At 48.5% G+C, this 57,215-nt stretch carries 58 protein-coding genes; 35 read left to right on the top strand and 23 right to left on the bottom strand.

All coding sequences use genetic code 11. From position 1 onward, the window contains the following. Positions 1-171: 171 nt before the first annotated feature. A complete protein-coding gene (locus tag ACYVIC_RS13360; RefSeq protein WP_460860693.1) occupies positions 172-705 on the top strand; it encodes a gamma carbonic anhydrase family protein in 534 nt (177 codons plus the stop codon). Here the strand turns inward: ACYVIC_RS13360 and ACYVIC_RS13365 are convergent. Both ACYVIC_RS13365 and aroE read right to left on the bottom strand, forming a co-directional pair. Then, complete coding sequence (locus ACYVIC_RS13365) at positions 702-938, bottom strand: DUF1488 family protein (protein WP_460860694.1); 237 nt, start codon at positions 936-938, stop codon at positions 702-704. The genes ACYVIC_RS13360 and ACYVIC_RS13365 overlap by 4 nt on opposite strands. Next, positions 935-1,750, bottom strand: coding sequence for a shikimate dehydrogenase (gene aroE, locus ACYVIC_RS13370; protein ID WP_460860696.1), 816 nt, complete (start codon positions 1,748-1,750; stop codon positions 935-937). The genes ACYVIC_RS13365 and aroE overlap by 4 nt, the downstream gene beginning before the upstream one ends. 29 nt (positions 1,751-1,779) lie before the next feature. Between aroE and ACYVIC_RS13375 the strand changes: the two genes are divergently transcribed. Continuing rightward, positions 1,780-2,202 carry a group II truncated hemoglobin gene (locus ACYVIC_RS13375; protein ID WP_460860698.1) on the top strand — a complete coding sequence of 141 codons (423 nt, stop codon included), beginning with the start codon at positions 1,780-1,782 and terminating at the stop codon, positions 2,200-2,202. On the opposite strand, the gene hemF is transcribed toward ACYVIC_RS13375, so the two are convergent. Together hemF and ACYVIC_RS13385 are read right to left on the bottom strand one after the other, a co-directional pair. After that, on the bottom strand, positions 2,199-3,131 hold the full coding sequence (gene hemF, locus ACYVIC_RS13380) for an oxygen-dependent coproporphyrinogen oxidase (protein ID WP_460860700.1): 933 nt from the start codon (positions 3,129-3,131) through the stop codon (positions 2,199-2,201). The two genes, ACYVIC_RS13375 and hemF, sit on opposite strands and share 4 nt — an antisense overlap. A 1-nt stretch (position 3,132) precedes the next feature. Further along, entirely contained in the window at positions 3,133-3,687 is a 555-nt protein-coding gene (locus tag ACYVIC_RS13385; RefSeq protein WP_460860701.1) for an L-threonylcarbamoyladenylate synthase, read from the bottom strand. A 119-nt stretch (positions 3,688-3,806) separates the two neighbouring features. Here ACYVIC_RS13385 and purE point away from each other — a divergent pair, with 119 nt between their 5' ends. Continuing rightward, positions 3,807-4,298 (top strand): 5-(carboxyamino)imidazole ribonucleotide mutase, encoded by a 492-nt coding sequence (gene purE, locus ACYVIC_RS13390; protein WP_460860703.1) that lies wholly within the window; start codon positions 3,807-3,809, stop codon positions 4,296-4,298. Beyond that, positions 4,295-5,428, top strand: coding sequence for a 5-(carboxyamino)imidazole ribonucleotide synthase (locus tag ACYVIC_RS13395; protein ID WP_460860706.1), 1,134 nt, complete (start codon positions 4,295-4,297; stop codon positions 5,426-5,428). Before purE ends, ACYVIC_RS13395 begins: the two co-directional genes overlap by 4 nt. A gap of 16 nt (positions 5,429-5,444) precedes the next feature. Here ACYVIC_RS13395 and ACYVIC_RS13400 read toward each other — a convergent pair whose 3' ends face one another. From ACYVIC_RS13400 to ACYVIC_RS13415, 4 genes are read right to left on the bottom strand one after another with little or no spacing between them, the layout of a single operon-like run. Beyond that, positions 5,445-5,984 carry a DNA topoisomerase family protein gene (locus ACYVIC_RS13400; protein ID WP_460860709.1) on the bottom strand — a complete coding sequence of 180 codons (540 nt, stop codon included), beginning with the start codon at positions 5,982-5,984 and terminating at the stop codon, positions 5,445-5,447. A gap of 15 nt (positions 5,985-5,999) precedes the next feature. Further along, a complete protein-coding gene (locus ACYVIC_RS13405; protein ID WP_460860711.1) occupies positions 6,000-6,473 on the bottom strand; it encodes a DUF494 family protein in 474 nt (157 codons plus the stop codon). Positions 6,474-6,475: 2 nt separating this feature from the next. Then, entirely contained in the window at positions 6,476-7,567 is a 1,092-nt protein-coding gene (gene dprA, locus ACYVIC_RS13410) for a DNA-processing protein DprA (protein ID WP_460860713.1), read from the bottom strand. A 26-nt stretch (positions 7,568-7,593) separates the two neighbouring features. Next, positions 7,594-8,703 (bottom strand): LysM peptidoglycan-binding domain-containing protein, encoded by a 1,110-nt coding sequence (locus ACYVIC_RS13415; protein WP_460860714.1) that lies wholly within the window; start codon positions 8,701-8,703, stop codon positions 7,594-7,596. Positions 8,704-8,825: 122 nt separating this feature from the next. On the opposite strand from ACYVIC_RS13415, the gene def reads away from it, so the two are divergent. Genes def through trkA form a run of 4 tightly spaced genes read left to right on the top strand, consistent with a single transcriptional unit; the run spans position 8,826 to position 12,983 of the window. Beyond that, positions 8,826-9,341, top strand: coding sequence for a peptide deformylase (gene def, locus ACYVIC_RS13420; protein WP_460860716.1), 516 nt, complete (start codon positions 8,826-8,828; stop codon positions 9,339-9,341). Positions 9,342-9,353: 12 nt separating this feature from the next. Continuing rightward, entirely contained in the window at positions 9,354-10,298 is a 945-nt protein-coding gene (gene fmt, locus ACYVIC_RS13425) for a methionyl-tRNA formyltransferase (RefSeq protein WP_460860717.1), read from the top strand. Continuing rightward, positions 10,295-11,602 carry a 16S rRNA (cytosine(967)-C(5))-methyltransferase RsmB gene (gene rsmB / locus ACYVIC_RS13430; protein WP_460860719.1) on the top strand — a complete coding sequence of 436 codons (1,308 nt, stop codon included), beginning with the start codon at positions 10,295-10,297 and terminating at the stop codon, positions 11,600-11,602. The genes fmt and rsmB overlap by 4 nt, the downstream gene beginning before the upstream one ends. A 4-nt stretch (positions 11,603-11,606) precedes the next feature. Beyond that, positions 11,607-12,983, top strand: a complete 1,377-nt coding sequence (trkA, locus tag ACYVIC_RS13435; protein WP_460860720.1) for a Trk system potassium transporter TrkA — start codon at positions 11,607-11,609, stop codon at positions 12,981-12,983. 37 nt (positions 12,984-13,020) lie between these two features. Here trkA and ACYVIC_RS13440 read toward each other — a convergent pair whose 3' ends face one another. Genes ACYVIC_RS13440 through ACYVIC_RS13450 form a run of 3 tightly spaced genes read right to left on the bottom strand, consistent with a single transcriptional unit; the run spans position 13,021 to position 17,789 of the window. Then, on the bottom strand, positions 13,021-14,472 hold the full coding sequence (locus tag ACYVIC_RS13440; RefSeq protein WP_460860722.1) for a TrkH family potassium uptake protein: 1,452 nt from the start codon (positions 14,470-14,472) through the stop codon (positions 13,021-13,023). A gap of 32 nt (positions 14,473-14,504) precedes the next feature. After that, positions 14,505-15,830 (bottom strand): Xaa-Pro dipeptidase, encoded by a 1,326-nt coding sequence (gene pepQ / locus ACYVIC_RS13445; protein ID WP_460860723.1) that lies wholly within the window; start codon positions 15,828-15,830, stop codon positions 14,505-14,507. 45 nt (positions 15,831-15,875) lie between these two features. Further along, positions 15,876-17,789, bottom strand: coding sequence for a transglycosylase SLT domain-containing protein (locus tag ACYVIC_RS13450; RefSeq protein WP_460860725.1), 1,914 nt, complete (start codon positions 17,787-17,789; stop codon positions 15,876-15,878). A gap of 191 nt (positions 17,790-17,980) precedes the next feature. On the opposite strand from ACYVIC_RS13450, the gene fadB reads away from it, so the two are divergent. From fadB to tusA, 3 genes are all read left to right on the top strand, one after another. Then, entirely contained in the window at positions 17,981-20,134 is a 2,154-nt protein-coding gene (fadB, locus tag ACYVIC_RS13455; protein ID WP_460860727.1) for a fatty acid oxidation complex subunit alpha FadB, read from the top strand. A gap of 16 nt (positions 20,135-20,150) precedes the next feature. Next, entirely contained in the window at positions 20,151-21,314 is a 1,164-nt protein-coding gene (fadA, locus tag ACYVIC_RS13460; RefSeq protein ID WP_460860728.1) for an acetyl-CoA C-acyltransferase FadA, read from the top strand. A gap of 133 nt (positions 21,315-21,447) precedes the next feature. Further along, the gene (gene tusA, locus ACYVIC_RS13465) at positions 21,448-21,696 is read left to right on the top strand and encodes a sulfurtransferase TusA (protein ID WP_460860730.1); all 249 of its coding nucleotides are present in this window, start codon (positions 21,448-21,450) and stop codon (positions 21,694-21,696) included. Positions 21,697-21,705: 9 nt separating this feature from the next. Here tusA and ACYVIC_RS13470 read toward each other — a convergent pair whose 3' ends face one another. Next, positions 21,706-22,008, bottom strand: coding sequence for an excalibur calcium-binding domain-containing protein (locus ACYVIC_RS13470; protein ID WP_460860731.1), 303 nt, complete (start codon positions 22,006-22,008; stop codon positions 21,706-21,708). Positions 22,009-22,185: 177 nt separating this feature from the next. Here ACYVIC_RS13470 and ACYVIC_RS13475 point away from each other — a divergent pair, with 177 nt between their 5' ends. Next, complete coding sequence (locus ACYVIC_RS13475; RefSeq protein WP_460860732.1) at positions 22,186-22,659, top strand: hypothetical protein; 474 nt, start codon at positions 22,186-22,188, stop codon at positions 22,657-22,659. Positions 22,660-22,662: 3 nt separating this feature from the next. After that, positions 22,663-23,163, top strand: a complete 501-nt coding sequence (locus ACYVIC_RS13480; protein ID WP_460860734.1) for a hypothetical protein — start codon at positions 22,663-22,665, stop codon at positions 23,161-23,163. A gap of 26 nt (positions 23,164-23,189) precedes the next feature. Here the strand turns inward: ACYVIC_RS13480 and ACYVIC_RS13485 are convergent, their stop codons facing one another. Further along, on the bottom strand, positions 23,190-24,059 hold the full coding sequence (locus ACYVIC_RS13485) for a S1 family peptidase (RefSeq protein ID WP_460860736.1): 870 nt from the start codon (positions 24,057-24,059) through the stop codon (positions 23,190-23,192). A 213-nt stretch (positions 24,060-24,272) separates the two neighbouring features. Between ACYVIC_RS13485 and ACYVIC_RS13490 the strand changes: the two genes are divergently transcribed. From ACYVIC_RS13490 to ACYVIC_RS13500, 3 genes are all read left to right on the top strand, one after another. Further along, the gene (locus tag ACYVIC_RS13490) at positions 24,273-24,698 is read left to right on the top strand and encodes a hypothetical protein (RefSeq protein ID WP_460860738.1); all 426 of its coding nucleotides are present in this window, start codon (positions 24,273-24,275) and stop codon (positions 24,696-24,698) included. Positions 24,699-24,799: 101 nt separating this feature from the next. Then, a complete protein-coding gene (locus ACYVIC_RS13495; protein ID WP_460860740.1) occupies positions 24,800-25,852 on the top strand; it encodes a GGDEF domain-containing protein in 1,053 nt (350 codons plus the stop codon). A gap of 77 nt (positions 25,853-25,929) precedes the next feature. Beyond that, positions 25,930-26,724 (top strand): response regulator, encoded by a 795-nt coding sequence (locus tag ACYVIC_RS13500; protein WP_460860742.1) that lies wholly within the window; start codon positions 25,930-25,932, stop codon positions 26,722-26,724. A 61-nt stretch (positions 26,725-26,785) separates the two neighbouring features. Here the strand turns inward: ACYVIC_RS13500 and glyS are convergent, their stop codons facing one another. From glyS to dnaA, 6 genes are all read right to left on the bottom strand, one after another. Beyond that, entirely contained in the window at positions 26,786-28,843 is a 2,058-nt protein-coding gene (glyS, locus tag ACYVIC_RS13505) for a glycine--tRNA ligase subunit beta (RefSeq protein WP_460860744.1), read from the bottom strand. Then, a complete protein-coding gene (glyQ, locus tag ACYVIC_RS13510; protein WP_460860746.1) occupies positions 28,843-29,766 on the bottom strand; it encodes a glycine--tRNA ligase subunit alpha in 924 nt (307 codons plus the stop codon). Before glyQ ends, glyS begins: the two co-directional genes overlap by 1 nt. Before the next feature lie 61 nt (positions 29,767-29,827). Next, entirely contained in the window at positions 29,828-32,245 is a 2,418-nt protein-coding gene (gene gyrB, locus ACYVIC_RS13515; protein ID WP_460860748.1) for a DNA topoisomerase (ATP-hydrolyzing) subunit B, read from the bottom strand. Beyond that, positions 32,229-33,347 carry a DNA replication/repair protein RecF gene (recF, locus tag ACYVIC_RS13520; protein WP_460860749.1) on the bottom strand — a complete coding sequence of 373 codons (1,119 nt, stop codon included), beginning with the start codon at positions 33,345-33,347 and terminating at the stop codon, positions 32,229-32,231. Before recF ends, gyrB begins: the two co-directional genes overlap by 17 nt. Before the next feature lie 2 nt (positions 33,348-33,349). Beyond that, on the bottom strand, positions 33,350-34,453 hold the full coding sequence (gene dnaN, locus ACYVIC_RS13525; RefSeq protein WP_460860751.1) for a DNA polymerase III subunit beta: 1,104 nt from the start codon (positions 34,451-34,453) through the stop codon (positions 33,350-33,352). Positions 34,454-34,465: 12 nt separating this feature from the next. Continuing rightward, complete coding sequence (gene dnaA, locus ACYVIC_RS13530) at positions 34,466-35,836, bottom strand: chromosomal replication initiator protein DnaA (RefSeq protein ID WP_460860807.1); 1,371 nt, start codon at positions 35,834-35,836, stop codon at positions 34,466-34,468. 439 nt (positions 35,837-36,275) lie between these two features. On the opposite strand from dnaA, the gene rpmH reads away from it, so the two are divergent. The 5 genes from rpmH (at position 36,276) to mnmE (ending at position 40,216) form a co-directional block, all read left to right on the top strand. Beyond that, complete coding sequence (rpmH, locus tag ACYVIC_RS13535) at positions 36,276-36,413, top strand: 50S ribosomal protein L34 (RefSeq protein ID WP_068237138.1); 138 nt, start codon at positions 36,276-36,278, stop codon at positions 36,411-36,413. An 18-nt stretch (positions 36,414-36,431) separates the two neighbouring features. After that, on the top strand, positions 36,432-36,800 hold the full coding sequence (gene rnpA, locus ACYVIC_RS13540; RefSeq protein WP_068237135.1) for a ribonuclease P protein component: 369 nt from the start codon (positions 36,432-36,434) through the stop codon (positions 36,798-36,800). Beyond that, positions 36,755-37,018, top strand: a complete 264-nt coding sequence (gene yidD / locus ACYVIC_RS13545; protein ID WP_460860753.1) for a membrane protein insertion efficiency factor YidD — start codon at positions 36,755-36,757, stop codon at positions 37,016-37,018. The genes rnpA and yidD overlap by 46 nt, the downstream gene beginning before the upstream one ends. Positions 37,019-37,021: 3 nt before the next feature. Beyond that, positions 37,022-38,659 carry a membrane protein insertase YidC gene (yidC, locus tag ACYVIC_RS13550; RefSeq protein ID WP_460860755.1) on the top strand — a complete coding sequence of 546 codons (1,638 nt, stop codon included), beginning with the start codon at positions 37,022-37,024 and terminating at the stop codon, positions 38,657-38,659. Between the two features lie 180 nt (positions 38,660-38,839). After that, complete coding sequence (gene mnmE, locus ACYVIC_RS13555; RefSeq protein ID WP_460860756.1) at positions 38,840-40,216, top strand: tRNA uridine-5-carboxymethylaminomethyl(34) synthesis GTPase MnmE; 1,377 nt, start codon at positions 38,840-38,842, stop codon at positions 40,214-40,216. Here the strand turns inward: mnmE and ACYVIC_RS13560 are convergent, their stop codons facing one another. The 4 genes from ACYVIC_RS13560 to ACYVIC_RS13575 form a co-directional block, all read right to left on the bottom strand. After that, positions 40,217-41,413 (bottom strand): YbfB/YjiJ family MFS transporter, encoded by a 1,197-nt coding sequence (locus tag ACYVIC_RS13560; RefSeq protein ID WP_460860758.1) that lies wholly within the window; start codon positions 41,411-41,413, stop codon positions 40,217-40,219. A 96-nt stretch (positions 41,414-41,509) separates the two neighbouring features. After that, the gene (locus tag ACYVIC_RS13565) at positions 41,510-42,001 is read right to left on the bottom strand and encodes a YbhB/YbcL family Raf kinase inhibitor-like protein (RefSeq protein ID WP_460860760.1); all 492 of its coding nucleotides are present in this window, start codon (positions 41,999-42,001) and stop codon (positions 41,510-41,512) included. A gap of 24 nt (positions 42,002-42,025) precedes the next feature. Further along, positions 42,026-42,448, bottom strand: coding sequence for a thioredoxin TrxC (gene trxC / locus ACYVIC_RS13570; RefSeq protein WP_460860761.1), 423 nt, complete (start codon positions 42,446-42,448; stop codon positions 42,026-42,028). A 226-nt stretch (positions 42,449-42,674) separates the two neighbouring features. After that, a complete protein-coding gene (locus ACYVIC_RS13575; protein ID WP_460860763.1) occupies positions 42,675-44,450 on the bottom strand; it encodes a DEAD/DEAH box helicase in 1,776 nt (591 codons plus the stop codon). A gap of 163 nt (positions 44,451-44,613) precedes the next feature. On the opposite strand from ACYVIC_RS13575, the gene mioC reads away from it, so the two are divergent. The 14 genes from mioC to ACYVIC_RS13645 all read left to right on the top strand — a co-directional run bounded on the left by mioC (position 44,614) and on the right by ACYVIC_RS13645 (position 56,942). Then, complete coding sequence (gene mioC, locus ACYVIC_RS13580; protein ID WP_460860765.1) at positions 44,614-45,051, top strand: FMN-binding protein MioC; 438 nt, start codon at positions 44,614-44,616, stop codon at positions 45,049-45,051. 580 nt (positions 45,052-45,631) lie between these two features. Beyond that, entirely contained in the window at positions 45,632-47,521 is a 1,890-nt protein-coding gene (gene mnmG, locus ACYVIC_RS13585; RefSeq protein ID WP_460860767.1) for a tRNA uridine-5-carboxymethylaminomethyl(34) synthesis enzyme MnmG, read from the top strand. Between the two features lie 13 nt (positions 47,522-47,534). Beyond that, a complete protein-coding gene (gene rsmG, locus ACYVIC_RS13590; RefSeq protein ID WP_460860769.1) occupies positions 47,535-48,152 on the top strand; it encodes a 16S rRNA (guanine(527)-N(7))-methyltransferase RsmG in 618 nt (205 codons plus the stop codon). A 19-nt stretch (positions 48,153-48,171) separates the two neighbouring features. Then, the gene (locus ACYVIC_RS13595; protein ID WP_460860770.1) at positions 48,172-48,966 is read left to right on the top strand and encodes a ParA family protein; all 795 of its coding nucleotides are present in this window, start codon (positions 48,172-48,174) and stop codon (positions 48,964-48,966) included. Between the two features lie 29 nt (positions 48,967-48,995). After that, positions 48,996-49,871, top strand: a complete 876-nt coding sequence (locus ACYVIC_RS13600; RefSeq protein ID WP_460860772.1) for a ParB/RepB/Spo0J family partition protein — start codon at positions 48,996-48,998, stop codon at positions 49,869-49,871. 143 nt (positions 49,872-50,014) lie between these two features. Next, the gene (locus tag ACYVIC_RS13605; RefSeq protein ID WP_460860774.1) at positions 50,015-50,395 is read left to right on the top strand and encodes an ATP synthase subunit I; all 381 of its coding nucleotides are present in this window, start codon (positions 50,015-50,017) and stop codon (positions 50,393-50,395) included. 14 nt (positions 50,396-50,409) lie between these two features. After that, a complete protein-coding gene (atpB, locus tag ACYVIC_RS13610) occupies positions 50,410-51,270 on the top strand; it encodes a F0F1 ATP synthase subunit A (protein ID WP_460860775.1) in 861 nt (286 codons plus the stop codon). 43 nt (positions 51,271-51,313) lie between these two features. After that, a complete protein-coding gene (gene atpE / locus ACYVIC_RS13615) occupies positions 51,314-51,547 on the top strand; it encodes a F0F1 ATP synthase subunit C (protein WP_010376881.1) in 234 nt (77 codons plus the stop codon). Between the two features lie 49 nt (positions 51,548-51,596). Continuing rightward, a complete protein-coding gene (atpF, locus tag ACYVIC_RS13620; protein WP_460860778.1) occupies positions 51,597-52,067 on the top strand; it encodes a F0F1 ATP synthase subunit B in 471 nt (156 codons plus the stop codon). An 11-nt stretch (positions 52,068-52,078) separates the two neighbouring features. Then, a complete protein-coding gene (gene atpH / locus ACYVIC_RS13625) occupies positions 52,079-52,612 on the top strand; it encodes a F0F1 ATP synthase subunit delta (protein WP_460860780.1) in 534 nt (177 codons plus the stop codon). A gap of 14 nt (positions 52,613-52,626) precedes the next feature. Next, a complete protein-coding gene (atpA, locus tag ACYVIC_RS13630) occupies positions 52,627-54,168 on the top strand; it encodes a F0F1 ATP synthase subunit alpha (protein WP_460860782.1) in 1,542 nt (513 codons plus the stop codon). Between the two features lie 52 nt (positions 54,169-54,220). Then, positions 54,221-55,084: a F0F1 ATP synthase subunit gamma gene (gene atpG, locus ACYVIC_RS13635; RefSeq protein WP_460860783.1), complete on the top strand. Its 864-nt coding sequence runs from the start codon at positions 54,221-54,223 to the stop codon at positions 55,082-55,084. Between the two features lie 33 nt (positions 55,085-55,117). After that, positions 55,118-56,503: a F0F1 ATP synthase subunit beta gene (gene atpD / locus ACYVIC_RS13640; protein ID WP_460860785.1), complete on the top strand. Its 1,386-nt coding sequence runs from the start codon at positions 55,118-55,120 to the stop codon at positions 56,501-56,503. Between the two features lie 22 nt (positions 56,504-56,525). Further along, positions 56,526-56,942: a F0F1 ATP synthase subunit epsilon gene (locus ACYVIC_RS13645; protein ID WP_027670541.1), complete on the top strand. Its 417-nt coding sequence runs from the start codon at positions 56,526-56,528 to the stop codon at positions 56,940-56,942. Positions 56,943-57,215 lie beyond the last annotated feature (273 nt).

Consider the following 57,215-nt stretch of genomic DNA (forward strand, 5'->3'; position numbering starts at 1 on the left):
GCCTGCGAACCGCAGCACCCCGTGGCATGGCGCGCATTATAGGGCGTTTTTAAACTGGCGCAAGCGGTTATTTGATAAAAGTTGCTACTTTTAGATCGTTCGCAGAAAAATGCAGCGAAAAGCGCTTTTTTAGTACATTTACTGCATAATAACGCAGCATTGGAGGACATTATGAAAATACGAGCTTATAAAGGTATAACGCCGAAACTGGCATCAGGGGTATATATAGACGAATCCAGCGTGTTGGTGGGTGATATTGAGTTAGCTGAAGATGTCAGTATCTGGCCTTTGGTTGCTGCACGCGGGGATGTAAACTATATCCGTATTGGTGCCCGCACTAATATCCAGGATGGTTCGGTGCTGCATTTATCCCGCCGAAGCAATAACAAACCTGAGGGCTCGCCGTTGATTATCGGTGAAGATGTTACTGTAGGACATAAAGTTATGCTGCATGGCTGTACGCTTGGCAATCGTATTTTAGTCGGTATGGGCGCTATCGTGATGGACGATGTAGTAGTAGAAGATGAGGTGATTATCGGCGCCGGCAGTTTAGTGCCACCGGGTAAGCGTCTACAGAGCGGTTACTTATATGTAGGCAGTCCGGTGAAACAGGCGCGGCCACTTAATGATGCTGAGAAAGCCTTTTTAACCGAGTCTGCCGCCAACTATGTAATATTGAAGAACGAGTATCTGGCAGAAGCTTAAAGCCAGATCTCGCCTGCACTATTATAAGCGTCGTCAGCTATCGCTTGCTCGGCAGCATCTTCCCAGTGAAATGCGTCTGCTTTTATTTGCTGCAAGAACGCTTCTGCTTGCTGCTCAGCCGGCAGAGGAATGTAGCAGTGCACTTTTAAGCCACTGACCAGGCAACTGAAGCTAACCGCTTGTCTGGTCACATCAAAGACAACATCATTGTTAAAGATCAGTTGTTGGTTCATTGCGCCAGCTGCTGTTTTAGTAATTTCAACACTGCTGCAATATCCGGCCTTTTACCCCGCCAAATGTAAAAGGCTTCTGCTGCCTGCGCCACTAACATACCCAAACCATCGGCTTGCTGCGGCACACCTACAGCTTTTGCCCATTGCAAAAACGGGGTGGGCTTAGCGCCGTATAACATATCGTAAGCCAGCTGACAGTGCTGAAAGTGCGCCGTATTGATATCAGGCCGCTCGCCGTTTAACCCGGCTGAAGTTGCATTGATCACCAACTGATAATCCCGGCCGGGAATATCAGCATAACCGCAGGCTTCAACTCTTTGGTCAAAATGAGTTGCTATGGCTTGCGCTTTACTAATAGTACGGTTTGCCAATACCAGCTGTTTTACACCGGCGGCCAATAAAGGGCCAACAGCACCTCGGCTGGCACCGCCGGCACCGAGTAGCAATACATTTATATCAGCCAGATTAACAGCCAGCCGTTTCAGGTCAGCCACCAGACCGATACCATCGGTGTTATCGCCGCAAAGCTTTCCTGCGCTATCTATATAAAGTGTATTTACCGCGCCGGCTTGCTTTGCTCTGTCTGATAACCGCTCTGCTAACTGATAGGCTTCCTCTTTAAACGGCACAGTCACATTGCCGCCTTTACCACCGGCGGCGACAAAGCTGTTCCAACTGTCGGCAAAGCCGTCAAGCGGTGCTAAAATGGTGTCGTATTGCAGTTGTTCGCCCAATGCGGCAGCAAACTGTGCATGAATAAATGGCGACTTTGAGTGGCCTATCGGATTACCGAATACAGCATAACGGTCCACAACTGATGTCCATCACGAAGTTAATACAGATGATTTTTAATAAAACCACGCCAAATAGCAAGCCACATCCTACACCGGAGCAAACGCCTTACGCCATGATGGGCGGTGAGGACACCGTACGGAAGCTTGCTAACCGCTTTTATGATGTGATGGAAACAGCACCGGAAGCGGCTGAGCTATATGCTATACATCCACTGCCGCTGGATACTATCCGGCAAAAATTTTTCGAATTTTTATCCGGCTGGCTTGGCGGCCCACCGTTGTTTGAGCAGCAGTATGGCCACCCTCGCCTGCGAGCCCGGCATTTACCTTTTAACGTAAACGAGCAAATGCGAGATCAATGGATGTTTTGTATGAGCCAAGCGCTGGATGAAGTGGTTGAAAATAAACTGCTGCGTGATGGTATTCGCCAGTCGATTGGCCAACTGGCGAGCCATATGATTAACTGTTAAGCCTGAAGCTGCAACCAGTCCTGCGGTTTCAGGTAACGTTCGTACAATAGCGCTTCTGCACTGCCTGGCTCGGGTTGAAAGCCATATTGCCAACGCACCAACGGCGGCATCGACATTAAAATGGATTCAGTGCGCCCGCCGCTTTGCAGACCAAACAAGGTACCCCTGTCATACACCAGATTAAATTCAACATAGCGGCCGCGACGGTACAGCTGGAACTGGCGCTGATGCTCGTCATATGGCGTATCTTTACGCCGCTCAACTATCGGCAAGTACGCCGGAATAAAAGCTTCGCCAACAGCACGCATCAGTGCAAAGCTTTGCTCAAAGCCGGGCGCATTTAAGTCATCAAAAAACAACCCCCCAACACCCCGGGTTTCACCGCGATGTTTTAAATAGAAGTACTCGTCACACCATTTTTTATACGCAGGGTAGTATTCAGCGCCAAAAGGATCGACTACCGTTTTAGCGGTTTGGTGCCAATGCACCACATCATCTTCAAACGGGTAATAGGGTGTTAAATCAAAACCGCCACCAAACCACCACACCGGCGCTTCACCGGCTTTTTCGGCAATAAAAAACCGCACATTGGCATGCGTGGTGGGTATATACGGATTATTTGGGTGAATAACCAATGACACACCACAGGCGTTAAAGCTGCGCCCGGCTAGCTCTGGCCGGTGCGCCGTAGCCGAAGCCGGCATATTGGCCCCAAATACATGCGAGTAATTTACCCCCGCCTGCTCAAATAGCTTACCACCGGTTAGCACGCGGCTTTTACCACCACCGCCCTCAGGGCGCTGCCAGGCGTCTTCAACAAACTGCGCTTTGCCATCTGCCTGCTGCAGCGCAGCGCAGATGTTGTCCTGTAATTGCTGTAAAAACTGCTGCACTGTAGCCAAATGCTGCTGGGGTTGGTTGGTTGTCACGTTAACTCCTAACAATATCGCCGCTTATGGCATCACGAATTTGACTGGGTTGGGTTGCTCCACCCAAAGGCCCAGGCATAATAGCAGACAACTTATCGCCTAAGCTTCGCTCCAGCTCAGCTTTGTCAGTGATGGCCGGCTGACCGGACAAATTGGCACTGGTTGATACCAGCGGCTTGCCGTAGGCACTGCATAACTGTTGCACTACCGGGTGCGCACTTACCCTTACCGCAATAGTATTGAACTGGCCCGTTATCCATTTAGGTGCTGTTTTGCTGGCCGGTAGCACCCAGCTGATATGGCCAGGCCAACTGGAAAAAATCTGATAGCGTTTTTCCAGCGGTATGGCTTTGTCATCAACATAAGGCAGCAATTGCGAATAATTGGCCGCAACTAAAATAAGCCCTTTCTCAACCGGACGCTGCTTAATTGCCAGTAACGCCAATACCGCAACCTCGTTGTCCGGGTCACAACCGAGGCCATATACCGCCTCGGTTGGATAAGCGATAACGCTGCCTTGCTGTAAGGCCTGTAATACCCGCTGCAGTTCTGCCATTTGTCGCTACTTCTCCGGATAATTAGACGAAAAACACAGTTAAAATTTTCTTCAGTTGCGCAACTGGCTATAATAGCGCCTTCACGCTTTTAGTTCATCACGTACAGAAGGAAACAACAATGCAAGTTGGCATCATCATGGGTTCAACCTCAGACTGGCCTACTATGAAACACGCCGCTGATATGCTGGATAAGTTCGGTATTGCCTATGAAACCAAAGTTGTTTCCGCACATCGCACGCCGCAGCTACTGGCCGATTACGCCAGCAGCGCCGCCAGCCGCGGCTTAAAAGTGATTATCGCCGGTGCCGGTGGCGCAGCCCATTTGCCGGGAATGGCAGCAGCTTTTACCAGCCTGCCAGTGCTTGGCGTGCCGGTACAATCTAAAGCCTTAAAAGGTTTAGATTCATTGCTCTCAATAGTACAAATGCCTAAAGGTGTAGCAGTAGGCACCCTGGCCATTGGTGATGCCGGAGCAGCCAATGCCGGCTTGTTAGCCGCGCAAATTCTGGCTACAAACAGCCCAGAGCTGATGACAAAAATTGATGCCTTCCGCAAAGCACAAACTGAGATGGTATTAAGCCAGCCCGATCCGTCGCAGGTGCAATTATGAAAGTATTAGTTTTAGGAGCCGGCCAGTTAGCCCGAATGATGTCTTTAGCCGGCGCACCGCTGAATATCAGCATCAGCGCTTATGATGTCAACAGCGACAGCTTAGTGCACCCTTTAACACAGCAGAATTTGGGCAAGGGTTTGGCCAATGCCATTGCCGATGCTGATGTGGTTACCGCCGAGTTTGAACATATTCCACTGCCAGTATTAGCGCAGTGCCAGCAAAGCGGTAAGTTTTTTCCGGGTGAAGCCGCGATTAAAGCTGGCGGCGATCGCCGGTTAGAAAAGCAATTACTGGACAGCGCCGGTGTGCGCTCTGCAAGTTATCATATCGTTAATAATGAAGCTGATTTTAATGCCGCCATCAGCAAGCTGGGATTGCCGCTGGTTTTTAAAAGCGCGCTGGCCGGTTATGACGGTAAAGGTCAGTGGCGCTTAAAGCAGCCCGAACACGCCGCTGCGCTATGGCAAGACATCAGTGCCTTTCTGGCCGCTGATAGCAAACAAGCTATAGTGGCTGAGCAATTCATTCCGTTTCAACGTGAAGTGTCATTGATTGGTGCCCGTAACAGTCGCGGTGAAGTACAGGTATATCCGCTAACTGAAAACCATCATGTAAATGGCGTACTTAGCGTGTCATTAGCAGTAGCTGGCAATGAACAACTGCAACAGCAGGCACAGCAAATGTTTACTGCAGTGGCAAACCAGCTGAACTATGTTGGCGTGCTGGCGATTGAGTTTTTTGATGTAAACGGCAAGCTACTGGTCAATGAGATTGCACCACGGGTGCACAACTCTGGCCACTGGACGCAGCAAGGCACTGATGTCTGTCAGTTTGAACAGCACTTACGTGCCGTGTGCGGTTTGCCGCTCGGCAACACAGCGCTGCTGCGCCCGAGTTTGATGGTGAATATTCTTGGTGAAGACACGGTGCCAGAGCAAATTCTGGCGCTGCCAGGGCTGCACTTACACTGGTATGGTAAAAGCAAACGCGCCGGCCGTAAGATGGGCCATATTAATTTATCAGCAGTAAACAACACCCTGCTAAAGCAACGCTTTGAGCAATTAATTGCGTTGTTACCCTCAGCGGCTTTTCCTGAGCTGGCACAAATGGCAGACCGGTTAGGCTGACAAGCCGGCCGGTAGCTCAGGTTGCCGGCTGTTTTGCCCCGCACTTTTTATCGGCACAATACAACGCCGCTTTCTTTTCCACCAATAAGCCGAAGCCACAGCTAAAACAGCTGCCGTCGACCGGTCTGTCATTCAGTAAAAACTTGCATTTAGGGTAACTGTCACACCCCCAGAACGCTTTGCCAAACTTATTAACCCGTTCTGTCAGTTGGCCCTGCTTGCATTTCGGGCAGGTCAAGCGCTCTGCTGCTGGCTGTTCATGCTTCTCATGCACAACAAAGTTACATCGCGGATAGTCCGTACAGCCAATAAACATGCCATAACGGCCGTTTTTTACTGCCAGTGCATTGCCACATTGTGGACAAGCTTCACTGTCCAATACTTTTACGATGCTGGTTTCATGCTGGTGCAAGGCTTTGATATAGTTGCAGGCCGGATAAGCGCTGCAACCAAGAAAGGGGCCATTTTTACCAGATTTTATCACCAGCGGTTGCTGGCATAGCGGACACAACTGCTGCTGTTGCGGCAGGTCAAACAAGGCCGAATTGTCTGTCATAAAGGGTAAGGCCGCTTAATGCAGCGGCCCTTCAGGTTCATCAAAAATTAAATCTTCCATTTGGGCATAGGCATTTTCATGGCCGGGTACGTTAAACAGCACCATTAATACCACCCATTTTAAATCTTCCAGGCTAATACTGTTGCTGTCCAGATCCATCACCCTGTCGATAACCATCTCACGGGTAACCGCATCAAGCACATTAATTTGCTCCAGAAACAGCAAAAACCCCTGACACTCAACATCCATTTTCGCCAATTCCGCCGCGCAATAAATACGGGTGGCATTGGATATGCCTTTAGATAAGTACGGCTTTACATGACTTTGTTGCAGCGCAGACAGGTTATCTAACCATTTTAGCGCTTTGAAGATATCGTCGTCATGAAAACCCGCCCGGCTTAACTCTTTGGTCAGATCGGCATGATTAACGTAAATGTCAGATTCATTGTGAATATAGTTTTCGAACAGATAAACGAGGATATCAAACATACTCAGGCACTCCTCACTCTAATGTAGCCACCGGGAACTGCTGCTACTTCACCAGCTAACTCCAACTGTAACAGCGCAATAGTTGCATCAGCTATTGCCAAGCCGGCGTGCTGTGCAATTAAATCAACTGCGGTAACTTCATCTCCTACGTTAGCCAACAACTGACGGGCAAACAAGTCTGTTTCAGTACTTTTTTCCTGTTCAGGCTCAATTCTTAGACAACTTTTACTAAAAAAACGCCATTCTTCCAATATATCGGCCACAGATGTCACCAGTTTAGCGCCTTGCTGAATTAACTGGTGACAACCTTCAGACTGCGGGCTGTATACCGAGCCTGGCACGGCAAATACATCACGACTGTATTCCGCTGCCAGATTAGCACTTATTAAAGTACCGCTTTTCAGCCCGGCCTCAACCACTATAGTACCGATACTTAAACCTACTACTATACGGTTACGCTGCGGAAACCACTCAGCACGGACCTGCACGTCAGGGAAGTATTCTGATACTAACGCCCCCTGTTCTGCAATCGCCTGCGACAAGGCTTTATTCGATGCTGGATATACCTGCTCTAAACCATGCCCCAACACTGCTATGGTTAAACCTCCAACCTGTAAGGCACCTTTATGGCTTTCGCTGTCAATGCCGCGCGCCATGCCACTGGTTATCACATAGCCTTGCTGCGACAATTCAGCAGCAAAACTTTGCGCGACTTTACGCCCGGTAGGGGTCGGTGTGCGGCTGCCCACCATCGCCAGCTGTTGTTGAGCTAACACTTGTGGCTCACCTTTAACAAACAATAACAGCGGCGGTTGCTTGGTTTGTTTTAACAAAGCCGGGTAACGTGGATCCTGATAGGTAATAACATGATGATTTTCGCTTTGTTCCAGCCATTTAAGTGCAAGCGCTACTTTTGGTGGAGCCTCCTGCGTCAGCAAATAAGCCTGGCGCTCGGTAAAACCAATATTACGTAAGGTGCTGGCTGGCAGTTTGACCAGCTCAGCTAAAGGAATATGCTCGCTCAGACGTTGGAACTTCAGGCCATCCTGGCCATGCACAGTGGCTAAAGCGAGCCAGTTGCGAAGATCTTCCATGGCAACCTGGCTCCATCATGCTTATATTATAAGTTAGAGATTAAGTCTCCAACGCGGATAGGACGCTGCGTTCTGGTTACTATAGCAAAACTGCTACGCTCTGATACTTTAAATACCATTAGCTCGCCTACTTTTTCACGTGGTAATTGGATTGCGTTATCACCAAAGTTTTTGAATGTTTGCTGCAGCTTGGTAGCATCTTCCACATAAACTGGGCCATCTTTCCCATCAATCACTAGCGGAGAATTGCGATATATACCCAACATATGGCCTGCTTTCAAATTTTGCAGCTCTCCACGATTCAGTACGACAATATCCCACTTAGAGAATTCGCGTAAATTAGACGTAGTGTCAATAATCAAACCATCGACGGTATGATCTGGCTTGTTCATGGTGAAAAAGGCGGGCAACGCCTGACCTTCCAATGCAGGCATCAAGCGATCACCCTGCTTAATTTCACGCTTTACGCTCAAAACATTCAATGATGACGCTTCTGCCGGAGTGTCTTCAGTGGCATCACGTCCTGGCCTAAAAGCACGAGCGGTAGCAATCAGCGTTGTTTCATACCCCAGAACAGTGTCTGTTTCAGGATCTATATACGGTTTACCTTTGCGATATACGCCGTAAGAAGCACCGGTTTCTAATACACCTTTGGCGTAAATAATGTGGTCATTAACTGAATTTTTCACGTTGGCATTTGAACCCAAAATATACGGCAAGGCGGCTATTTTTTCTTCATCTAACGCTTGTTCAAATGTCAGGTAGTGGCGGATCATACTCAGCGGTAAGGTGCTTACAGCATCAGATCCTTTCATAGTTTTACGTATAGTAGGTGATAAACGTTTTACATTTTCATTCACTATCAGCCGCGGCTTGCCTTGGGCGTCGTATACCAACGTCAAAGTATCACCCGGATAAATCAGGTGAGGATTATCAATTTGCGGGTTCATCTGCCAAAGCTGCGGCCACAGCCAGGGTTCATTTAAATACAACGCAGAAATATCCCATAAAGTATCGCCCTTTTTCACCACGTAGCTGGCGGGCGCATCATCACGTATAGTTAAAACATCTGCGAACACATTAAAACAGCTACTAAGTAGCACTAAAGTAACACCAATTGCGAGTTTTTTCAGCATGCCTGCATCCTTGAGCCGGTCTTGTTGTAATTATTGCACACTAAGCTGTTAATACAGCGCATTAATGGCTAAAATTAAAACATACCACAACCTTTGAAACAAAGCATATTTTTGTAGGTGTTATGGCAGTTTTACAAGTTTTACATTATCCGGATGAACGGCTTCGTACTGTAGCAAAACCAGTAACAACAGTAACGAAGGAAATTAAACAATTAGTTGACGATATGCTTCAAACCATGTACGCCGAAAATGGTATAGGGTTGGCAGCAACTCAGGTCAACGTGCACCAACGCGTAGTGGTCATTGATGTATCAGATGATCGCAACGAACCTATGGTATTTATTAACCCTGAAATTATCAGCCGCAGTGGTGATACCAGCTATGAAGAAGGCTGTCTGTCTGTGCCGCAAAGCTACGCCAGCGTAGAGCGCGCAGCAGAAGTAACAGTAAGGGCGCAGGATAAAAACGGTGACTGGTTTGAATTGGCCGCCGATGGTTTGCTGGCAATTTGCCTGCAACACGAATTAGACCATCTGTTGGGTAAACTGTTTATCGACTATTTATCGCCGTTAAAGCGCGACCGTATTCGCAAGAAGTTAGAAAAAGAAGCCAAAATGGCACAGCGCCACGCGTTGTAATCAGGGATCATTGTGACCACACCTTTACGTATTATATTTGCCGGCACGCCGGATTTTGCTGCCCGCCATCTAAAGGCACTTCTTGATTCACAGCATCAGGTAATCGCGGCCTATACCCAACCAGATCGCCCAGCGGGTCGGGGACAGCAGCTACAACCTAGTGCAGTAAAGCAACTGGCACAGGCACACAATATTGCGGTGTATCAGCCAAAGTCTCTGAAAAAACTGCCTGCGCAAGCAGTATTAGCCGCATTACAGGCAGATGTAATGGTTGTAGTGGCTTACGGGCTAATACTGCCACAGGCAGTATTAGATACACCGCGCCTGGGTTGCATTAACGTGCACGGTTCGTTATTACCACGCTGGCGCGGCGCGGCGCCTATTCAGCGGGCAATTTGGGCAGGCGATAGCGAAACCGGCATTACCATAATGCAAATGAATGCCGGTTTAGATACCGGTGCCATGCTAAGCACAGTAACTTGCGGCATTGACGCAACCGACACCAGCGCTAGTCTGTACGATAAACTGGCACAGTTGGGGCCAAAAGCCCTGGTTGATGCTTTACACCAGCTGCCAGCATTGCAGCAACAGGCTCAGGCACAAGACAATAGCCAAGCCAGTTATGCCGAAAAACTGCACAAGGACGAAGCCCGACTTGATTTTACTAAATCTGCCGCTGCCCTGACGCGTGAAATTCGAGCCTTTAACCCCTGGCCAGTCAGTTATCTTGCTTTGGCACAAGGCAATGTTAAGGTGTGGCAAGCTCAGAACATCGCACAAGACAGCGAAGCCCCTGCCGGTACTGTGCTAAGTGCAGACAAACGTGGTATTCACATAGCCTGTGGCAAAGGCGTACTGTGTATCACTCAATTACAGCCGCCTGGCAAAAAGCCGATGCCAGCTGCCGACTTTCTCAATGGTCGTGCCGACTGGTTTCCAACCGGAAACCAACTATGAGTTATAACCTGCGAGCGCTAGCCGCACGATGCTGCTATGACGTTGTAGATCAAGGCGTTAGTTTATCTGAAGCCCTGCCAAAAGCGCAGGCGTTGACAGAAAACACATTAGACAAAGCCCTGTTACAAGAGATCTGCTTCGGTGTACTGCGCTATTTGCCGCAGTTGGAAGCCGTGTGCGGCCAACTGATGACAAAACCACTGATAAAGCAGCTGCGGCCGCTGCAGTTCTTGTTGTATGTTGGTATTTACCAACTGAAGTTTATGCGCATTCCGGATCACGCCGCCATCAGTGAAACCGTCGATGCTGCACGCGAGTTAAAGGGGCAGTCATTAACTAAACTGATTAACGGTGTGCTGCGCAATGTACAGCGGCAACAGCAGCTGTTTAACTTTAATGATGCTCCTGACGCAGTAAAATATAATCATCCAGGCTGGCTCATCAAAGCTTTGCAACAAGCTTACCCTGACAGTTGGCAAGCGATCCTGGAAGCAAATCAGCATAAAGCGCCGCTGTGGTTGCGGGTCAATGTTAGTAAAATCGATGCTACCGACTATGCCGCGTCACTAACCCGGGCAGGTATTGAATATAGTCGGCCCTTAGCAGATTTACCCGGCGCTATTAAACTGACACAGGCACAAGATGTTACCAGCTTACCAGGCTATGCCGAAGGTTGGTTTTCTGTACAAGATGTTGCGGCACAATATGCTGCCGTGTTACTCAACGCAAAAAATGGCCAACGGGTACTGGACGCGTGCTGTGCGCCAGGAGGTAAAAGCTGCCATATTCTGGAGCTGGCACCGCAAGCTGAACTAACTGCGTTGGATAAAGACCCTAAGCGACTGCTGCGGGTAGACGACAATTTGGCGCGCCTGGGTCTTAAAGCGACAGTGATGGCAGCTGACGCCGCCGAACCCGACAGTTGGTGGCAAGGCAAGTTATTTGACCGGATCTTGCTGGACGTACCCTGCTCTGCTACCGGCGTAATCCGCCGTCATCCGGATATTCGCTGGTTGCGTAAACAAGCCGATATTGCGGTGTTGGCTGAACTACAACAACGTATTCTTAGCCAATGCTGGCAATTGCTGGCGCCTGGCGGCACCCTGCTTTATGCCACTTGTAGTATATTGCCACAGGAAAACCAGCAGCAAATAGCAGTGTTTTTACAGCAACACAGCGATGCACAGCTACAATCGGCACCGCAGCAAAGCACTCTTCAGCAGTTTGGCTGGCAGTTACTCCCCGGTGAACAGGACGGTGATGGATTTTTCTATGCCATTTTGCATAAAAACCTAGCAGGCTAAGCGTATGAAAATAATCATTCTGGGAGCCGGCCAGGTCGGCGCTACTTTGGCAGAGAATCTGGTCGGTGAGCAAAACGACATTACTATTGTCGACACCAATATTGACAAACTGCGGGCGCTGCAAGATCGTTTTGACCTACAAGTGGTGTTTGGCCATGGCTCACACCCGGATATATTGAAAAAAGCCGGTGCGGAAGACGCTGATATGGTAGTTGCCGTAACCAACAGTGACGAAGTTAATATAGTTGCCTGCCAGGTTGCCTACAGTATTTTCAGTACCCCGGTAAAAATTGCCCGTATTCGTACCAACCAATACCTGAAATATCGCGACGAGTTATTCCATAAAGACGATATGCCGGTAGACCACTTTATTGCGCCGGAAGCCCTGGTAACAAACTATATCCGCCGCTTAATAGACTACCCCGGCGCTCTGCAGGTAGTGGAGTTTGCCGGAGGTAAAGTTAGTCTGGTGGCGGTAAAAGCTTATTACGGTGGTTTGCTGGTTGGCCATGCACTATCGGCGCTAAAAGAGCATATGCCAAACATTGAAGCCCGGGTAGCCGCAATATACCGCCGTGGCACCGCGATTAAACCTCTGGGCACGACTATTATCGAAGCAGACGATGAGGTGTTCTTTGTCGCTGCCACTAAGCACATTCGTGCCGTGATGAGCGAGTTGCAAAAGCTGGAGCGCAGTTACCGGCGCATTATGATTGCCGGTGGCGGTAATGTGGGTTTTGGCTTAGCACGGGCACTGGAAAAAACCCACAGCGTTAAACTGATAGAGCGCGGCAAAGAGCGTGCAGAGTTTTTATCCAGTGCACTGGACAACACTGTTGTCTATGTTGGCGATGCGTCAGACCCGGAATTGCTGGAAGAAGAAAACATTGAGCAGGTAGATGTTTTTATCGCTGTTACCAACGATGATGAAGCCAATATTATGTCTGCCATGCTTGCCAAACGTATGGGTGCCCAAAAAACCATGGTACTGATTAAACGCGGTGCTTATGTTGATCTGCTGCAAGGTGGAGAAATTGATATCGCCGTGTCGCCACAGCAAGCCACTATTTCAGCACTGTTAACCCATATTCGCCGCGGTGATATCGTTAATGTGTATTCGCTGCGCCGCGGTGCTGCTGAAGCGATAGAGGCCATATCACGTGGCGATGCCAGCACCAGCAAAGTAGTGGGGAAAACTATTGGCGAGTTGAAATTGCCGCCGGGTACAACCATCGGCGCCATCGTTCGTGGTGACGAAGTGCTTATTGCGCATGACAATACAAAAATAGAAACCGACGACCACATTATCTTATTTATGGTTGATAAAAAACATATCGTCGAAGTTGAGAAACTGTTTCAGGTAAGCGCCATTTTTATCTGACAGGCCTTTAACGCCAAAGCCGCTCAGCTGTTGCGGCTTAATCTTTCCAGAACGCAGGTGTAAACAGCACCAACAGCGTAAACACTTCTAAACGGCCAAACACCATAGCGACCACCAGCAGCCATTTGCTGATGTCCGGTATATTGCCATAATGAGCAGCTACTTCCCCCAAGCCCGGGCCAAGGTTATTTAAACACGCAGCCGTAGCAGTAAAGGCAGTAATATTATCTAGTCCGGTAAGAATTAGCAGCAGCATTATCACTACAAATACCAATGCATATGCGGCAAAAAACCCCCAAACAGCTTCGACAATACGATCATCCACCGCGCGCCGGCCCAGCTTAATGGCATAAACTGCCCGAGGGTGAATTAAGCGGTTAAGCTCGCGCTTGCCTTGCAAAAATAACAATAATACCCGCACTACCTTCATGCCACCGCCGGTTGAACCGGCACAGCCGCCGATAAAGCTGGAAAAAATAAGCAAAATAGGTAGAAACAAAGGCCAGGCGGCAAAGCCATCCGTCGCGAAACCAGCCGTGGTAGAAATAGACACAGCCTGAAATGCGGCATGATTTAATGCATCACTGGTATTACTATATACGTTGGTGTAAAGCAGCACGGCAAAACAGATAAAAACAAGCGCAGCCTGAATAGCCAAAAAGGCTTTAAACTCCGGATCACGAAAATAGGTGCTGACACTTTTACCGCGCACCGCAGCGAAATGTAACGGGAAGTTAATGGCACTAAGTAGCAAAAAAATCACACAAATTGCATTGATCATTGGGCTGTTAAAATGGCCAATACTGGCATCATAAGTCGAAAAGCCGCCAATAGCGACGGTAGAAAACGCATGACAAATTGCATCAAACCAGCTCATGCCGGCAAGAAAAAAAGCCAGTGCACAAGCTAATGTCAGCGCCAGATAAATATACCAAAGGTGCTTGGCAGTATCCGCAATACGTGGCGTCATTTTATTATCTTTTACCGGCCCTGGTGTTTCAGCACGGTATAGCTGCATCCCCCCAACACCTAACATTGGCAGTATGGCCACGGCCAGAACGATAATCCCCATGCCCCCCAACCATTGCAACTGCTGGCGGTAATACAGTATCGCTTTGGGTAGATACTCAATACCGGTAAGCACTGTGGCGCCGGTGGTAGTAAGGCCAGAGAAGGCTTCAAACATTGCACCGGCCAGATTCAGCTCTGGGTTGTCCGCCAACATAAATGGAATAGCGCCAACCGCACCCAGCACGGTCCAGAACAATACAACAATTAAAAAACCATCACGTACTTTAAGTTCCCGCCGATAAGCGCGGTTGGGGTACCAGATCACAAAACCAATAAACAAGCACAATACAAAAGACAATAAAAACGGCACACCGGCGCCATCCTGATACCAGTATGCAACAAAAGCCGGTGGCACCATGCTGATGCTAAAAATAGCAATCAGCAAGCCCAGGATCCGAATTATCGAGCGGTATTGCATAGTGCCTGCCGTGTTATCCCTGCGTAGTTCGCTTATGCCAGTTTCAAATCTCGGGTCATATTTTCGTTGCGATCCTGGTGCACAATAATATTGTCCTCAATACGAATTCCGCCAAACTGGCGGAATGCATCAACTTTTTGCCAGTTGATAGCTTTGTCATGCTCAGTTGCTGCCAGATCTGCCAGCAAGCTGTCAATAAAATACAAACCTGGCTCAATGGTAAACACCATATTGGCTTCAATAGTGCGGGTGCAACGCAAATACGGGTGATTTTCTGGCGCGGCAACATGGGTACCACGTTCATCAGCCATAAAACCACCAACATCATGAACCTGTAGCCCCAGATGATGACCAAGGCCATGCGGAAAGAAAGTCCGGCTAATTTGGGTTTCGACAATTGCATCGGCTGACATGCGAACAAAATCAAAACGTTGTAGTATTTCAGCGATGCGCTGATGGCACTTCACATGCAGGTCGCCATATTTCAAACCAGGTTTCAACGCGCCAGCCAGCTCCAACTCTACCGTATTTACCGCACTGATTAACTCGGCAAACTCTTCCTGTGGTTTAAAACTGTATGTTCGGGTTATATCAGCCGCATAACCATTGAACTCAGCACCGGCATCTATCAAAAAGGAATGAGACTGTTGTGGCGCCCGACGCTCCAGTGCCGTGTAATGTAAAATAGCGCAGTTTTGATTCAGAGCAATAATGTTGCCATATGGCACTTCGTTCTCAGTTTGCCGCACCGCCGCCAAGTAAGCCAGCTGAACATCAAACTCGCTGCCACCGGCGTAAAATGACGCTTTTGCAGCATTATGGCCAGCCACCGCCATCTGGTTTGCTATGCGCAAACAAGCTTGCTCATAGGGCGTCTTGTAGGCACGATAAAAATGAATAAAGTTTAACACCGGTTCGGGGTTAATCTCTGTAAAGCCGAGCGCCTTTGCCACCTCAATATGCTCTCCTAAATAAGCCAGCCGGGCTTTGTCGTAAGGCAACAATGTCTCAACTTTGTTAGCTTTATCCAGTAGTTGAATATCAAAATGCTCAGCCCAAAAGTCATGCGGCTCGTCGGGCACCTTATGCCAAAAATCTTTCGGCCGGTAGAAAATCAGTTTTGGCTTATTTACTCCATCAAGCAACAACCAGCAATGCGGGTTATCTACCACTGGTAGCCAGGCTTTGAACAAGGGATTTGCCTTAAACGGGTAATCCATATCATCAAGGAATTTGCGTTGCGTCTGGCCCGAATGCACAACAAGCGCATCCAGATTTTCCCGCTCCAGTAAACGACGGGTACGTTGCTGTAGTTCGGCAATGTGTGCCGGGTACAAACTCTGATAAGTCATTGTCATAAGTCTCTGACCTGTTGGCTGAAAAATATGTCGGCAATCATATCATCATTCCACAATGACCCCAATCTGCATTGTGGTCAGCGGCTTGAATACATCTGTGCTTGAGTTAAGCCTGATATTGTAAATCTGGTAATACGCCATCACGGCTTTGACATAATCACGGGTCTCACGGTAAGGAATGGTCTCAACCCAAACATCGGCCGGCAATGCATAGTTTTTCGGGATCCACTGTTTTACCCTGCTGTATCCGGCGTTATAAGCAGCAGTTGCCATCAGTAAATTGCCGTCATTACGCCGCATCAGATAATTCAGATAATCCACACCGTAGTCTATATTCAGTAATGGGTTATTAAGCTGTGCCAACTGCACCGGCTTTTTTGCTATCTGCTTTGCTGTAGCTGGCATCAATTGCATTAAGCCGCGGGCGCCAACCGGTGATGCTGCATCAGCCATAAAAGAACTTTCGCGCCGCGCAATCGCCATAGCCCAGCCAGATTCAATTTCAGCTTTGGCTGCCCTTTGGCTAATCTCTTCTTTATAAGCCAGCGGGAATCGCAGCTCAATATCATCCCAATAGCCAACATCAGCCAGCGAAAAAATAGCCCGCTCATACCACTGCAATTGATACGCCAGCTTAGCAGACACCAGCTTTTGTTGCTCTGTCGAAATATCCTGCAGATGGTTCCATTCTCTGCGCGCTTCCGTCAACCGCCCTAATGCTAACCACTCCTGCGCCCGCAACACCGTTGGGTGCACTTTTAGTGTAACCAGCTCAGCCTCGGTTACGCTCACCGGTGCGTGTGCCAGGCTGGGCGGCAAGCCCAGTTTGGCGGCCGCCATAAAACCATAAAAGTGACGTTGCAGCGCCAGCTGCTGCATTAACGGTAAGGCTTTATCTGCCTGACCTTGTTGTTCATAAGCGCGTGCTAACCAATAGCGCCAGGCATTGTCCCCACTTACCTCTGCAGGTAACGCTTCTATAATGTTTTGCACTTTCGGCCAGTCTAACTGTGCCAGGGCATGACTTACATGCCAATGTGCCAGGGTACTATCGATAAACTCTGCCGGCAGATCAGCAAACCAGTGTGCAGCCCGATCGTCACCTTTACTGGCCAGTGCAATGGCAAACTGACGCTGCACATCTAAGCGCTGTGCTGCAGTAAAGAATGGATCGTTAACAAACTTCTGCCACACCCGCAGTGCCTGATCAGGATGGCGCCAAATTAGCCGCTTCATGCCATAAGCGGCAATATCACGCTCCTGCACTTTCTTCAGTGCAAAAAAACGCGCATTGGCAATCACCGCCGGGTTACGCCGGGCTTGTTGGTACATATCAGCCAAATAGTGCATATCGGCAGGTAACTGGGTTTTTAAATAAGGAATTAAGCCGGCATCGCCGCCTTCTGCCGCCAGCGTCAGGCGCTGCCATACCCGCTCAGGTGTTTGCATACCTGCTTTGCGCCAGGCTGAAAACAGCGGGTCGCACGCTTTTGGCTGAGATTTACCCACCAGCCACAACCGACTCACTTCTGGCCACAACTCATCGCTGTCGGCATCTTTAGCTGATAATTTAAATCGTAAAGCATAACATTCCAGCTCGGCGTCGGACGATCCCTGGTAGTTTGCCAGATAAAGCCCGGCTTTTTGCCGCCGCGCTAAATCTAGCAACCAGGGTTTTCGTAGCGGCCAATCTAACGGTGACCCCTGATGCCGCTGTAAGAAGGTTGAAATGCGCTCATCAGCGGTCAAAAACTGCTGTAAACGACGCTGCTCCAAATAAGGTTGTAAAGGATAGTCGGCAAACTTTTGCAGCAGCTTTTGCGCCTGCTCATATTTTACACTGCCAATCTGGCGCTCGGCCTGCAAAAACTCGTTACGAAGACCTGCATCTGAAGACACCGACGCCGCCGATAAAGGCGCCAGTAGCAGGTTAGTCAGCATAAAAACAATACGTTTCACGACGATAACCCCAACAAAAATTCTAAACTGAAAGAAATAACACCTATAGTTACTGCTGATCTGTCGGGGAAGATTCAAACACGTGTTTAAATAACGGTTGAATTTTTTACCAAACCACGACACACTGAGCCAGACAACCTCATCGTACCAGTTGCGAACAACCTTAACATACGCGACCAAGGAGCACCGTTATGATTTACCAGAGTGACAACATCAGTGTTGCCTACCTCAAGCCTGGTATCGCCCGTTTTGCTTTTAATGCCAAGGGCTCTGTTAACAAATTTGACCAGCAGACGCTAACTGATTGTAAGACAGCTTTAGACCTACTGCACGCCGATAAGTCATTGCAGGGCGTTATATTTTGCAGCGAAAAAGATGCCTTTATCGTTGGTGCCGACATTACCGAATTTTTAACTACCTTTTTGCGCCCGGAAAGTGAGCTAATTCCATGGATCAAACAAGCCTCTGATATCTTTGATCTGGCCGAAGACTTACCAGTACCCACTGTGGTTGCCATTAAGGGCTTTGCGCTAGGTGGCGGATGTGAGTGGTCACTTACAAGCGATTACCGCGTTGCTGACACAACTACCCGCATCGGTTTACCTGAAGTAAAACTTGGCTTAATGCCCGGCTTTGGTGGTACTGTGCGCCTGCCGCGTATCATTGGTGCCGACAATGCTATGGAATGGATCACTACCGGCAAAGACCACAGTGCCGACCAGGCACAAAAGTTTGGTTTAATTGATGCGGTAGTAGCACCAGAAAAACTGGAAGCGGCCGCGCTGAGCATGCTGGAAGATGCCATTGCCGGCAAATTGGACTGGCGCAAAAAGCGCGCAGTTAAACTGCAACCACTCAAGCTGAATAAAACCGAAGCCACCATGAGCTTCAGTACAGCCAAAGGTATGGTGTTTGCCACTGCAGGTAAACACTACCCGGCACCGATGTTGGCAGTAAGCACCATTGAAGCGGCCGCCACACTGGATCGCGCCGGCGCTATGGCGCTGGAAAATGCCGGCTTTGCCAAACTGGCGAAAACCGATGCCGCTACGGCGCAAATCGGCCTGTTCTTAAATGACCAGCTGATTAAAGGCAAAGCGAAAAAAGCCGCCAAAACCGCCACTAAAGCAATAAATAAAGCTGCGGTGCTGGGCGCCGGTATTATGGGCGGCGGTATTGCCTATCAGTCGGCGTTAAAAGGCGTGCCGGTAGTGATGAAAGACATCGCCGATAAAGCCCTTGAACTGGGTATGGGCGAAGCGACCAAGTTGCTGGGTAAACAGGTAGAACGTAAAAAGCTCGATGCCATTGGCATGGCTAAAGTAATAGCATCTATTACCCCTACGCTGAGCAACGAGAACGTCAAAGGCGTTGATATCGTGGTAGAAGCCGTAGTAGAGAACCCGAAAATTAAAGGCGCGGTGTTAAAAGAAGTAGAGGCACTGCTAAGCGATGACGCCATTTTAACTTCGAACACCTCCACCATTTCTATTGATTCACTGGCGGCCAACTTAAGCCGGCCACAAAACTTCTGCGGTATGCACTTCTTTAACCCGGTACACCGTATGCCCTTGGTAGAGGTTATCCGCGGTAAAGATACCAGCGAAGAAACCGTAGCCGCAGTAGTGGCTTACGCCGCCAAAATGGGCAAGTCACCTATCGTGGTGAATGACTGCCCGGGCTTCTTTGTTAACCGCGTACTGTTCCCCTACTTTGCTGGCTTCAGTAAACTGGTGTTAGACGGCGCCGACTTTGCCCAGGTAGATAAGGTAATGGAAAAGCAGTTCGGCTGGCCAATGGGCCCGGCGTACCTGCTGGATGTCGTCGGTTTAGACACCGCTTACCACTGTACCGACGTTATGGCAGCGGGCTTCCCTACACGGATGGCCAAGCTGGATAACGACCCGGTAGCGGCGATGTATAAAGCTGATCGCTATGGCCAGAAAAACGGCGTTGGTTTTTATGCTTACAGCAAAGATGCCAAAGGTAAGCCGAAAAAGGATATCGACCCTGCCGCGCTGAGCTTACTGACCGCTATTGCCGCTGATAAGCAGGAATTCAGCAGCGAAGACATTATTGCCCGCGTGATGGTGCCAATGATTAACGAGACTATCCGCTGTCTGGAAGAGGGCATTGTCGCCAGCGCCGCTGAAGCCGACATGGGCCTGATCTACGGTTTAGGCTTCCCGCCGTTCCGCGGTGGCCCGTTGCGTTATGCCGATACCATAGGTTTAAGCAACTTCGTCGCCCTGGCCGATAAATACGCCCATTTAGGCGAGATTTATCAGGTAACAGACAAAACCCGCGCTATGGCCGAAGCCGGCCAGCGTTTCTTCCCGGTTTAAGCGCAGGAGCAAAATAATGAAAAACGCAGTTATTGTAGATTGCATTCGCACCCCGATGGGCCGCAGCAAAGCCGGTATGTACCGCAACGTGCGTGCCGAGCAACTGTCTGCCCATGTCATGGCCTCGTTGGTTGCGCGCAACCCGGCATTAGACCCAAGCGACATCGACGACATTATCTGGGGCTGTGTACAGCAAACCTTAGAGCAAGGCTTTAACGTAGCCCGTAACGCCGCGCTATTAGCCGGAATTCCGCACTCAGTACCGGCCGTTACGGTTAACCGTTTATGCGGCTCGTCGATGCAAGCCTTGCATGATGCGGTGCGCGCCATTCAAACCGGTATGGGTGAAGTGTATTTAATCGGTGGTGTTGAACACATGGGGCATGTGCCAATGAACCACGGTGTCGATTTTCACCCGGGTTTATCCACCTCGGTAGCCAAAGCCGCCGGTATGATGGGCTTAACGGCAGAATTGCTGGGTAAAATGCACGGCATCAGCCGCCAGCAGCAGGATGAATTCGGCGCGCGCTCGCACCGGTTAGCCCAGGAGGCCAGCCTGCAGGGCCGGTTTAAAAACGAAATTATCCCCACCGAAGGCCACGACGCCGACGGCGTGTTAAAGCTGATGGATTACGATGAAGTGATCCGGCCGGAAACCACAGTAGAAGCGCTGGGCCAACTGCGCCCGGTATTCGACCCGGCCAACGGTACGGTAACCGCAGGTACCTCTTCAGCATTATCCGACGGTGCCTCTGGCATGCTGGTCATGAGCGAAGACAAAGCCAAGGCGCTGGGCTTTCCAATTCGTGCTTACGTGCGCGGTATGGGTGTAGCCGGTTGCGACCCGTCTATTATGGGTTACGGCCCGGTACCGGCGTCGAAAAAGGCGTTAAAAATGGCCGGTATCAGCATCAACGATATCGACTACGCCGAGCTGAACGAAGCGTTCGCCGCCCAGGCGCTGCCGGTAATGAAAGACTTAGGCTTACTGGAAGTTGCCGATCAGAAAGTAAACCTGAACGGCGGCGCTATCGCGCTGGGTCACCCACTGGGTTGCTCTGGCTCACGTATCAGCACCACGCTGATTAATGTGATGGAAGATAAAGGTGGCAAGTTTGGCCTGGCAACCATGTGTATCGGTTTAGGTCAGGGTATTGCGACGGTGTTTGAACGGCCATAAGCTGGCAGCAATAAGCACAATCGCATAGAATAAGGGCCGTTTTTACGGCCCTTATTTATTGGCGAATATATTAGGTTAGGCGGAAGTCCCGCTGGCGCAGCCACAAACCGCTTTATATTTTACCGGAGTTAAAATGGAAGATATTTTCAGCAACGCAGATCAAACCCTCGATGCCTTAGGCCTGCGCTGCCCAGAGCCGGTAATGATGGTACGGCTGCAATTGCGCAAAATGCAGGTAGGTGAAACTTTACTGATTATCGCCGACGACCCTGCCACCACCCGCGATATCCCGGCATTCTGCCGCTTTATGGATCACGAGTTAATGGGCTGTGATACGACGGAATTACCTTATCGGTATGTGGTAAAAAAGGTTAGTGGTTAACTCGGCATCTTATAAGCGATTAAACTGCCTTTCACAAGGTACACCGTCACCATCGCCATCCATCTTGGTATCCGGGCAGTTTCTTAGAAAGAAGACCGCTTCTTCATAAGATGTCATCTGGCTGCAGTGTTGCCGGCCATCGCAGCGAAACTGTGATGCATTGGCCACGGCGCGGGCTTTGTTAATTGGCACGGTGTAGTCAGGCAACACTTTGCGCACAGCAGCAGGTTCTACTCCTGGCGCAGTGTTTTGTTTTTGATAGTAATTCCACGCACCGAAGGCAATCAGCGCGATAAGTAACAGCTTTTTCAATGCACTCTTCCCTGTTATGTAATCCTTTACCACTCTATGGCGGCTATCAGATTCTAACTTAGTGGATAAAAGAGGGAACGGCAATATTTTTCTATAGGCAGTAAACGCCGGCTGGAGGTTGACATAAATTAAACAATTAATCATCATGCAGTTAATTTTTGACTCAGGATGAGAACCATGTCTGGAAACACCACATTACGTAACTTCACTGCAACCGAACTAATCTTCGATGCAGCAGAAACTAAAATCATTCTGCGGTTTATCTTTAAATCAAAGCTAGCGCAGGTAGATAAGCTTACTATTGACGACAAAATAAGGTCATTTGCCCAAGGCTTATTGCTCGAAGCTGTTGATGGCTCCTACGCATTGGGTTTTGTCCAATCGATATTTGGCTCGCTAATGCATCCAGGAGATGGAGCTAAAAAGGTGCTGCTTAAATTTGGTAGAAAGGCAGCGAAACATTGGTTTAAGCATGCTAAAGCTGAAGATTTAAGTAATATCAAAATTTATGAAACTGTCCGGAAAAATATCGAATGGAGCTTTGGCAGAGTTCTGCTTTTATATGTCAATGGATTAGCGAAGCATAATAATGGTTCACATACAGCTATCGCCCTTGCTGCACCGGGGCAAAGTAAAACTGTCTGGGGTTAAACGATGAAGAAGTTTCTGCTTATAGTCGTCATATTGCTTACAGTTCTGCTTAGTATCACTGCATTCTCTTTATCACGTATGTCGGTGCAAGAGCTAATTATCTGTTCTACTGACAACAACTCTTATGTGCTGCCTGCGCCACTTTGTTTTACTTACTTTAATAGTATGACTAATGAGCAGCATGCCAAAGAGCTGGATCAGCATGCAGGCCTGGCCTATGCATTTGAAATTAAGCCTGAGCAACTTAAATATATAGTTATAACTCGATTACTAGCACTCGATGTTGATATCAACAAACCATCGGCAATTGATGGTCTACCACCATTACATGCAGCTATATTGCTAAAAGAGCCAAAGCTGGTTCAGTATCTGTTAGAGCAAGGTGCTGACAAAAGTATTTCTGACAATACTCAGAAAATGACTAGCTCTCAACTGGTAGATCACTTGCTTGAGCGTAAGGCTACCGCAGAGTTATTAGCAATAAAGCAATTGCTGACCGGCTAACGCCGGCAGCTATTTACTTAGTTACTTTACAGCTGTTTCAAACTTATTGATGCACAAATGCCCGGCAGATTTTCTGCTGTCATACCATCTTGCAGGAAACCGTCGGATGAGCCGAGTTTGGCTCTTTCAGCGTCATCTGCAGCCATTACCTGATCTATCCAATTAGTGTGGCTGGATACCCGGGTGTACAGCTCTTTAACACCGTACTCGCCAACATCCTTAAACCATGAGTCCACTCTGGAGCTTACGCCAAGCAGGTAATAACCATCGTCTTTTTTCAGATAAGCAGGGCCACCACTGTCGCCATTACCCGAAACGCCTTCCAGTTCAAGCCCGTGTTGACCTGATTCAAACACAAATCTCAAATCGGATTTTGTCACAGCAGTTACTTTGTTTTGCGCTTTACGCAGCACGCCGTTGTTTTCTTTATAGCTGACCGTTTCGCCGGTTAAACCTGTGCCGGTGCCACCACTGCCGATAAACCACAGCACCTGGTCGCGCTCATCCTGCTGGCGGTACAATTTGGCAGGCGCTACGCTCAGCACTGGTTTTGCCAGCTGAATAAGCGCTAAATCGTTCTGCTCACCTAATTGATAAGACGGATAACTATAACGTGCTTTAACATCAACCAATTCATCGCCCACGGCAATTGTCTGACCCGGATTCAGGCAGAACACGGTATGCGCTGCAGTCAACACCCAGTCAGGCGCAATCAAAGTACCGTGCACACCGATGTTGTAAAAGGTCGCCAACGGCGGGAAATCGGCTTTAGAGGCCAGATAAAGCTCTGCGGGTTTATCATGGCGAATAACAATAGCTGTAGCCGGAGTGGTCAGAATACTGGTCGTTATCAGCAAACCAATACTTAGCAGCTTTAAATCGGCGTGGTTGCGCATTTGGGTGTCCTTACGGGGCTTTTGCTAAATACCAGACTGGCAGAAAAGCTCATAATAATTAAGCCATTAAATGTAACTGGTTATGTATATGTATTAGCTGGAATATTTGATCGACACCGGTCGTTACAGTTCTGCGTATGGCTTTACTTGAAAATAGCCCTTTGAACTCATAACTTAGTTAAAAGGTAATCTTTATTAAGGATATAAACACTGATGTTATGGGCGCTGATTAAAGACTCTACCGTCGCTAAGGTGTTATTGCTGCTGGCAATAGCTGCGTTACTGTGGTGGTTTAACTGGTATGCCGCAGTCGGCTTGTTGCTGCTGCTGTTTGCAGATATCGCCATCATGTTTGGTTTTCAACCCAGACATAACGGCGATTTTGTGTACAGTAAAGATATCCAGCAGCTGTTTTTCACTGACGGCAGCCAGTTACGGATAGGCATGGACAGTGCTGACATTAACAATATTAAGCAGATTAGTCTGTATCAGAAGGATCAATTGGCGTATATCGACTTTAGGCTAAACTCCGAGATGCAGGTAAGATATAAATTTCCATTACAGCAATACCAACCTTTTTTGCTGTGGCTAAAACAACATTTACCACACGTTGAGATAGACACTGGTTTTGCTGGTTAGTGCACTGCAACTGTTGCGGCGAGCCCGGACTAAATTGGCGTATTGATGTTGTTTTTTTGTGCTAGCATCATTCTATCTGCATATAACAAGAAACGGCAGCCTTGCACGCATCAATACCGCGCCACAGCAATAAGCAGGCCGAAAAAATAGATCAGCGCCGGCGGCGATATATACTGGCTTTTGTTAGCTATATCACCAGCGCGGTGATGTTTATCTATGGCCTGAAGAATCTCTCGTCAGAGCAAGTGTTGCTGCCCGTTATTCTGTTTGGCACTGGGTTGGCATTTTTATTAAATATTCTTTGGTTTCATATAAACCACAACCTACAGCGAGCCTGCATAATAGAAGCCGTATTAGTAAGTGCTTTTGTGCTTAGCCTGGTTTATCAGGGTGGTTTTAATAATACAGCTCTGTACTGGGTGTTTCCGTTTCCTGCGATACTGTTTGGTTTGCTTGGTGTGCGTATGGCATTGCTAAGCAACGCCCTGTTGGTGTTAGCGTTAAGTATGATGTTGTTTTTTCCTGAGCTTATTTTGGCGCAATACAAAGACGCCGAAGCCAGCCGCTTTATTGCCTCCTTACTAATTGTGATTACAGTATGCTGGATTAACGATCATTACCGGGAGCGTAGCCATCACGCCATGGATTTGCTACAGCAAAGTAAAGAATTGCAGGCCAATACCGATGCGCTGACGGAGCTGGCCAACCGGCGTTTTATAGATGCCAGCCTGTTACCTAGCCTGGCATTGCAACCCGGACAATTTTTTCCATTATCGCTTATTATGTCTGATCTCGACCATTTTAAGCAGCTAAACGATCAGTTTGGTCACGACGCCGGCGATGACGCTTTAAAAGCGGTAGCGCAGTTATTTCAGCAAAACCTGCGACAACAGGATATCGCTTGTCGTGTTGGCGGTGAAGAGTTTTTATTGATCCTGCCTAACACCAATCAGGCGGATGCATTTTCGGTGGCCAATAAAATTCGTGAGCAGTTCGGGAAACACGTTTTGCTGGCCAGCCAACCAGATTATCGTCTTACCGCCAGTTTTGGCGTCGCGGTGTGTGACAGCGCTGAAGACTTTCATCGGGCGGTCAAGCTGGCAGACGAACAACTTTACTTGTCAAAGCGCAACGGACGCAACCAGGTAAGCTGACAGTGTACCTAATTTACTAATGCCCAAACAGTAACTACTGTGGCAAAATGCCGACTTTAGCCAGCTACGGAGCCGCTATGCAACTTTCTCCTGCCGATCTACACATTCTGCTTGTTGAGCCTTCCGAGGTTCAACGTAAAATTATCCGTAAAAAACTGGCGGAAGAAAACGTCACTCAGATAGAAGAAGCCGATAGCTTGGCGGGTGCGCGCGCTAAAATTGCTGAGCATAAGCCGGATGCTGTAGCGTGCGCACTGCATCTGGCCGACGGCACTGCTGAACAGTTGTTGAAGCAATTGAAGTCCGATGTCAGCACGGCTGAGATCCCGTTTTTATTGGTGTCCAGCGAAACCCGTAAAGCTCAGCTCGAAGCCTTTAAGCAATCTGGTGTCGTTGCTATCTTACCCAAGCCGTTTGACGCTATGCAATTGGGTAAGGCGCTGAATGCCGCTGTTGATTTACTTAGCCCGGCCGAGCTTGAACTCACTCTGTTTGATGTGCACGATGTACGTGTACTGGTGGTGGATGACAGCCGACTGGCGCGCAATCATATCCGCCGCGTGTTAACCAATTTGGGCATGCAGCATATTATTGAGGCCGAAGACGGCAAGCAAGCAATAACCCAACTGCAGCAGCAAATGTTTGATCTGGTAGTAACTGATTATAATATGCCTGAGGTAAACGGGCGTGAGCTAACCACCTTTATCCGTGAACATAGTACTTTGTCACATATACCTGTGTTGATGGTGACCAGTGAGGCTAATGATGCGCATCTGTCCAATATTGCACAAAGTGGTGTCAATGCCATGTGCGACAAACCATTTGAACCGGAAGCAGTAAAACAATTACTGTACCGGCTTTTAGATCACTAAGCCTATCTTTATAATAAAAAAGCCAGCACAAAGCTGGCTTTTCTTTATTTATTTCAAATAATTACTGTAACACGGAAATGTCGGCAACTTGCAGGAACAGCTCGCGTAATTGCTTTAACAATGCTTGGCGGTTTGCCCGAACGGCGGTGTCATCGGCATTAACCATTACCTTGTCAAAAAACTGGTCAATCACATCGCGCATCAAGGCTAAATGAGCCAAACCCTCGGCATAGCTAAGCTGGCCAGCCTGATAAGCTTGCTCTGCTACGATAGCGCTATGCAAGGCCTGCTCGGCCTCCTCCTGCAGTAAGGCTGTATTTACCTTGGTGGCAATATCACCCTCTACTTTGGCAAGAATATTCGCCACGCGTTTATTGGCCGCTGCTAACGCTGCCGCTGCGTCCAGCTTACCAAACTCAGCTACCGCTTTAACGCGACGGTCAAAATCTGCCGGGTTAGTTGGCCTGCGTGCTAGTACCGCCTGAATGACATCAACGCTGTAGCCTTCGGCTTCATACCAGGCGCGGAACCGCCCCAGCATAAATTCGAGCACTTCTTCGGCCACTTTAGCATTGCTTAGTTTGCTACCAAAGGTTTGTTGGCTAAAGGTAATAATATCCACCAGGTCCAACGGCAGCTGCTTTTCTACCATAATACGCAGTGCACCAATGGCGGCGCGGCGCAGCGCAAACGGGTCTTTATCACCCTTTGGTGCCTGGCCGATACCAAAAATACCGACTAAGGTATCCAGTTTATCCGCGATGGCAACGGCTGCGCCCTCCAGACGACTTGGCAATTCATCACCGGCAAAACGCGGCATATACTGCTCGTTCAGTGCCAGAGCAACTGCTTCAGCTTCGCCATCTAAGCGGGCATAATGCATACCCATAATGCCCTGCACTTCCGGAAACTCGCCAACCATGTTGGTCATTAAATCAGTCTTAGACAGTAAACCGGCGCGTTCTGCTGCGACTTGCTCGGCACCAATTTTAGCCGCAACGAAGCCAGCTACTTTACTAATGCGCTCAGACTTTTCTGCCAACGTGCCCAGCTGCTGCTGGAATAACACCGTTTTTAAGCTCTCTAAACGCTGTTCCAACTTTTGCTTGCGGTCGGTATTAAAAAAGAACTGAGCGTCAGACAAGCGCGGCCGCACTACTTTTTCATTACCCTCAATAATTTGCTGCGGATCTTTACTGGCGATATTCGCGACAAAGATAAACTTGTTCTGCAGATAGCCGTTGCTATCCAGTAACGGGAAGTACTTTTGGTTATCTTTCATGGTTGAGATTAACGGCTCTGCCGGTACCTGCAGGAAGCTTTGCTCGAAGCTGCCCACTAACACTACCGGCCACTCTACCAGTGCAGTAACTTCTTCCAGTAAGGCATCGTCCATCAGCGCTTTACCATTTAGCGCAGTGGCCGTTTTAGCTACTTCAGCCGCTATAAAGGCTTTACGCTCAGCAAAATCTGCCACCACAAAGGCGTTACGCAAGCTAGCCAGATAGTCATCGGCATGATTAATAGTGACTTTTTCTGGCGCATGAAAACGATGGCCGTGTGTTTGGTTGCCACTGTTACGGCCTAAAATAGTCGCTGGTACCACAGCGTTGCCGTACAGCATAATAATGGTATGCACCGGGCGGATAAACTCTGCGGTAGAGTTACCCCAGCGCATCGGCTTGGCAATAGGTAATTTGGCCAGCGCCTGTTGCACTACGTCCGGCAGTAAGCTTACGCTGGCTGCGCCAACCACTTTGGCTTTATGTAGCAACCAGGCACCTTTGTCGGTTTCCAGTTTCTCTGCCTGCTCTACCGTTATGCCACAACCTGCAGCCCAGCCTTGCGCCGCCTTAGTTGGTTTGCCATCAGCGTCATACGCCGACGCGATAGCCGGACCGCGTTTTTCCACTACTTTATCGGCTTGCTGTACCGCCAGGCCATTAATACGTACCGCTAAACGCCGTGGCGCTGCGTACCAATGTACATCCGCGTGGCTTAGCTCGAGCTTGGCTAATTCAGCACTCAGGTTATCTGCAAAAGCCGTAGCCAGTGTTTTCAACGCCTTTGGTGGCAGCTCTTCTGTGCCAATTTCAACAAAAAAATCTTGCACCGACATTATGCCTCCTGCTTCGCGTTGTTGTTTTTATTGCACAGCGGGAACCCAAGCTTTTCACGCGTGGCGTAGTACGCTTCGGCACAAGCTTTAGCCAGCGCCCGCACCCGCAGAATGTAGCGCTGACGCTCAGTCACAGAAATGGCATGACGCGCATCTAGCAAGTTAAAGGCGTGTGAAGCCTTCATTACTTTTTCATAAGCCGGTAAAGCCAGGCCTTGCTCAATTAAATACTGGCTTTCTTTTTCACACTGATCAAAGTAGCTAAACAATGCGGCTACGTCGGCGTGTTCAAAGTTATAGGTGCTTTGTTCTACTTCATTCTGATGAAATACGTCACCGTAGGTTACCCGGCCCAACGGGCCGTCGGCCCAAACCAGGTCATAAATAGAGTCGACGCCCTGGATATACATGGCGAGACGCTCTAAACCGTAGGTTATTTCACCAGTTACCGGGCGACATTCTAAGCCACCCACCTGCTGGAAGTAGGTAAACTGGGTTACTTCCATCCCATTTAACCAGACTTCCCAGCCCAGCCCCCAGGCACCTAAGGTAGGCGATTCCCAGTTGTCTTCGACAAAGCGAATATCATGTACCAGGGTATCAATACCCAGTTCACGCAGCGAGCCTAAATACAACTCCTGAATATTGTCTGGCGATGGCTTTAAAATCACCTGAAACTGGTAATAGTGCTGCAAACGGTTTGGGTTTTCACCGTAGCGACCATCGGTTGGCCGGCGGCAAGGCTGCACATAGGCCACGTTCGTTGGCTCAGGCCCTAACGAGCGCAAAAAAGTCATCGGGTGGAAAGTACCGGCGCCCACCTCTAAATCCAGTGGCTGCACTATCACGCAGCCCTGACGAGCCCAGTAATCCTGCAAGGCCAAAATTAGGCCCTGAAAGGTTTTCATATCATATTTTTGCATGCGCTTCTAACTCGCTAAAATGACTGAGGGGCCGAAGCCCCTTTGTTGTTAATCGTTAAAACTACACGTCCAGGTTGGCCACATAGAGCGCGTTTTCTTCTATAAAAGCGCGGCGCGGTTCTACGTGGTCGCCCATCAACGTAGCGAACAACTGGTCGGCACCGATGGCATCTTCAATAGTTACCTGCAACATACGGCGGCTTTGCGGGTCCATGGTGGTTTCCCATAACTGCTCAGGGTTCATCTCGCCTAGCCCTTTATAGCGCTGAATATACAAGCCACGCTTTGACTCACTCATCAACCACTCCAGCGCTTCGAGGAAGGTTTCTACCGGTTTGATTTTCTCACCACGGCGTATATAACCACCTTCTTCTATCAGATCGCGGATAGCGTCGCCCAGAGCAGCAATACTTAGATAGTCACGCGAAGTAACAAAGTCATAGTGCAACAAGTATTCGTTGTCGATACCATGCTGACGAATAATCACCTTAGGTAGGAACAACTGGCGCTCGCGGTCTTCGTGAACCACATAGCTGTAGCTGGAACCATCACCTTCTTTTTCATCTAAACGCTGTACCAGATTTTGTGCCCATTGCTCACTGTATTCTGCCGATTTCGCCTGCGCGACATCCAGCGTAGGGACGTAAATCAGTTCATTTAACAGGTTATAGGGTATTTTACGCGTTAAGCGCACAATAGTGGCCGACACCTTATGGTACTGGCGTACTAAAGTTTCCAGTGCAGCGCCACTGATGCCTGGCGCCTCTGCGTTAACATGCAATGAGGCTTCGTCCAGAGCCAGCGTTGTAAGATACTCTGTTAACGCCGCTTCATCTTTAATATATTGTTCTTGCTTGCCCTTTTTCACTTTATACAGTGGTGGTTGAGCAATATAGATATAACCGCGCTCGATAAGCTCAGGCATTTGACGGTAGAAGAAGGTCAACAGCAGCGTACGGATGTGCGAGCCGTCGACGTCAGCATCCGTCATCAGGATAATGCTGTGGTAGCGGGTTTTATCCGGGTTGTATTCTTCACGACCTATGCCGCAGCCCAAAGCGGTAATTAAGGTACCGACTTCTTGTGATGACAGCATTTTGTCGAAACGGGCTTTTTCTACGTTAAGAATTTTACCCTTCAGCGGCAGTATCGCCTGATTTTTGCGGTTGCGGCCCTGTTTGGCAGAACCACCCGCAGAGTCACCCTCTACTATGTATAGTTCGGATAACGCCGGGTCTTTTTCCTGGCAGTCGGCCAGTTTGCCGGGCAAACCCGCTATATCCAGCGCGCCTTTACGCCTGGTCATTTCGCGCGCTTTGCGCGCAGCGTCACGTGCACGGGCGGCGTCGACAATTTTGCCAACGATGATCTTGGCATCACCCGGGTTTTCCAGCAGGTATTCGTTTAGCTTCTCACCCATTACGCTCTCTACTGCCGAGCGCACTTCGCTGGACACCAGCTTGTCTTTGGTTTGCGAGCTGAATTTCGGGTCCGGTACTTTTACGCTAATAACCGCGGTTAAACCTTCACGGGCATCATCACCAGAAGCCTGCACCTTCATTTTTTTGGCGTAGCCTTCCTGTTCAATATAGGTATTTAATACCCGCGTTAAGGCACCGCGGAAACCGGCTAAGTGAGTACCACCATCACGCTGTGGAATGTTATTGGTAAAACAAAATACGTTTTCCTGATAACTGTCGTTCCACTGCATAGCTACTTCAACTGAAATACCGTCGTCGCGCTGATCGGTGAAATAAAAGGCTTTCGGGTGCACGCTGGTTTTAGTACGGTTTAAGTACTGAACAAAGGCTTCAATACCGCCTTCATATTTAAAATGATCTTTTTTATCGTTGCGCTCGTCAGTAAGGATAATACTGACGCCAGAGTTTAAGAATGATAGCTCACGCAAACGCTTAGCCAAAATATCAAAGTGATAATTGATATCGGTAAATACCGTTGGGCTGGGCCAAAACCGGATGGTGGTACCTTTATCTTCAGTTTCACCAATTACAGCCAATGGCGCTTGCGGCACACCAAGATGATAAATTTGTTGATGCACCTGCCCCTTACGGCGGATAGTCAGCTCCAACTTGTCAGACAGCGCATTAACCACTGACACGCCCACGCCGTGCAAACCACCAGACACTTTATAAGAGTTGTCGTCAAACTTACCACCGGCGTGCAGCACAGTCATAATAACTTCAGCAGCAGATACGCCCTCTTCGTGCATGTCGGTTGGAATACCACGGCCGTTATCGCGCACCGATACAGAACCATCACTGTGAATAGTTACCCAGATATCAGAGCAATGACCGGCTAAGGTTTCATCGATAGAGTTATCGACCACCTCAAACACCATATGGTGCAAGCCAGAGCCGTCATCGGTGTCGCCGATATACATGCCTGGTCTTTTACGAACTGCATCCAGTCCTTTTAATACTTTTATACTCGAGGAATCGTAGTTATGTTGTTCGGCCATCGTTATCTGTCCGTGCTGTTAGCTGCCCATGTTCCACGTGAAACATCGCTCGTTTTTCGGCGACGATAAAAGGTGAAACCTGCTCAGCGTTAATTGCAGTAATAAAAACCTGTGAGTTTATATCGCGTAAATAGCTAAAAATCTGTCGGGTCGACTGCTGGTCTAACTCCGACGCCAAATCATCGATCAGCAACAACGGCTGTTTATGGCCGTTATCACGAATAACATTGTTTTGCGCAATTTTAAGCGCAAATAATAACACTTTTAACTGACCACGGGATAACACTTCTTCTGCTGCCCACTGGTCTTTTTTTAGCTTTAAATCGGCTTTTTGCGGGCCATACTGGGTAAAACCCATTCGGCTATCCTGGCTAAAGCTCTGTTGTAGCAGCTGATGTAACTCTGCTGGCTGAACAATTTTCTCTGGCCAGCCTTGTTGCAACTGAAAGCTTAGTTGCTGCATTAACACATCACCGATTGTAAGCTGACGAAATGCGGCCTCTAACTGGCTAATGTAGTTGAATCGCAGATGCTGTAGCTCAAACGCAAGGCCAACAAACTGCTCGTCCCAGAACCGAAATTGGCTGTCATACTGACGATTAGTTTTAAGCAAGGCGTTGCGCTGCTTAAGCACTTTGTTGAACCGCAGCCAACGATCAAAGAAGTTTGGTTCCACGTGGAACAAACCCATATCAAAAAACTGTCGTCGCTCTTTTGGACCGCCAAAAAATAACCGAAAACTGTCGGGCGTAATAAGTTGCACTGGCAACAAACTGGCAAAATCTGCCAACCGGTTAACATTGGCGCCATTAAGACGTAGCACAAGCTCACCCTGTTTATCGCGCTGCAAGCCCAAGCTGTGGGTTTGCTGTTGGGCGGCAACTTTGGCATGTAGTGTAAAAGCGTCAGTATCGTGCTGCACTAAACGCTGAGCTCGACTGGTACGAAAAGACCGACCATGCGCCAGGTAATAGATAGCTTCAAGCAAACTGGTTTTGCCGCTACCATTCATACCCGTAATGATATTGAACTGAGCATGGGTATTTAACGACACTGCCGTCAGATTGCGAAACTGACTGGCGCTAACTGACAACAGTGACATGGCTACAAACGCATTGGCATAACAACGTAACAAGCGCCAACATTACCTACGCCTTCAACCAAGGCACTGGAGTTGGCATCGTTCAAATGCAGTACCACCAGATCCGTACCCAGAGTGTTCAACACGTCCAATAAATAACCCACGTTAAAGCCAATCTCAAGATTGTCACCCTGATACTCCACTTCTATAACTTCTTCGGCCTGCTCGTGCTCAGGGTTGTTTGCCACTATCTGTAGCTCACCACTACTTAGCGTAAAGCGCACGCCGCGGTATTTCTCGTTAGATAAAATAGAGGCACGGGTGCAGGCGTCTTTTAACACGCTGCGGTGCGCCGTAACCAGCTTGGTGCTGTTACGTGGCAATACCCGACGGTAATCGGGGAAACGACCGTCAATCAACTTGCTGCTAAATACATAATTGCTGTCAGTTAAGCGAATATGGTTTTGCCCCAGGCTCAAGGTAACCAGCTGGTCATCACTGGCCAACAAACGCATCACTTCCAATACACCTTTACGCGGAATAATAATTTGCTTTTGTTGGGCGACTAACGCCGGCAATTCCAAGCTGCTTAGTGCCAGTCGGTGGCCATCGGTTGCAACCGCCTTTACTGCGCCATTGTCAACTTCAAACAGCAGGCCGTTCAAATAATAACGTACGTCCTGGTTCGCCATCGAAAAAGCCGTATCATCCAATAGCTTACGCAGTTGCGCCCGTGTTAATTGAATGTCCACCTCACCTTGCCAGCTTTCCAGATTAGGATACTCAGACGCACTAAGTGTAGATAACGTAAACTTGGTTTTACCACAGGTCAAAATACAATTGTCGCCTTGCAGCTGCACCCGAATATCAGCCCCTTCTGGCAGACTACGGCAAATATCCAGTAGCTTTTTTGCCGGTACCGTAATCCGCCCGGGGCTCTGCACCGTCAAGCCATCGGTTGTAGCGACCAGCTCTACTTCCAAATCGGTACCTGTCAGGGATAAAGCTCCATCGCTTACTTCAAGCAGCACGTTAGATAAAATAGGCAACGTATGGCGGCGCTCTATAGCACCAGACACCATTTGTAATGGTTTGAGCAAGGCGTCTCTGTTGATGGTAAATTGCATGACCAAGTCCCTTTACGATGACAAAGTACGGATTAAATTCTGAAAGTCTTCTTTTATTTCGTGTGTTTCTTCTTTTAACGACTCAATTTTTCGGCAGGCATGCAACACTGTAGTGTGATCGCGACCGCCAAAGGCATCGCCAATTTCCGGCAGACTATGGTTAGTCAGTTCTTTCGACAGCGCCATCGCCATTTGCCGCGGCCGGGCTACGGAGCGCGAGCGTCGCTTAGACAATAAGTCGGCAACACGGATTTTGTAGTATTCCGCCACCGTTTTCTGGATATTCTCGATAGTAACTAACTTGTCTTGCAGCGCCAGCAAATCTCGCAATGCTTCACGCACGAAATCGATGGTGATTGGCCGGCCGGTAAAGTTGGCGTTGGCAATTACCCGGTTCAACGCACCTTCGAGTTCACGCACGTTAGAACGCAAACGTTTGGCAATAAAAAAAGCCACTTCTTCTGGCAAGCGGATCTGGTTTTCATGCGCTTTGCGCATCAGGATCGCCACCCGGGTTTCTAACTCCGGCGGCTCGATGGCGATGGTAAGGCCCCAACCAAAACGCGACTTCAACCGATCTTCCACGCCATCGATTTCTTTTGGATAACGATCGCTGGTTAAAATGATCTGTTGGTTGCCTTCGAGCAACGCATTAAAGGTGTGAAAAAACTCTTCTTGTGAGCGTTCTTTATTTGCAAAGAACTGAATGTCATCGATAAGTAGCGCGTCGACCGAGCGATAGTAGCGCTTAAACTCTTCTATCGCATTGTTTTGTAGGGCTTTAACCATATCTTGCACAAAGCGTTCAGAGTGCATATAAATAACTTTAGCATCTGGTTTTTTCGCCAAAATGCCGTTACCTACCGCATGTAACAAGTGAGTTTTACCCAAACCGGTGCCACCGTAGATAAATAGTGGGTTATAAGCAGTACCAGGATTATCAGCCACCTGGCTGGCAGCAGCGCGGGCTAGCTGATTCGATTTACCCTCAACAAAATTGGTAAAGGTGTAGTTGGCACGGACATTACTGGTAACGATGCTTTTAGGCGCTGGCTCAGGAGTTTCTTTAGGTACAGGCGCTACAGGTGCAACCATCGCCAAAGCAGGTGCCGGTGTCGTAGACCTGGCTTTGTTACTTTGACTGGACCCTACGTCAAATTTTAGTCTGGGCGCATCATCGCCACAATAATCCTGGATCAGTTCCAGGATCCGGCTTAAGTACTTTTCACGTACCCAATCCAATACAAAGCGGTTTGGCGCATACAAGGTTAGCCCGGAATCTGAGCTATCTGCTTGCAATGGGCGGATCCACATACTGAAATGTTGCGCGGGCAATTCGGCCTGTAGCGCCTGCAGGCAATTTTGCCAAACGGACTGATACACCATATCTCCTGAAGCCTAAATTATTATAATTAAAAAGGCTGGCGTAAATTAACTGAGGTGTCATTATCGTATGATCTTATCCACAACTTCAATATTGACTTTTTCAAATTACCAAAAGAGTAGCAAAAATACTCACAACACACTGTATATAAACACTATATTTCTCTTATTCCTTTTAATAATACCTGAGGTTTAAGCTGTAGTTAATCAGACTAAAGAAAATTTAACTCACAATTTATTCATAGAAAACATCACCACCTGTGGAAAACTTGAGTAACAACTGTAATGAGAAAAGATCTGCTGCAATAAAACACAGGATCAGATTGACTTTAGCTGGCGAACTACTTAAAATTCGCGCTCATTTTTGTCAGCTGCGTTTTGGTGTATTTGCTAAAACACAGAAACCTTTAGTAAATATTTCGACCGGACGGATGAGATTATGAGTAAAAGAACGTTTCAACCAAGCGTGTTAAAGCGCAAGCGTAACCACGGTTTCCGTGCTCGCATGGCCACTAAAGGTGGTCGTCAGGTGTTAGCGCGTCGCCGTGCTAAAGGCCGTCAGCGTTTATCTGCTTAATCAGCGGTTAGCCGCTGCGTGGTCAGCCTGAAATTTGGCCGGGAGTTACGCCTGTTAACTCCCGGTCAGTTCGATAATGTATTCCAACTCCCGTTTCGGGTTTCTTCCCCGCTGTTTACTATCCTGGCAAAAGCCAATCATCTGCCTCATCCGCGATTAGGTCTTACTATCGCGAAAAAACGTGTTAAATTAGCCGTGCAACGCAACCGTATCAAACGCTGCGTGCGTAACAGCTTTCGTTTACATCAACATGAGTTGCCTGGCGTCGATTTGGTACTGATGGTGAAAGGTGATATTAGCAATACCGCTAATGATGAGTTACAAAGGCAACTGGAAAAACTATGGCGCAAGATCGCTCGCCAGTACACCGCATCGCTGTCAGCATAGCGTTGACGCTGCTGCGCGGGTACCAGAGACTGATTAGTCCGCTGTTTGGACCAAGCTGCCGTTTTAATCCAACCTGCTCACATTATGCTATCACCGCGATAGAGCGTTTTGGCGTACTAAAAGGCTGTTGGTTAGCTGCGAAACGTATATTGAAATGTCACCCCTTGCATATGGGCGGTGATGATCCTGTTCCTGAAAAGCACAATGAGAAAAGCTAAGCCATGGAATCACAACGTAGTTTATTAGTTATTGGTCTGGCACTGGTCAGTTTTTTACTCTGGCAACAGTGGAATATTGACACTGCACCTAAACCTGTTACACCAATAATCGAGCAAAGCCAAAATGGCGTCGGCGGTTCAGCAGATTTACAACTAACCACAGCCGATGCCGAGCAACCGGCCACCATGGTTGCCGCAGCAGCGCGCAGCATTCAAGTTAGTACGGATGTTCTGACACTTAGCATTGACAGCCGCGGTGGCGACATTGTTGCGCTGACATTACCAGCATTTGAGCTGGAAAAAGGCAAAAGCGAACCCTACCCATTAATGCGCCGCCTGACCGGTTTCGAGTATGTGGCGCAAAGTGGCCTGATTGGTCGTGACGGCCCAGACGACAGCCGTAACCCACGGCCGGTATACAGCGCTGAGCAAAACAGCTACCGCCTGGCCGACGGTGTAAACGAATTAGTGGTGCCGTTAATGTTTAACCATAATGGCCTGCAGATTGAAAAACGTTTTACTTTTACTGCCGGTCATTATGATGTCCGGGTAGAATATTTTATTCACAACCAAAGTAATGAAGTAAAAACCGTTCAGCCTTATCAACATCTGGTACAAAGCATTGATAACGGCGAAAGTGCCAGCATGATGATGCCGATTTACCGCGGAGCAGCTTTCGGTACAGCGACCGAGCGTTATTCAAAGTACGACTTTGATGACATGGCTGAAAAAAATCTGCTGGAAGCCACTACTGGTGGTTGGGTTGCCATGCTAGAGCACTACTTCGTGTCTGCATGGATACCGGATCAACAAGCCGACAACCAACTGTACAGCATGGTACGTAACGGCCAAGGTGTTATTGGCGCCAAAGGCCCGGCAGTGAATATCGAGCCGGGCGCACAGATCAGCCTTGGCAGCACCTTCTACGCCGGCCCGAAAACGCAGGATAATCTGGCGAAACTAGCCAATGGCCTGGACTTAACTGTTGACTACGGTTTCCTGTGGTTTATCTCGCAGCCGCTGTTTTGGTTATTGACACTGATTCAGGGTTTCGTAGTGAACTGGGGCGTGGCTATTATCTGTATTACCATTATCGTTAAAGGCGTAATGTACCCACTGACAAAAGTGCAGTACGAGTCGATGGCCAAGATGCGTAACTTAAAGCCTAAGATTGAAGAGCTGCAAGCACGTTACAAAGACGACCGGCAGAAAATGGGCCCGGCCATGATGGAATTGTATCGCAAAGAAAAAGTGAACCCTATGGGCGGTTGCTTACCGATGCTGATCCAGATGCCTATCTTCCTTGCGCTGTACTGGGTATTTGTTGAAAGCGTTGAGCTGCGCCACGCGCCCTTTATGTTGTGGATTGACGACTTATCCGCGCTGGATCCGTACTATGTATTGCCGGTGTTGTTCGGTGCCAGCATGTTCTTAATGCAAAAGCTGACGCCGATGCAGGTAACCGACCCGATGCAGCAGAAGATTATGATGTGGATGCCTGTGGCGTTCTCAGTATTCTTCCTCTGGTTCCCAAGTGGCCTGGTACTGTACTGGTTTGTTAGTAACCTTATTTCACTGGCGCAGATGTTATACATCTACAAAGGTATGGAAAAGAAAGGCTTACATACCAAAAAAGCTTAAACAAGCTAAAAAGCAGGGGTAAGGTGTCATCATGAAGCAGCAACAGGGATGTTGCGGAGGTTGAGACAGCACAAGGACGTGCTGTCGAAAGCGGCGAAATGATGATTTCCTTACCCTTGCCGTTAAACCTTAAGCCTGTCGCATCACGTTGACAGGCTTTTTCCATTAAGAGGCAATAACATGTTTACTACCGATACCATCGCCGCTTTAGCCACCGCTCCCGGCCGCGCCGGTGTCGGTATTATCCGCATTTCCGGCCCCGATACCAAAGCCGTGGCTCAGGCCATACTGCACAAGCTGCCCAAACCGCGTTATGCCGAGTATTTACCATTTTTTGATAGTCAAGCTAAGGTGTTGGACCAGGGCATTGCCCTGCTGTTCCCAGGGCCGAATTCCTTTACCGGTGAAGATGTACTGGAGCTGCAGGGCCACGGTGGTCCGGTATTACTCGATATGCTGTTAAAGCAGGTATTAGCGCTACCCAATGTGCGTATAGCCCGGCCGGGCGAATTCTCTGAGCGTGCATTTTTAAACGATAAACTCGATTTAGCTCAGGCAGAAGCTATTGCTGACTTAATTGATGCCAGCAGCGAACAGGCGGCTCGCAGTGCTATGCAATCACTGCAAGGCGAGTTTTCTAACCGCATTCATCAGCTGGTAGAAAAAGTCATTCACCTGCGTATGTATGTCGAAGCCGCGATAGATTTCCCCGATGAAGAAATCGACTTTTTATCTGACGGCAAAGTTGCCGCCGATTTAGCCGAGATCATCGATTATCTGGCGACGGTAAAAAAACAGGCCACTCAGGGTAGTATTTTACGCGAAGGTATGAAGGTTGTTATCGCCGGCCGGCCTAACGCCGGTAAATCCAGCCTGCTTAATGCTTTAGCAGGCCGTGAAGCAGCTATTGTCACCGAAATAGCCGGCACCACCCGCGATGTACTGCGTGAGCATATTCATATCGACGGCATGCCACTGCATATTATCGACACCGCCGGTTTACGTGATGCTACTGATCACGTGGAGCAAATTGGTATAGAACGGGCGTGGAAAGAAATAGAACAAGCCGACCGTGTGCTCTTTATGGTCGACGGCACCACCACCAACGCTACTGATCCACACGATATCTGGCCCGACTTTATCGACCGCTTGCCGGCCAATTTAGGCGTGACTGTAATTCGCAATAAAGCCGATATTACCGGCGAGATGCTCAATCCAGAGTCGAGCGCCGATTTAACCGCCAAAGCGCCGGTGTATCGTTTGTCCGCCAAAACCGGTGCCGGTATCGATGCGCTGCGCGAGCATTTAAAACAATGCATCGGTTTTGACGCCAGTACCGAGGGCAGCTTCCTCGCCCGCCGCCGCCACCTCGACGCACTGGACCGCGCCGCCGAGCACCTGGCAATCGGCCAGGAGCAGCTGCACAGCTTTATTGCCGGCGAGATTTTGGCCGAAGAGCTGCGGCTAACCCAGCAGCACCTCAATGAAATAACCGGTGAATTTAGTTCTGATGATTTACTTGGTAAGATTTTTAGCTCGTTTTGTATCGGGAAATAATTACTTTACCGCATCTAACTGCTGGGCGGTGTTATCTGTTGCGATAAGCACCGCTATCAGTAGGGCGCCCAACGCAACAAAACCCGCCGCCAGATACAGGCCGATATCATAGTGACCGCTAAGCTGGGCTAAATAGCCGGTTAACGCCGGCGCCAGCACCTGAGCACTACCGTAGGCCAGCGTCATTTTGCCCATTAGCTTCGCCGGTTTACTTGGGTATAAGCGCCCTGCCATCGTCAGCACTAAACTGACCACGCCAACGAAGGTGGCACCAAATAACGCTGCGCTTAATAACACGGCCGTTAACGCGCTAAACCACAACGGCAACAGTATTGATACCGCCTGCAATATTAAGGCTAACATTATCGCTTTAAGGTAGCCGGTTTTGCGCGCTATCAAATCCCATAGCAGCACCGCTGGCGTCGCGGCCAGACCCAAAGTAATAAAACTTAAGTTGCCGCTGCCACTTAAGCCCGGCATGCGCTCGACAATAGTGACAATAAAGGTCGCACTGATCACATAGCCATAACCGGCACAAAAATAGCTGGCCAGCATCAGGCGGATAAAGCGTTTGGCCGGTGGCGTATCAGCAGCGCTATGGTGTGTCGACAGTGTAACGGCTGCCGGCCGTGGTAACCAGCGCCAGGCAGGAATCGCCAGCATGACACCAAACACAGCAAAATATTGCCACTGTGCACGCCAGTCTAACTGCAGTACTAACATCAGCTCGACTAACAGCGCCGATAACGCTATGCCAAAACCCAGCCCGGCAAAATGGATACCCAGTTCAGCCCGCTGTTTATGGCTTAACAGCCAGTGCATGATCAGCCCGGAGGCTATCAGCATGGAGCCGGCGCTGCTTAAGCCTGCGACAAAGCGCCACAACGACCACAGCCAGACGTTTTCAGTCAACGCCATACCAAATGTGCTTAGCACGGCTAACAGCAAGCCCAGCCGATACAGAGTGTCTTTTAACTGGAGGTTGCTCAGGTTGGCGGCCAGCAGCGCGCCGGCCATATAACCAAGGTAATTCACCGCCGCCAGATAGCCGCCGCTGGCATCATCCAATACCTGTTGATGCTGCATTAACGGCAACAACGGGGTATAAGCAAAGCGCGCCACCCCCAGACAGAGTAACTGACTGAAAAAACCGGCCAGCAACACATAAAAACGTTGCGGCATGCTGTTAGTTAACATTGGCAGAATAAAAGCCTCCGCAAGCGAAAAGCCTAGCTTAGCGCAAGTAAAAAGGCCGCGGTATGCGGCCTTAGTCTGATGTCCCGTTTTTTACGCCTAACGGGCGTAAGTGGCGGTTAGTGTGGCTTTGCCCAGCGCCATGGCATTTAGCATAAAGCCCACCACCGCTGCGCTTGCGCCATCAGCCGCCGGTAAGGTGTCTTCAGGCAAGGCCCAAACAGTAAACTGATAACGGTGCATACCATGGCCCTCTGGCGGACAGGCGCCGCCAAAGTCTCTGCTGCCGTAGTCATTGTTAAAGCTACGGCAACCCGGTGGCAAGCTGCCTTTACCGGCACCTCGGGCTAAACCGCTGGCCGCAACCGGAATATCGGTTACCAGCCAGTGCCAGAAACCAGAGCAAGTTGGCGCATCCGGGTCAAATACGGTAACGGCAAAGCTTTTCGTGCCCGCCGGGGCATTGGCCCAATTTAGCTCAGGCGATACATTGTTGCCGCTGCAGCCAAAGCCATCGAATTCGTGATCTTTAGCCATAAAATGGCCCTCTTTAATGTCCGGACTGCTAAGGGTGAAAACCTGCTTTGTCATAAAACCTCCAAAGTGAGTGAATACTTACTTATTCTGAGATAACCATTGATAAAAGGCTTGCTTGGGTAAAGCACCCGCTTGCTGTGCCACAACCTTACCCTGTTTAAACAGCATTAAGGTAGGAATAGAGCGGATATTAAACTGCGCTGCCAACTGCTGCTGTTGCTCAGTATTGATTTTACCAAAGCGAAAATGCGGCTCCAGCTCACGTGCAGCCTGGCTGAAAACCGGCGCAAAGTCCTGACAAGGGCCACACCAGCTGGCCCAAAAATCAACCACCAACGGCAGTTCTGCTTTTTGCGCTTGGGCCGCAAAATTGGCGGCAGTTAATTCTATCGGTTCACCCACAAACAGCGCCTGCTTACATTTACCACAACGCGCTTCACGCGCCGGCTTATCAGCCGGCAAGCGGTTTAAACCATTACAATTCAGGCAGGCAACTATCATGTCGATACTCCGCGGATTATTCTGCACTACAGGCTTACAACACCCACTTTGGCTCGCCACAGCAACTCGCTGTTTGCTGGCGCAAACACTCAGACACTCTGTGTCGCCCAAATCGGGGTTCTAAGCCTTTTGTTTTGTTAAAACTACATGGGGTGGAGTCGTAACAGTTTAAAGCTGAAGCCATAAAAAAACCCTGCCGTGGCAGGGTTTGGTATTAAGCTAACACTTAATCGCGTGGCTTACGCGGCGCGCGTGGCGCAGCACCAGGGCGTGGGCCAGGGCCGTTAGACGGGCGACGCTCACCGGCTGGTGCAGCGCCGCTGTCTACTGTGATATTCAGCTTTTGCTTACGCACATAGACTTTTTTCAGGTGTTGGAAAATTTCATTCGGAATAGTTGCTGGCAACTCAACCGTACTGAAATGATCAAACAGTTTAATATTACCAATAAACTGGCTGTCGATATTGGCTTCGTTAGCAATAGCACCGACGATATCACCGGCGCGTACGCCGTGTTCTTTGCCTACTTCGATGCGGTATGTCTGGTAATCACCTTTCATTTCACGCTTAACACGCGGGCCACGGTCCGGACGCTCGCCACTGCGTTCAGGGCGATCACTGCGCTCACGACGCGGACGGTCATCACGATCGCCACCACGGGCGTGCGGCTCACGGATTTCCGGGAACTGGCTTGCTACGTTCAAAGGTTGATCTTTCTGCGCTAAAAACAGCAAAGCCGCAGCAAGATCATTCTCAGTAGTTTCAATCTTTTCACGCCAATCGTTAATTAACGCTTGGAAGAAGCTTAAATCCTGAGTTTCAATCGTTTGCGCTAACTGCTCCCGGAACGATTCGATACGACGCTGCTCAATGACCCGGCCGGTTGGCAGGGACATTTGCTCAATCGGCTGCTTGGTAGCATGCTCAATAGTCCGCAGTAAACGGCGCTCACGTGGCGAAACAAACAAAATTGCTTTACCTTCACGACCGGCACGGCCGGTGCGACCAATACGGTGTACATAAGCTTCGCTGTCATACGGAATGTCGTAGTTTACTACCAAACTGATACGTTCTACATCCAAACCACGGGCGGCAACATCAGTAGCAACAATAACGTCTAACTGGTTTGCTTTCATTTTACGGATGGTCAGTTCACGGTGCGCTTGGTTCATGTCACCATTTAAGCACGCTACGGCATAACCACGGGCACCCAGTTTTTCGGCGATCTCTTCAGTAGCACTTTTGGTACGCACAAACACAATAGTGGCATCGTATTCTTCGCCTTCCAGCAACCGGGTTAATGCATCCAGTTTCTGGTTGCCATCTAACATTACATAACGCTGCGTAATACGCTCAACGGTGCTGGTTTTCGAGGCAATTTTAATTTCTTCAGCATTTTTCAAGTGTTTTTGCGCGATAGCACGGATTTGCGGTGGCATAGTTGCAGAGAACATAGCGACCTGGCGGCCGGCCGGCGTAGCATCCATAATGGTTTGCACGTCGTCGATAAAGCCCATACGCAGCATTTCATCGGCTTCATCCAGCACGATAGCACGCAGCTTATCCAACTTTAACGTACCGCGGTCTAAGTGATCAAGAATACGACCCGGCGTACCAACGATAACCTGAGAACCGCGCTTTAGCGATTTAAGCTGATTGGTATAGCTCTGGCCACCGTATAACGGCAGAACATGAAAAGCCGGCATATAACGGGCATAAGCCTGGAACGCTTCAGCAACCTGAATCGCCAGCTCACGCGTTGGCGCTAATACCAGAATTTGCGGATCATTTTGTGCAGGGTCAAGCCGTGCTAATAAAGGCAGCGCGAAAGCACCGGTTTTACCGGTACCGGTTTGCGCCTGGCCTAATACATCTTCGCCAGCTAATAGTTTAGGGATAGCAGCAGCCTGAATAGGCGACGGCGTTTCATAGCCAAGTTCAGTAACAGCACGAACAATAGCTTCAGGCAGCATTAGCTGGGAAAATGACACAGTGTCAGACATACGTTGTTTAAACCTCAATAACACGCAGGCGTAGTGGTAGTGCTATTGTTGTTTTTACTTAGCCTGCAGAGCAGTAAAAACATGTAAATCATGCCAAAGCCATAGCATTAGCTGATTTTATTCCAGTAGTATAGCCAAACATTCTTATGACAAGAGGCATATCATGATAGACATCCTCGTTGGCAGCCAAATGGGCGCAGCGGAATATGTGGCAGAACAAGTTGCTGAAACACTGGTACAAGCGGGCTATGAAGCAACACTTCATCTGAAACCCGAACTGGATCACCTTAACCCTTCCGGGGTTTGGTTAGTGATCACATCCACCTATGGCGCAGGAGATCTGCCTGATAATATTCAACCCTTTGCGGATCAATTAGCACAAGATCGGGGTGATCTTACCACACTTTCTTATGCTGTGATCACTTTAGGTGACTCTGCATATGATACTTTTTGCGAAGCCGGTCGAAAACTAGCCGCTTTGCTATCAACAAAGGGAGCAGTGAGTCTGATCAACGCACTGGAAATTGATGCCCAGCAAGCCGATTTACCTGAAGATACTGCGCTGGCTTGGTTACCACAACTAATAAAAGCACTGGCATAAAAAAGCGGGTGGCAAAACCCACCCGCAAACACAAGTATATCTCAGGAAGAACGGAATAACCTTGGTTTCTCCCAAGTTGGCCTCAGCAATAAAACCAACTCGTGACCACAGTAAAACGAATGCCTCTTATTGTCTTGATAAGCTCATGATAAAGGCTTGATAAAGGTGAAACCAACAACAAAAACAAGTTATACAACCTTATACACAAATTAACATTTAAAAATAAACTAATGTGCATAACTTAACTTCAAAGCAGTTATTAAGCTGTATTTATCCTCGTTATAAAATAAATATTTTTATCGTCTGTGGATAAAGTGTGATATTGATCACCGGTTAACAGCCACTAGATCCTAGCTTGATCACAGGATCTGATCCTGTCTAAGTTTCTGATCCTCCATTCAAAGATCCTCTTATCCACCGAAAAGCTTCTGCTTAATAGTAAAAATAATAAAAAGATCTCTAAAAAGATCTTATTTAAATTAGACGATCCTATGCCGGCTGTAGCATTCCCCTTAGCGGAAGATCACGGTACAATAGCAACCCTTTTGCTTAACATGATCAACCTGACACTGAGGCTACTATGCTGTACCAAGAGACATTCGACGTAATCGTTGTAGGTGGTGGCCACGCTGGCACAGAAGCCGCTCTGGCAGCAGCACGCATGGGGCGTAAAACCCTATTGTTAACTCATAATGTTGAAACCTTAGGTCAAATGTCGTGCAACCCTGCTATTGGCGGAATTGGCAAAGGCCATCTGGTTAAAGAAATAGATGCTTTAGGCGGTGCCATGGCCATAGCTGCAGACAAAAGCGGAATACAGTTTAGAACATTAAACAGCTCAAAAGGCCCGGCTGTCAGAGCAACAAGAGCACAGGCAGATCGTCAGCTATATCGCGCCGCCATACGACAGATATTAGAAAATCAGCGAAATTTAAGTATTTTTCAACAATCTTGTGATGATCTCATTGTTGAAAATAATCAGGTTACCGGCGTGGTAACTCAGATGGGCTTAAAATTTAAAGCTAAGTCAGTCGTGTTAACCGTTGGTACTTTTTTAGGTGGCCAAATTCATATTGGGTTACAAAGCCATTCAGGTGGCAGGGCCGGCGATCCACCGTCAATTGCACTGGCTAAACGCTTACGTGAATTACCATTTCGTGTAGACCGTCTAAAAACCGGTACACCGCCACGTATTGATGCTCGTACTATTGATTTTTCTTTGATGCAACCCCAGCCAGGTGACAACCCAACACCGGTATTTTCTTTTATGGGCAAACAAGCAGATCATCCACAACAGATCCCTTGTTACATAACCTATACCAATGAACAAACCCATGATGTGATCCGTAATAACCTGGATAGATCACCGATGTATACCGGCGTAATTGAAGGCATAGGCCCGCGTTACTGTCCTTCTATTGAAGATAAAATTACCCGCTTTGCCGATAAAGATAAACACCAGATCTTTATTGAGCCAGAAGGCCTGACGACACATGAAGTTTACCCAAATGGCATTTCTACCAGTTTGCCGTTTGATGTACAGTTAAGCATAGTGCGTTCGATTAAAGGCATGGAAAATGCGCATATTACCCGACCAGGTTATGCTATCGAATATGACTTTTTTGATCCGCGTGATCTGAAAAACAGCCTGGAAACCAAATTTATCAAAGGCCTGTTTTTTGCCGGTCAGATAAATGGCACAACTGGTTATGAAGAAGCCGGTGCTCAGGGCTTATTAGCAGGCTTAAACGCCGCACTGTTTAGCCAGGACAAAGCCAGCTGGTCACCTGGCCGTGAGCAAGCCTATCTTGGCGTACTGGTTGATGATTTAACCACTATCGGCACCAAAGAACCGTATCGCATGTTTACCAGTCGCGCTGAGTACCGTTTAATGCTGCGCGAAGACAACGCCGACGCGCGCTTAACCGAAAAAGGCCGTGAATTCGGTTTGGTTGACGATGCACGTTGGGCCGCATTTAACGAAAAAATGGAACAGATTGCTATTGAACGGCAACGCTTAAAGCAAAGCTGGATCCACCCACAACACGCTGCTTTACCAGCGGTAAATGCGTTAGTGAAAACTCCGCTTGCTAAAGAAGCCAGCTTGGAAGAGTTAGTGCGCCGGCCAGAAGTAACCTACGCCCAGCTAATGCAAATTACTGATTTTGGTCCTGGGCTTGAAGATCAGGCTGCAGCTGAACAAGTAGAGATTCAGATAAAATACGAAGGCTATATCCATCGCCAACAAGATGAGATAGCAAAACAGCAACGCAACGAACAAACCTTGTTACCACAACAGTTTGATTATAAGACGGTTAAAGGGTTATCAAACGAAGTGATCGTTAAGCTGAACCAAACTCAGCCGCAAACGGTGGGCCAGGCATCACGGATTTCCGGTATTACCCCAGCAGCGATTTCGCTATTGTTGGTTTATTTAAAAAAACAGGGGCTGCTGCGCAAGTCGGCATAAAATAAGGATCACGATGTTAGAACAACTCAGAGCACTGATAAAACAAACTGATCTGACGCTTACAGAGCATCAATTGCAACAATGTGTTGCTTATGTACAGCTACTGGATAAATGGAACAGTGCTTATAACCTGACATCCGTGCGCGATCCGAACGACATGCTGATCAAGCATGTGATGGACAGTTTAGTGGTGGCACCATTTTTAACCGGCGAGCGCTTTATTGATGTCGGTACAGGCCCAGGATTGCCGGGTGTATTACTAGCCATTTATTACCCAGACAAACACTTTACTCTGCTCGATAGCCTGGGCAAGCGGATCCGCTTTTTAAATCAGGTAAAACTGCAGCTAAAATTGGATAATATTCAGCCATTGCAAAGCCGGGTTGAAGATCATCAGCCTGAATATGGTTATGACGGTGTAATAAGCCGCGCCTTTGCTTCAATCAATGATATGCTGAGCTGGTGCCGACACTTGCCGAACCAAAACGGGCGCTTTTTCGCCATGAAGGGCGCTGCAGTACAAGAAGAAATTGCAGCTTTGCCTGATTTTGTTAAAGTAGCGGCCGTTCAATCTCTTGCCGTGCCACAGTTGCAAGCACAACGGCATATGGTAATACTGAACCCCTGCTAACTGATAACGAGGACATCTTGTGGCGAAAGTGATCGCAATAGCTAACCAGAAAGGTGGTGTGGGCAAAACTACCACAGCAGTAAACCTGGCCGCGTCACTGGCAGCTACCAAGCGCAAGGTGCTTCTGATCGATCTGGATCCACAAGGCAATGCCACTATGGGTAGCGGCGTAGATAAATATGAATTGCCGGCAACAGCTTATGATTTACTGGTCGACGACAAACCTCTGCTGGAAGTACTGGTAAAGGATACCAGTGGCGGCTACCACCTGGTGGGTGCAAATGCTGATTTAACTGCAGCAGAAGTCCGTTTAATGAACCTGTTTGCCCGTGAACTTCGTTTACGCAATGCGTTAAAAGACTATCGTAACAGTTATGATTATATTTTTATCGACTGTCCGCCGTCACTGAATATGCTTACCGTTAATGCTATGGCTGCTGCTGATACAGTTCTGGTACCAATGCAATGTGAATACTTTGCCTTGGAAGGTTTAACAGCCCTGGTTGAAACAATCAACCAATTAGCGGCTGCAGTTAACCCAGAATTAAAGATCGAAGGTATCTTAAGAACAATGTACGATCCGCGCAACCGGTTGGCTAATGATGTATCTGAGCAGTTAAAACAGCATTTTGGTGATAAGGTTTACCGTGCCGTGATCCCACGTAATGTTCGCCTGGCTGAAGCGCCCAGTTTTGGCGCACCGGTAATGTACTACGACAAAAGTTCAACCGGTGCTAAAGCCTATTTAGCATTAGCTGGTGAAATGTTACGCCGGGCAGACAAAAGAACGGTAACACCTGCATCTTCTGTTTGAACTAAACACTTTTAGGGAAATTATTCTGCATGTCGGTAAAGAAACGCGGCCTGGGCCGGGGTCTTGATGCCTTATTAACATCAAACCGTAACTCTGGTAGTGAAACAGCCAATGTTAGCAGCAGTGAACTGCAACTATTACCGGTAGAGTATCTGGTACGTGGTAAATATCAACCCCGTAAAGATATGTCGCAAGAGGCACTGGAAGACCTGGCAAGTTCTATTCGTGCTCAGGGTATTATTCAGCCCATCGTTGTGCGGCCTTTGGCAAAAAACCAGTTTGAAATTATCGCAGGTGAACGGCGTTGGCGCGCCAGTCAGTTAGCACAGTTGGCCGAAGTTCCCTGTATTGTCAAAGACGTGCCAGACGAAGCGGCTGTGGCTATCGCTCTGATTGAGAACATCCAGCGTGAAGATTTAAACGCCATGGAAGAAGCGATAGCACTGGAGAGATTGTTAACCGAATTTGCCCTGACTCATCAGCAAGTGGCCGATGCGGTAGGTAAATCACGTGCTTCTGTTACCAATTTATTGCGCTTGAATCAGTTAAATGACGATGTAAAGCTGTTGTTGGAGCATGGTGATATTGAGATGGGACATGCCCGGGCATTATTAGCACTAAATGATATCGAGCAGTCAGATGCAGCACGTTTAGTTGCAGCCAAACAGTTTACAGTGCGCGAAACTGAAAATTTAGTCCGGCGTATTCTGGAGCCGAAACCAGCGGTTGCTGAAAAACCGCGCGACCCGGATGTTATGGCGTTGGAGCAACGATTAAGTGAGCGTTTTGCTGCACCGGTGCAGATAAGCTACAACAACAAAGGCAAAGGTAAGTTAGAAATTACTTACAGCAGCCTCGATGAGTTAGACGGTATTATTAACAAGTTGAATTTAGCTGAACAATAATGCACCAAACTGTACCAGTTTTGTCGACTGACCCTGTACTATCGTGGGGCAGTTGCCGCTTTTTGTTGCAAATTAAAGGCAGATAAGTATACTTTCGCAAGCTTTTTATACCCCCTTCATGGGTGATTTAAGGGGGACTTACAGTGACTGATAAAAGTGCTGAAATTGCGCGTAAATCAGCCTACAAACTGGCAGTATGCCAGTTAGCAGTAGCCGGGGTTATCGCACTGGCTTTTTTTTTAGCTGCCGATGCAGCTGCAGCAAAATCAGCCTTTAAAGGTGGTCTGGTTGCTGTAATACCGAATTGTGTGTTTGCGTTTTTTGCGTTTCGTTTTAGTGCATTAAATGACGCAAACCTGGTACTGGCGGCCTTTATGCGGGGGCAGTCAGTAAAATTAATTTTAACCGCTGTGTTACTTGGTATAGTGATGTCACAGCCAGAACTGGTCGCAGAAGCGTTTTTTACCGGTTTTGTTCTGACGCTTTTAACACAATGGACAGCACCAGTTTTTTTTAAACATTAACAATGGGATGAAACATGGCTGCAGGTGAAGAGTTAACCCTCTCTAGCCATATTCAGCACCACCTTACTAACGCAAAAATGTGTACTGTTGATGGCAGTGTCGCATTTAACAAAGCGTGTAGTGAGGCTGGGTTCTGGACATGGCATATTGATACATTAGCGTGGTCTATTGGCCTTGGTTTACTGTTTCTGTGGATTTTCCGCAGTGCTGCAAACAAAGCCACTATTGGTGTGCCTGGCAAATTTCAGTGCTTTATTGAAATGATTGTCGAATTAGTTGCTACCAACGTTAAAGACACTTACCACGGAAAAAGTAAATTAATCGCACCACTGGCACTGACTATCTTTGTCTGGGTGTTCTTAATGAACCTGATGGACTTAATTCCGGTAGATTTCCTGCCCGCCTTTGCTGGTTTTGTCGGCGAACAGGCTTTTGGTATGGATTCACATGATGTATACATGAAAATTGTACCTACGACTGATGTGAATTTAACCGCCGCATTGGCACTAGGTGTGTTTATTCTGATGATCGGCTATTCGATTCGCATTAAAGGCGTGTTGGGCTTTATCAAAGAATTAACGCTGCACCCGTTCAGTAGCAAAAATGTACCACTGCAAATTGCTCTGATCCCAGCCAACCTTATTTTGGAAACTATCGCCCTGGTAGCTAAGCCGTTTTCATTGGCGCTGCGGCTATTCGGTAACCTGTATGCCGGTGAGATGATCTTTATCCTGATTGGTGCTATCGGCCTTATGCAGTTACCACTGCACTTCGTCTGGGCGGTATTCCACATTCTGGTTATTGTATTACAGGCGTTCGTATTTATGATGCTGACCATTGTTTACCTAAGCATGGCCAGTTCAGATAACCATTAACTTTTTACTTTAACTTTAACTTTAAAAAACTCTGGAGATAAAAATGGAAATTGCAGTAGCTATCAAATTAATCGCAGTTGCTCTGTTAATCGGTTTCGGTGCTATCGGTACTGCACTGGGCTTCGGTAACATGGGTGGCAAGTTCCTGGAAGCGTGTGCGCGTCAACCTGAGCTGGCCCCTTCACTGCAAGTTAAAATGTTCATCCTGGCAGGTCTTATCGATGCTGTTGCGATGATCGGTGTTGGTATCGCTATGTACATGTTGTTCGCTCTGTAATCGAAGCTTAGTGTTAATCCGAACAACTGTTAACTAAGGAGGAGCGGTCGTGAATTTAAACGCCACTCTGCTAGGCGAATTAATCGCATTCGCGGTGTTCGTGCTGTTCTGTATGAAGTTTGTCTGGCCACCGCTGAATAATGCTATTGAAGCGCGGCAGAAAAAAATTGCTGATGGTTTAGCAGCTTCTGATCGGGCGGAAAAAGACCTGGCACTAGCGCAGGACAAAGCCAAAGATCAGTTAAAAGATGCGAAAGCGCAGGCAGCAGACATTATTGAGCAAGCGAAAAAACGCGAAGCCAAAATGATTGACGAAGCCGTGCACAAAGCCAACGCCGAACGTGACAACATTCTGGCGCAGGCTAAAGCAGAATTAGAAGCGGAACGTAACCGTTTACGCGAAGAACTGCGCAAGCAAGTTGCTGCATTAGCAGTAGCTGGCGCAGAGAAAATTCTGCAACGTTCTATTGATGAAGCTGCTCACAGCGACATTCTGGAAAAACTGGTTCAAGAACTGTAAGAGGATGAGCTATGTCTGATTTGACTAATATTGCTCGTCCTTACGCCAGAGCGGCTTTCGATTTTGCTGTTGAGCAAAAAGCGTTAGACGCCTGGCTACAGATGTTGGCCTTTGCTGCAGAAGTAGCAAAGAACGACCAGGTTGGCGCTTATTTGGGCGCCAACGGCGCTGCTGACAAGCAGGCCGGTCTGTTTATTCAGGTATGTGGTGAGCAACTCAATGAGCACGGCCAGAACTTTATAAAAGTGATGGCAGAAAATCATCGCTTGTTGGCGTTGCCTGAAGTGTTAGCTGCCTTTGTTGCGTTAAAAGCCGAGTTTGAAAAAGAAATCGACGTAACCGTCGTTTCTGCTACCAAGCTTTCTACAGCACAACAAGACAAGTTAGCCACGGCATTATCGCAACGTTTGGCACGCAAAGTTAAATTGAACTGTAGCGAAGATCCTGCAGTGGTTGGCGGCATGCTAATCAAAGCAGGTGACATGGTAATTGATGGCTCGATCCGCGGTAAGCTGGATCGTTTAGCAACTGCGCTGCAGTCGTAATTGGGGAACAGAGAATGCAACTGAATTCCACTGAAATATCAGAACTGATCAAAAGTCGTATTGCTCAGTTCGAAGTGGTCAGTGAAGCTCGTAACGAAGGTACTATCGTTCAGGTAACTGACGGTATTATCCGTATCAACGGCCTTGCAGATTGTATGCAGGGCGAAATGATTGAGCTTCCTGGCAACCGTTATGCTATCGCGCTGAACTTAGAGCGCAACTCAGTTGGTGCGGTAGTTATGGGCCCGTACGCGGACTTAACTGAAGGCACCAAAGTAAAAAGCACCGGCCGTATCTTAGAAGTACCGGTTGGTCCGGCGTTATTAGGCCGTGTAGTAAACACCTTAGGTGCACCTATCGACGGTAAAGGCCCGATTGAAGCTGCTGGTTTTGAACCGGTAGAAAAAATCGCCCCTGGCGTAATTGAGCGTCAGTCGGTAGACCAGCCAATGCAAACTGGTTACAAATCTGTTGATGCGATGATCCCTATCGGCCGTGGTCAGCGTGAATTGCTGATCGGCGACCGTCAGACCGGTAAAACGGCACTGGCTATCGATGCCATCATCAACCAGAAAGGCACCGGCGTTAAGTGTGTTTATGTCGCTGTAGGCCAAAAAGCCTCTACTATCGCTAACGTAGTACGTAAACTGGAAGAGCACGGCGCGCTGGGCCACACTATTGTGGTAGTAGCTTCTGCCTCTGAAGCGGCTGCACTGCAGTTCCTGGCACCTTACTCAGGTTGTACCATGGGCGAATACTTCCGTGACCGCGGTGAAGATGCGCTGATTGTATACGATGATTTGTCAAAGCAAGCTGTTGCTTACCGTCAAATCTCGTTGCTGTTACGCCGTCCACCAGGCCGTGAAGCTTACCCGGGCGACGTATTCTATTTACACTCACGTCTGCTGGAGCGCGCATCACGCGTTAACGCTGACTACGTAGAAAAATACACTAACGGCGAAGTAAAAGGCAAAACCGGTTCTTTAACCGCGCTGCCAATTATCGAAACCCAGGCTGGTGACGTTTCTGCGTTCGTACCTACTAACGTAATTTCGATTACCGATGGTCAGATCTTCTTAGAAACTGACTTATTTAACGCCGGTATCCGTCCTGCGGTGAACGCCGGTATTTCGGTATCGCGTGTTGGTGGTGCTGCACAAACCAAGATCATCAAGAAATTAGGTGGTGGTATTCGTCTGGCATTAGCCCAGTACTCAGAGCTGGCCGCGTTCGCACAGTTTGCTTCTGACCTTGACGAAGCAACCCGCGCCCAGTTAGAGCACGGCCAAAAGGTTACTGAGCTGATGAAACAGCTGCAGTACAGCCCGATGTCAGTGGCCGAAATGGGTGTGTCTATTTTCGCTATCGAAAAAGGCTTTATGAAAGATGTAGACGTGGCCAAAGTGCTTGATTTTGAAGCTGGCTTAATCGCTTTCATGAAAGCAGAACACGCTGAGCTGATGGCTGATATCGATAAAACCGGTAACTACAACGACCAAATCGAGTCTACGTTCAAAGCTGCTATTGATAAATTCAAGGCAACGCAGACCTGGTAAGCAATGTGGGTGGCTATGCCACCCCATTCGTTGAATAAACGGAGATACAGTCATGGCCGGTGGTAAAGAGATAAAAAGTAAGATCGGGAGTATTAACAATACTCGCAAGATCACCAGTGCTATGGAAAAAGTTGCGGTAAGCAAAATGCGCAAAGCGCAAGACCGTGTAGCTGCAACACGCCCATACGCTGAAGGTATGCGCAAAGTGATTGGTAACCTTGCCAATGGCAGCCTGGAATACCGCCATCCGTATTTGTCGGAGCGTGAGGTAAAACGGGTTGGCTACATTGTCATTTCAACTGATCGTGGTCTTTGCGGTGGCCTGAATACCAACGAGTTTAAGAAAGTTGCCCTTGAGCTGAAAAGCTGGAAAGACAAAGGTGTAGATGCGCAGTTTGCCGTTATCGGTAACAAAGCAACGGCCTTTTTCAAGCGTTTTGGCGGTAAGGTAGTAGCACAACAGGCGGGTTCAGGTGACGTACCACGTTTGGCTGATGTGATTGGTTCGGTACAAGTAATGCTTAACGCATTTAACGAAGGCCGGATTGACCGCTTGTTTCTGGTGTACAACCAATTCGTTAACACCATGAAGCAAGAGCCAGTGATCGATCAACTCTTACCTTTGCCAAAAGCAGATATTGAGCAAAAAGCACATAACTGGGATTACCTGTACGAGCCGGATCCAAAACCTATTTTAGATATGTTATTGGACCGTTTCGTCGAATCGCAAGTGTATCAGGGTGTGGTAGAGAACTCTGCCAGTGAGCACGCGGCGCGGATGGTAGCCATGAAGGCTGCAACCGACAACGCCGGTAACCTGATGGACGACCTGAAGCTGGTGTATAACAAAGCACGTCAGGCCGCGATTACCCAGGAGCTTAGCGAGATCGTCGCAGGTGCGGCAGCTGTAGGCTAAGGTAAACAGTTTTGAGAAATTTGAGGAAACATCATGAGTCAAGGTAAGGTCGTCCAAATCATTGGCGCCGTTGTGGATATCGATTTTCCACAAGATGCGGTACCTGGTATCTATGACGCGTTAAACGTGACTGACGGTGATCTGGCTGGTTTAGTGCTGGAAGTGCAGCAGCAGCTGGGTGGCGGTACAGTACGTACTATCGCGTTAGGTACTACAGACGGTTTACGTCGCGGCGCCGCCGTGTCTAACACCGGTAAAGCAATTCACGTTCCGGTGGGTAAAGCCACACTGGGCCGTATTATGAACGTATTAGGCGAGCCAATCGACGAAGCAGGCCCTATCGGTGAAGAAGAGCGTATGCCTATTCACCGCGGTGCGCCAAGCTACGAAGATCAAGCGGCGTCTAACGCCTTGCTGGAAACCGGTATCAAGGTTATCGACCTGGTATGCCCGTTCGCTAAAGGTGGTAAAGTTGGTCTGTTCGGTGGTGCCGGTGTAGGTAAAACCGTAAACATGATGGAACTGATCCGTAACATCGCTATCGAGCACAGCGGCTACTCAGTATTCGCCGGTGTAGGTGAGCGTACCCGTGAAGGTAACGACTTCTATCACGAGATGAAAGACTCTAACGTACTGGATAAAGTATCGTTAGTGTACGGTCAGATGAACGAGCCACCAGGCAACCGTCTGCGCGTAGCGTTAACCGGCTTAACCATGGCGGAAAAATTCCGTGATGAAGGCCGTGACGTACTGTTCTTCGTTGATAACATTTACCGTTACACGCTCGCGGGAACGGAGGTGTCTGCACTTCTGGGCCGTATGCCATCTGCGGTAGGTTACCAGCCCACGCTGGCAGAAGAGATGGGCGCCCTGCAAGAGCGTATCACTTCTACCAAGACCGGTTCTATCACGTCAATCCAGGCCGTATACGTACCTGCGGATGACTTAACTGACCCGTCACCAGCTACCACGTTCTCGCACTTAGACGCGACCGTAGTACTGAGCCGTAACATTGCTTCACTGGGTATTTACCCGGCGATCGACCCACTGGATTCAACTTCTCGTCAGTTAGATCCGCTGGTTATCGGTAAAGAGCACTATGAAGTGGCACGTGGCGTACAGTCTGTACTGCAGCGCTACAAAGAGCTGAAAGACATCATCGCAATTCTGGGTATGGACGAGCTGTCTGATGAAGACCGCACAACCGTATACCGCGCGCGTAAAATTCAGCGTTTCCTGTCACAGCCATTCTTCGTTGCTGAAGTATTCACCGGCTCACCAGGTAAGTACGTACCGCTGAAAGAAACTATCCGTGGCTTTAAAGGCATTCTGGAAGGTGAATACGATTCACTGCCAGAGCAAGCGTTCTACATGGTTGGTTCTATCGACGAAGCGATCGAAAAAGCGAAGAAACTGTAAGTTCAGGCTTTAGGAGAGCGAGATGGCGATGACAGTGCAACTGGATGTAGTAAGTGCCGAAGAAAAAATCTTCTCCGGCCTTGTCGAATCCGTGCAGGTCACAGGCAGTGAGGGCGAGCTGGGTATTTTACCTTTCCACGCCCCGTTACTGACCACCCTGAAACCTGGCATGGTCCGTATCGTGAAACAATTTGGCGAAGAACACGTGATATACGTAGCCGGTGGTGTACTTGAAGTACAACCCGATACCATCACCGTACTGGCCGATGTCGCGGTACGCGGCGAAGACTTAGACGAGCAAGCGGCTTTAGACGCACAAAAACGTGCCGAAGAAGCGATGCAACACGCTGGCGCAGACTTCAACTATGCTGAAGCTGCGGCGCAACTGGCCGAAGCCATTGCCCAGCTGCGCATTATTCAAAAAATGCGTAAAAAATAAGTTCGGGTTCCGAAATATAAAAAGCCACCTTAGGGTGGCTTTTTTGTTCCGATAACAACTATATCCAGCAATTACCAACTACTCCCCGATAAGGGCAACAAGGTGCTAAGTTTTTTCACTAAGCATCTTTAAAGAGGATATTCATATTTGATTATTGTAGTTTGGATTAAGATATAGCACCGAAAATATCATTGTTTGATGCTAAGTTTAGGAGGATAAATATTAAATTGATTCAAGGGGGTCTTTAGCCGGCTTTAGAAACGAAATGGTATG

The organism is Rheinheimera gaetbuli (assembly GCF_054781935.1).

Bases quoted from the DNA above. Each gene is read 5' to 3' on its own strand.
- ACYVIC_RS13360 (WP_460860693.1), top strand. From the start codon at position 172: ATGAAAATACGAGCTTATAAAGGTATAACGCCGAAACTGGCATCAGGG.
- ACYVIC_RS13365 (WP_460860694.1), bottom strand. From the start codon at position 938: ATGAACCAACAACTGATCTTTAACAATGATGTTGTCTTTGATGTGACC.
- ACYVIC_RS13375 (WP_460860698.1), top strand. From the start codon at position 1,780: ATGATTTTTAATAAAACCACGCCAAATAGCAAGCCACATCCTACACCG.
- ACYVIC_RS13385 (WP_460860701.1), bottom strand. From the start codon at position 3,687: ATGGCAGAACTGCAGCGGGTATTACAGGCCTTACAGCAAGGCAGCGTT.
- purE (WP_460860703.1), top strand. From the start codon at position 3,807: ATGCAAGTTGGCATCATCATGGGTTCAACCTCAGACTGGCCTACTATG.
- ACYVIC_RS13395 (WP_460860706.1), top strand. From the start codon at position 4,295: ATGAAAGTATTAGTTTTAGGAGCCGGCCAGTTAGCCCGAATGATGTCT.
- ACYVIC_RS13400 (WP_460860709.1), bottom strand. From the start codon at position 5,984: ATGACAGACAATTCGGCCTTGTTTGACCTGCCGCAACAGCAGCAGTTG.
- ACYVIC_RS13405 (WP_460860711.1), bottom strand. From the start codon at position 6,473: ATGTTTGATATCCTCGTTTATCTGTTCGAAAACTATATTCACAATGAA.
- dprA (WP_460860713.1), bottom strand. From the start codon at position 7,567: ATGGAAGATCTTCGCAACTGGCTCGCTTTAGCCACTGTGCATGGCCAG.
- ACYVIC_RS13415 (WP_460860714.1), bottom strand. From the start codon at position 8,703: ATGCTGAAAAAACTCGCAATTGGTGTTACTTTAGTGCTACTTAGTAGC.
- def (WP_460860716.1), top strand. From the start codon at position 8,826: ATGGCAGTTTTACAAGTTTTACATTATCCGGATGAACGGCTTCGTACT.
- rsmB (WP_460860719.1), top strand. From the start codon at position 10,295: ATGAGTTATAACCTGCGAGCGCTAGCCGCACGATGCTGCTATGACGTT.
- trkA (WP_460860720.1), top strand. From the start codon at position 11,607: ATGAAAATAATCATTCTGGGAGCCGGCCAGGTCGGCGCTACTTTGGCA.
- ACYVIC_RS13440 (WP_460860722.1), bottom strand. From the start codon at position 14,472: ATGCAATACCGCTCGATAATTCGGATCCTGGGCTTGCTGATTGCTATT.
- pepQ (WP_460860723.1), bottom strand. From the start codon at position 15,830: ATGACAATGACTTATCAGAGTTTGTACCCGGCACACATTGCCGAACTA.
- fadB (WP_460860727.1), top strand. From the start codon at position 17,981: ATGATTTACCAGAGTGACAACATCAGTGTTGCCTACCTCAAGCCTGGT.
- fadA (WP_460860728.1), top strand. From the start codon at position 20,151: ATGAAAAACGCAGTTATTGTAGATTGCATTCGCACCCCGATGGGCCGC.
- tusA (WP_460860730.1), top strand. From the start codon at position 21,448: ATGGAAGATATTTTCAGCAACGCAGATCAAACCCTCGATGCCTTAGGC.
- ACYVIC_RS13475 (WP_460860732.1), top strand. From the start codon at position 22,186: ATGTCTGGAAACACCACATTACGTAACTTCACTGCAACCGAACTAATC.
- ACYVIC_RS13480 (WP_460860734.1), top strand. From the start codon at position 22,663: ATGAAGAAGTTTCTGCTTATAGTCGTCATATTGCTTACAGTTCTGCTT.
- ACYVIC_RS13485 (WP_460860736.1), bottom strand. From the start codon at position 24,059: ATGCGCAACCACGCCGATTTAAAGCTGCTAAGTATTGGTTTGCTGATA.
- ACYVIC_RS13490 (WP_460860738.1), top strand. From the start codon at position 24,273: ATGTTATGGGCGCTGATTAAAGACTCTACCGTCGCTAAGGTGTTATTG.
- ACYVIC_RS13500 (WP_460860742.1), top strand. From the start codon at position 25,930: ATGCAACTTTCTCCTGCCGATCTACACATTCTGCTTGTTGAGCCTTCC.
- glyS (WP_460860744.1), bottom strand. From the start codon at position 28,843: ATGTCGGTGCAAGATTTTTTTGTTGAAATTGGCACAGAAGAGCTGCCA.
- glyQ (WP_460860746.1), bottom strand. From the start codon at position 29,766: ATGCAAAAATATGATATGAAAACCTTTCAGGGCCTAATTTTGGCCTTG.
- gyrB (WP_460860748.1), bottom strand. From the start codon at position 32,245: ATGGCCGAACAACATAACTACGATTCCTCGAGTATAAAAGTATTAAAA.
- recF (WP_460860749.1), bottom strand. From the start codon at position 33,347: ATGTCACTGTTGTCAGTTAGCGCCAGTCAGTTTCGCAATCTGACGGCA.
- dnaN (WP_460860751.1), bottom strand. From the start codon at position 34,453: ATGCAATTTACCATCAACAGAGACGCCTTGCTCAAACCATTACAAATG.
- rpmH (WP_068237138.1), top strand. From the start codon at position 36,276: ATGAGTAAAAGAACGTTTCAACCAAGCGTGTTAAAGCGCAAGCGTAAC.
- yidD (WP_460860753.1), top strand. From the start codon at position 36,755: ATGGCGCAAGATCGCTCGCCAGTACACCGCATCGCTGTCAGCATAGCG.
- yidC (WP_460860755.1), top strand. From the start codon at position 37,022: ATGGAATCACAACGTAGTTTATTAGTTATTGGTCTGGCACTGGTCAGT.
- mnmE (WP_460860756.1), top strand. From the start codon at position 38,840: ATGTTTACTACCGATACCATCGCCGCTTTAGCCACCGCTCCCGGCCGC.
- ACYVIC_RS13560 (WP_460860758.1), bottom strand. From the start codon at position 41,413: ATGTTAACTAACAGCATGCCGCAACGTTTTTATGTGTTGCTGGCCGGT.
- ACYVIC_RS13565 (WP_460860760.1), bottom strand. From the start codon at position 42,001: ATGACAAAGCAGGTTTTCACCCTTAGCAGTCCGGACATTAAAGAGGGC.
- trxC (WP_460860761.1), bottom strand. From the start codon at position 42,448: ATGATAGTTGCCTGCCTGAATTGTAATGGTTTAAACCGCTTGCCGGCT.
- ACYVIC_RS13575 (WP_460860763.1), bottom strand. From the start codon at position 44,450: ATGTCTGACACTGTGTCATTTTCCCAGCTAATGCTGCCTGAAGCTATT.
- mioC (WP_460860765.1), top strand. From the start codon at position 44,614: ATGATAGACATCCTCGTTGGCAGCCAAATGGGCGCAGCGGAATATGTG.
- mnmG (WP_460860767.1), top strand. From the start codon at position 45,632: ATGCTGTACCAAGAGACATTCGACGTAATCGTTGTAGGTGGTGGCCAC.
- rsmG (WP_460860769.1), top strand. From the start codon at position 47,535: ATGTTAGAACAACTCAGAGCACTGATAAAACAAACTGATCTGACGCTT.
- ACYVIC_RS13600 (WP_460860772.1), top strand. From the start codon at position 48,996: ATGTCGGTAAAGAAACGCGGCCTGGGCCGGGGTCTTGATGCCTTATTA.
- atpB (WP_460860775.1), top strand. From the start codon at position 50,410: ATGGCTGCAGGTGAAGAGTTAACCCTCTCTAGCCATATTCAGCACCAC.
- atpE (WP_010376881.1), top strand. From the start codon at position 51,314: ATGGAAATTGCAGTAGCTATCAAATTAATCGCAGTTGCTCTGTTAATC.
- atpH (WP_460860780.1), top strand. From the start codon at position 52,079: ATGTCTGATTTGACTAATATTGCTCGTCCTTACGCCAGAGCGGCTTTC.
- atpA (WP_460860782.1), top strand. From the start codon at position 52,627: ATGCAACTGAATTCCACTGAAATATCAGAACTGATCAAAAGTCGTATT.
- atpG (WP_460860783.1), top strand. From the start codon at position 54,221: ATGGCCGGTGGTAAAGAGATAAAAAGTAAGATCGGGAGTATTAACAAT.
- atpD (WP_460860785.1), top strand. From the start codon at position 55,118: ATGAGTCAAGGTAAGGTCGTCCAAATCATTGGCGCCGTTGTGGATATC.
- ACYVIC_RS13645 (WP_027670541.1), top strand. From the start codon at position 56,526: ATGGCGATGACAGTGCAACTGGATGTAGTAAGTGCCGAAGAAAAAATC.